Genomic DNA, 43,881 nt, shown 5'->3' with positions numbered 1-43,881 from the left:
AGTCTCTTGTGAGTTCTCATCTCGAACTGCTCACGGCTGTCCTTGTACTTGTGTACAGCTCTAAGGATAGTAACAACTTCCTTATCTGTAGGGAGCGGGATAGGTCCTGAAACTCTCGCACCGCTTCTCTTGGCTGCCTCAACGATCTTAGCTGCTGCAATATCAACAGTAGCGTGATCGTAGCCCTTGATCTTGAATCTGATCTTTTCATTGACTGCCATTATTTTCGCCTCCTTGAAAATGATTACGGGGACGCAGATTGGAATATCACACGTTTCCGTGTGTTTCATGCTTCATCTCATAAAAAAACTCGAAAAACCAAAGTTTTCCGAGCGGTCTTAACAAAATATGAGCACAAAAAGAGCATAATCCACGCATACGCAAGCTGCGTGAAGAATAACCACAAACTGTGTTCGATATCCCATTCGCCCGGTTTAAAATCGGACATACTCCGCGGAAATTACCTGCCATACCGACAGCAACCTTCCGTTTCAACGCATATCTTCTGCAGTCAGTACGCACACGGCGCACTCAACGTAATCAATTATAACACATATATAGGGATAAATCAACAATTTGCAGAAATTGCATTTGTAAATTTTTAATGAACGATAATTATTTTTTAACTATATATCCCGAGCTGCGGAAATGACACCGCCCGGGATATGCTTCTTTACACGATAAATGCCTGTTTACCGCACTTTTCAGCTTCCGAAAATGAATTTCAGAGCAGTTAGGACGGTATCGCCGACTTTCTTCGAGTTCACTATTTCGAGAGCCTTGTCGGGGCGGTCGGTGATGATATTGTCAACTCCGAGAGCCATCATTTTCTGCATCTCGCTCTGTCGGTCAACTGTCCATACGAAAATGCGCTTTCCGTGGTGATGTGCCGAGTTCACAACGCTCTGGTTGACAAAGAGGTAGTTCATACTAACCGCGTCGATGTACGGGAGCTGAGCGTATGAGGTAGCTGTTGCAAGGTTGGCTATGAAGGCAGTCTTTATCTTCGGATTGAGCTGCTTCACCTTTTTCAGTGCAGGGTACGAGAAGGACGTAACGTAGCAGGAATTGACGATGCCGTACTCCTCTATGAGCTCAACTGCCTTTTCGGCAGTCTTTTTCGGATCTCCCGACTTCTTTATCTCGATATTCAGCATTATATCCTTGCCTGTGAGCTCAAGGACCTCCGAGAACAGCGGTATCTCAACATCGTCGAACTCCCCGTCCTTGCTGAACCATGAGCCCGCGGACAGGGTTTTCAGCTGCTCATAGGTGTATCTCTCTACAAGTCCCTTGCCGTTTGTGGTACGGTCAAGCTTGTCGTCGTGTATCACCACGAGCTGACCGTCGGAGGTAAGCTGAAGATCAAGCTCGATATAGTCCGCGCCGCAGTCCATAGCTGCCTGAAAAGCAGGCATGGTATTCTCGGGAGCGACCTTTGAAAAGCCTCTGTGCGCCGTGACCTGAGTGCGGGTGATAATTCCTACGTTGAGGTCCACGTTTCCGCGGGTGAGGGCTTTCAGGTAGGATATATTCATCACCATGCTTGCAGCTGCAAGGCTTACGATTATAATGGCGCTCTTTTTTCTGCTGAACTTCTTGTAACCCTTGTTGGGCAGAACGATATCCTCGTCCTTTACGTCCTTCATGAACTTTTCCGTCAGCAGCCACATTATTGCAGGCGCCGAAAAGAATGCCGAAACTGCCGTAAACACGCTCCATGTATAGCGAAGTATCTTCAGAGCTGTACCGAAAGCAGCTCCCGGCTTTGAAAAGCCCTTGATGATGTATACGATGATAAAGCTGAGACCAAAGGTCAGCAAGCCTATGACAGCAACTATGCCGACGCTCCACAGCAGCGCGGAGATCACCATCTTTCGGCGCTGTCCGTGCATTTTCTCCCTGCTCTTCCTGATACACTCTCCGAAAGGCATACCCGTAAGTATGAGATAGTGTATACTGTAGCTCGCGCTTATGATAAGGATTATGAACAGCAGCTGCACGAGTACATAGCAGGCAACTGCCAGTCCGCCGTTGAGGGAGTTGAACAGCCTTCTCAGCACAGGCAGAAGCGGAGCCATGAACATACCCGAGGACAGCGAGAACTGTGCAAGCGGCATTATTGCCATGTACGCAAGAAAGGAGGTGACCCCTGTGCCTCTGAACGCCTTTGCGAACGCTTTCAGACCTGTCCTGAACATTCCGCCCGCATATATCCGCTGCTTCTTGTTATAGCACGAAAAGCAGGCTGCAAGAGCCGAAAGCTCCACAAAGGAGAAAAACGCATAGGCAAAAAGCATGATCGCTATAACTATCAGCGTTGACGGGTGCTTTATATATGTAAAAAGGTTCTCATCATTGAGATATGTAACTCCCGAAAGCTTCATCGTAAGCTTCAGCAGCAGCGCGAGCACAGGTGTTCCCACCGCAAGCAGGAGAAGCTTGAAGATAAGTTCAAATACAAGGAAGTGAGGAGCTGCTTTAAGAAAGACCCCTGCGGATCTGAGTATTCTTTTCATTTCTTTACTCCGAATCTATGGATTTACTTCAATTATACGCTCAAAACTGTCCGTTGTCAATATCACACCGCGCTGCTGTGAAATAAAAAAGAACTTCCATATCTCTATGGAAGTCCCTTTTCTATTTTTCAAACGGGTCATCATGATATCACTCAGCTGATAATGTCCGATTCACGCACCCAGCCCTTATCATACTGTGAATAGTACCATATTCCGTCATCTGTTGAAGCATAATATATAAAATATACTTTATCGCCGTAAGTACGTTTGCTTACAGAAGCAACTGCCTTAGAGCCTTTACACGGATACTCTCTGAATTTTGTCTTTGCCTTTACATCGGCTCTGAATTTTGTTGGTCCGTAATTGTATAAAATAAAGTAATCTTCTGCAGCCGAAGCTGTTACCGCTGCTTCCTTTGTCACATACTTTGCTGCCGAGGGGACAGTTACTGCTCCCATCATCATGAATGCTGCTGCCAAAGCTGAAATTCTTCTTTTAATGTTTGTCATAATCAATGCCTCCATAATTGTATTGTGTGGTTTAAAGTGTATTCCAAAGCCCGGCGCCTGAGCTTAACAGCCGATCAGTGTGATGTGTTTCTGTATCGGCCTTTCATAAGTAACAATCGAAGCACAAGCTCAAAGTGTTACATCTTTTTTCAGAAAAATCATAAAAAATTAACAGGCATAAAGCAGGAGTGCCTGTTTATACCTGTTTTAACGCAAAAGATCGTCAGCCAACTATTCCCGAGCGCTCTATGCCCTCTGTGAAATGCTTCTGTAGAAATACGTACATTATCAGTACGGGTGCTATGGAAAGCAGACAGCCCGCTTCCTTCCACACTATCTGGTCACGGGGGCTTATCTGTACCGTCGGGTCGTTGAAAAGGTTCATTTTCAGCTCGTTGTCGAGATTTGTCAGCATGAGGGCTATGGTCTTGGTGTCCGTGAAGAAGGTGCTGCTAACATAATAGTCGTTCCAGTACCATACCACCGAAAACAGGAACACTGTCAGCAGCGCCGCCGAAGCATTGGGCAGCATTACGCTCAGGAACGTCCTGAACGGTCCGCAGCCGTCGATATAAGCTGCGTCCTCAAGCTCACGGGGCATACCCCTGAAGAACTGTCGGAAAATATATATCATGAGTCCCGCGCGTATGCCGTTGGCGGTCAGGGCAGGAAGATACATTGTCAGCCTGCTGTCGATAAGGTTAAGTGAAAAGAGCCCCTTTATGCCGAAATACCTGAACTGTGTATACAGCGGCAGCGATATGACCTGCGGCGGGACAAGTATCATCATGATAACTATTCCGAAGAGCAGTCTGCTGCCCTTAAATCTGAACCTCGCAAAGCCGTAGCCAGTCAGCGCACATGAGAATACCTGCACCAGCGAGCAGCCTATATTCAGCAGCAGTGTGTTCCCGAGAGTTTTCCAGTAATCCATGGCGTCAATGGTCTCGGCTATCACCTTAAGGGTAAAGTGCCTCGGTATCCACATTACCGTGGGATCGCTCATATCCGCCCTGTCCCTGAAAGCGCAGCTTATCATATATATCAGCGGATACATTATGACAAATCCCAGCCCTATGAGTATTACTGCTCTGAAAAAGGGCCATACCTTATCGGCAAGCGCCTTTCGGCGCATATATCTCCTTTCACCGGCGGACGCGGAAGCTCTCCGCAGACGCCTTACTTCACGGCTGATCATGCTGCCTGTCTCGTCTGCCGCCTCAATTGCGGATACATTTGTTGCATCTGCCATTCACGCACCCCCTCAGTCGTTCTCATAGTATACAGCTTTGTTCATCAGAGCTGTTACTATGCCTATAGCGGCTATAACGACCGCAAAGTATATCCATGCCATTGCGGAAGCCTCTCCGAAATCAAACTGGCTCCTCATGACCGAGATGCGGTTCATCACGCTGTTCATCGGGTTCGTGAACGAATCTATGACAGTAAATATGAGATTTGCGAGTATGAACGGGCTCACATAGGGGAAGGTTATCTTCCAGAAGTACTCCCACGCGGTAGCTCCCTCAAGCTGTGCCGCTTCACGGGCAGAAGCAGGGATATTCTGCAAAGCCGCAAGGAAAAGTATTATCTGTATGCCCGAATTCCATACGATGCCGAAGATATTGTCCGCGACTGCCTTGATAAAGGTGCTCATGCTGTCGCTTATGCCGTATATGCCGAGAAACTGCATGAGCTCCCCCACAAGGTCGGCGGAGAACATGGTGGAGAACTGCTCCGCCCCCGAATTTCCCGTAGAGTCCATATCACCGCTGATTATCCTGAAAACAGGTCCCGTGGCGATTATGACGGGAAGAAAGAATATGGCACGGGCAAGCGTTCTTCCCCTGAACTTCTGATTGAGCACCACTGCGATAAACAGCGAAAATATCAGTATCAGCGGCGTTTTCCAGAGAGTTTCGAGGAGAACGTCCCCGAGATACTCGGTATAGTAGGGGTCTTCGCTCAGTACGCTGAAATAGTTCTTCACGCCTCTGAATTTAGTATTAAGAGCTCCGGGGTCTACCGAAACATCGCAGAAGGAGTACCACAGGGACTTGCCGAGGGGTATGAGAAAGAAAAGCACAGTTCCGACGAGCCAGAGCCCGATAAAACCATAGCCGTACACGGACTTTCTCCGCTGATAGGGCATGACGCGCCTTTTTTTACTGCTTTTTTCAGTTTTTGCGCTCATTTTTCCTCCCGCCTTTCCTATGATATCCCGCCAAGCGAGATGACGCCGCCGTCCCACCTGACCGTCATGTCTTCAAGGTCCGCAACGACCTTTGTTCCGTCCGAATAGACCGTAGTTATCGTATCTCCGTCTGCACGGTAATCAGTGATATAACAGTCGGAAACACTGCTCAGGAGCGGCTCCAGCAGAGCATGAGCCTCCGCCGCTTTCTCTGTATTGCCCTTGTAATTGGCGTAATACAGGAAGTCAAGCTCTGTGTCCTTGAGCTCGCCTGTCTCCTCGTATATCATATCAAAGCTGAGACAGCTTCCCGAAGCCGCCGCCATGAGCATAAGCCTTTCGGGGTCGGGACTGCCGTTGACCGCTTCCGATGAATAAGGGATGACTCCGTGCAAAACCATCTGATAAAAGGGTATATCCTCATCGAAAAGGTCAAATCTGCTCGAAGTCACGGGAACTCCCGTGATATGGCTGACATAGGGCAGCGCATAGGCGTTGGCATTGTCTGCAAGTATTCCGTCCTCAAGCTTTTCCGTGATAGCCTCATAGCTCTCCGTAAGGAGCTTTTCAGCTCCCGCCCTTGAAATTGGCTTTTTGCCGTAATCTCCGTAAAGCGAAGCCGTAAGGCTCGCCAGTGAGACTCCCCCGAGACCCGCTTCCGAATAGCTGTCCGCCATATCTCCGAACACTTCGCCGTAGCAGTCGGGAGAAAGCAGGGAAAGATTCTTTCTGAAGCCGTCGGGGACACCGTAAGCCCTGTCATAGCTGACTATCCTCGAATACGAGCCCGAAACTCTCACTGCTGTGTCCGAGAAGGAGTAGTAGCCGTTGCCCGAACGGAAATCCCTGTTGTCCGAAACAGGATACAGACTGTATCCGTACTCGTCTATAAGGTCGGTGAGACTGCGAAAGTCTCTTGTTCCGCCAAGCCTGCCCGAGGGCTTTGCGCCCTTGTCCACTTTATTCTTTATGCCGTCGTTTGTCCAGTTGGTGTAGGAGATGACCATATCGTCAACTCCCCTGTTTTTCAGGTCGGTTATCATATCCGCCGCCTGTCTGTAGCCGGTAACGGAAGTCCTGAACGAAAGAGGTATGCCGAGGACGGACTTTTTCTTCATAACGCCGCCGTAAAGATCAAGGTACATGGGAGCGCTGTCTGCGGTGCTCCTTACGGTCACGCCCTGCTCTTCAAGGAGGTACTGCCTGTACCTGTCGGCGATATCGCTGTAACCGACGCCCTTTTCGGCTATGGGGTAATAGAGCATTTCTATATCGTCAGATCTTATCTTTCCGCTCTCAAAGACCGTATACTTGTCACGGCTGTTGCCCGACATATAAAAGCTGTCCGTGCCCCGAAGTATGAACGTGAAATTGCATATGTTATACCTGCTTTTTGACTGCCCCGACACATTTGCGGTGATATAGGCGTTGGAGTCGCCCTTTGCCGCTACCGCAAGAAGAGCGTTGTCCTCCTTTACTATGCCGTATACGGGCAGGTATATCTGCTCCGTGACAGCTCCCCTGTTCTGCGGTACAGCCGTTACGTCGTTTCCGTAGACACGCTGCTGATAGAGGTCGGTCTGCATGGTGCGTCCGTTATTGAAGCGCACGAGAGCTCCGCAGCCGTCGGGTATGACGAAATAGCCCTCCTCATTGTCGGATGCCGCGCCGAAGCTGCCCAGCACTGTCATTTCCGTGGCTATATTTTCAGGCTTTGTCTCGGCTATCTCCGATACCTTTACGCTTGCCCTGAGATGATCGTCCTCTATGGTGTACTCCACGGGTACGGTAAAGCCTGCGTCCTTGTAGCCGTAAATTATGCGGATACCGTTTTCGATATCGCTGACGTTGTATACGCAGTCATCATCGCTGCCCGAGCGCAGTATATTGTTTCCGGAGCGGTTCATGGGTATGCCGTAGCGAAGCACATTTGACGAGCGCAGCTCGTCCGCAACAAGTCCCGTAGCAGTTTTGTCCTGTGAGGCTTCAAGAGGCGATGACCACCATATATAGCCGTTTTCCTTGTTCTCGATACCGAAAGAAGCGCTCCTGTCGTCAACTATCATGCGGAGCTTGTCGCTTTCCGCGCCATATCGGAAAGCTCCGAGGTAGTGACTGCCGTCAGCCGTCAGCCACGCAAAGCCGCCGTCTGCGGACCTGTATACCCTTTTCCCGTCCTCAGTACCGTCATAGGTATAGGTCTTGTCTGTGCCTTTCATATCGCTGCGGAGAAGCTCCAGCGTTTTCATGTCCGAGGACATAAAGGCATATCTGCTGTCAAGGGTAGAGACTATCTCCCTCAGCCTTATGACTTTGGAGGTATCCTCATCGGTCAGCACGAAAAATCTTCCCGCGTCGCTGACATAGAGCTTTCCCTCATCGCATTTGCTGCCGCTTTTGAAGGAAGCAGCCGCTTTTCCGCTTTTTATGTCAATGGCGACCAGCTCTCCGACCTTCTCCAGTATGTCTATCTTGTCGGCTATCTCCTGCTGCTCGGTATTATAGTCCTTTTTGCTCTTTGGCTTGCCGCCGACGGTATCCCAGAGCTCGTCGTCAAAGTCCTTGCTCTTGAAGTATATATCATAGCCGTCACTGCTGCCTATCTTTCTGAGGTATTTATCCGCATCTGCTGCCGAAAGCTCTGCCTTTTCCACTGCTTCCGAGCGCTTCGGCTTTTCCGCATCGCCGTTCCTGTCAGTATTCTCAGCCGACTCCGGCTGTGCGGGGCTCTCCTCGCTTTCCGCATAAGCGCTGCCCGAAACTGCCATTGAAGCCGCAATGAGCAGACAAAGCAGCGTTCTTCTTATCCTTTTTCCCATATCCTGCGCCTTTCAGACCCGCGCTCTGTAGGAGAGCTCGGTATAGATCGTGGATATGAATATGTATACCTGCTGTACGAGAGACATGAAAAGCACGAGCAGGAAAAGCATAATAAGCATTGCCGCTATTGTAAGCAGGACAGCGAATACGGTCTTTCTGAAGGTGTACTGATGCACCGACTTCACAGCCGAAAACAGCAGCACCACCGTCCAGCAGGTTCCGATGATCTCTATGATCTGCATGAATACCGATTCGTCCCGCACAAGTATGTGTGACAGCAGCACGTTTATGTAAAGCTGCGCCACATAGGGGATAAGGGCATAGGCACTGTATATGCAGATGTTCCTCAGCGTTCCCTCTCCGTCAAGAAGAGTGCACACCGCCCAGTTGCCTGCTGTCCATGCTCCGAAAAGCACGAAGCTGCGGACTATGTACGGTATTATATTGAACGTCTTATCATAGGAGATATAGAACTGAAAGCCGTAAAGACGTCCGTAGGCTATCTCGCCGAAAAAGAGAAGCAGAACGATGAGCATGGCTATTTTCAGCGAGCCCGACTTCTTCCAGCGCATATCCTCAAAGCCCTCAAAGGGGTGCGTCACCGCGTGTTTTACCCATTGACGCTGTGTAAGATCCATCATTTCCGCTCTGCCTCCTTTTCATTCGTATTTTTCGCAGTCCTGCGCTTTTTCCTGTATACTCCCAAAGCTGTGAGCGCTGCGATGCATAGCGCAGAAACAGCCGCTATGACAGTGAAATGTTCCTTAAGGAACTCCCTGCGCCTGCCCTCAAAGGCTTTGTTGTAGATATCCCCTGCGTCCGCAAGCTTTGCGTACTTCATAGCGCCCTTGTAATCGCCCTTTCTGAGCAGAGCCGAGGCTATTCCCACATAGGCTCTGCGGTAGTTGCCGTCCCTTGCGAGAACTTCCTGCCACGGTCCGAGGGCTTCCTCGTAATATCCGTCATTGTAGAGCGAAGCAGCCCTGTGGACAGCTTTTCCGAAGGAGGTCTCCCTGAATACGGTCACCGTATCCTTTGAGGAATCGAGGACGTATATCTTGTCGTCAAGGGACTCCACCGCCGCAGCCTGATCGAAACCGCCTGTCTGCTTTGCAACAGCTCCCGTTATGAAAAGCAGGCTGCATTCCTCGTCATACTGGAATACACGTCCCGTAGTGAGATCGAGACAGTTTATGCAGCCGTCAGCCGAAATATCTATATCCACAAGAGCCGTGGAATACGTCTTGTTCTGCGCGGCGTCGTAAACGGGCTTATAGTCGCCGAAATACAGTTCCCTGTCCGCGAATATGTTCTTTCCTGCCGCGTTGAGCTTCTTGACCGTATCCGTTGACTGAGTTGAGGAAGAGGTGCAGGTGAATATGAAATCCCCGTCGATATCAAAGCTTGTGATACCCGAGGGAACAGTCCTTGTCCTCCTTGCTTTCTTCTCGTCGGACATGAAAAGGCTCCTGAAATAGTTGCTTACCACCTTTGCGGTAGCTTCAACGCGGTTTGCGCCGTAAAAGCCCATGAACTCACCGTCGGGAGAGAACATGGCAGCTCCCGAAGTGATATTTCCGAGTACGGTATAGACATTCCCCGCCTTGTCCGCAACAACTCTCTGCGGCAGGAATGTACGCTTACTGTCGTACACCTCCGATTCGGGCTTCGTTATCTCTGTCTGCACATTTCCCGCCATATCCGTGACGAGTATGCGTGAATTTTCAGTATCGGCTATATACAGGCAGTCGTTTGCAGCGGAAACATATACTCCCGCAGGCTTGCTGAGCCTTGTTTCCGAACCGTCGGGCATGGTGAACCTGTCATAGACGCGCAGCACACTTTTCAGCTCGGAGTCGGCTGCGATTATCCTGTCGTTGCCCGTATCTGTAATGTACATTATGCCGTTATGGTCTATGAAAAGATCCGAGGGAGCGTCAAAAGCGCCTATCTCAAGGTCGTCGCCCGATACAGTCCTCTCGGCGGTATAGCCCGCCTGTGAGGGGATAGCCTCTCCCCAGCGGTCGTAGTTGTAGCTCTCCGAGGGAACTCCTGCCGCAGACGCTGATGATACACCCACAGAAGCAAGTGCAGCAAATGCCGACAATGCCGTTATACATCTTTTCAGTTCTGACTTCATTTGCTTCACTTCCTTTCACCGCCCGATATTCTGCTTTGCCGAATATCTGGGAAGTTGAGAATGGAGAGTTGAGAGTTAATGTGTTCGCTGCGCTCATATTATTTAAATAATTTCGCCGAAGGCGACACCACAACTGTCAACTCTCAACTCTAAACTCTAAACTATTAGTCAATAGATCATTCCCCGTTACGGGCGGATAATATCCGCCCCTACACTGATCACTCTTTTATTCCCGAATGTGCCATTGTCTCTATGACCTGCCTCTGCGCCAGCATGAATATGACTATAGGCGGTACGAGCATGAACACAGCTGCCGCCATTGCAACGCCTGCCCTTGCAAGTCCCGAGGTCGCAGCCTGTGATACTACCGTGGGCAGAGTCTTGTACTCCTCCCTGAATACCACAGAGCCTGCCTGTATGTTCCATGCTCCCTGAAATGCAAATATTATCAGGGTCATGAGTGCAGGCTTCTGATTGGGTATCACTATCTGCCAGCATATGCGGAAAAGTCCTGCGCCGTCCACCTTTGCGGCTTCTATAACGGAGTCGGGCACCTGACTTATGGACTGCCTCATGAGGAATATCCCCATAGGAGACGCCACCGCAGGAAAAATAAGCGCCATATAGGTGTCTATCATGTGCAGCTTCGCCATGACTATGTACTGCATGATGTATATTACGCTGCTCTGATACAGGAGCGAAATGACTATTACGCCGTTTATTAGTCTGCTTCCGGGGAATTTGCACTTTGCCAGCACAAACGCCGCCATTGACGAGAAAAAGCACTGCAGCAGCGTTACCGATACAGTTACGAATATACTGTTGAAAACGTACCGTGAGAACGGTACACGGTTCTGATGGAGCACTCTGAACATATCCCTGAAATTGTCCAGAGTAGGTCTTACTGCGTAAAGCTTCGGCGGGAACACGAAAAGCTCCTCAACGGGCTTTACCGACATGACTGCGGTAAGGTATATGGGCAGCACCATGAAAAGTCCCAGTAAGGCAAGAAGCATGAATATACCTATGCTCCCGCCGACTTTTCTGCCTGCCTGTCTGTTTGAAGCGCGGAGCTTCGCAACGTCTGTATTTGCCACAGCTTCGCCTCCTCAGTCCATATATTTGCCCAGTGCCTTGCTGATGAGCTTATTGCAGAGGAACATTGCAGCGAACAGTATCATGCATATTGCCGAAGCATAGCCCATTTCAAACCTCTGCCAGCCGTAGTCGAAGGCGTGGGTCATTATAGTATGCGCCTTGTAGTCCGTACTCGGGAAGCCCACAAGGTTCTGCGCTACAGTGCCTGCGGTAAACGAGCTTACTATCTGCATCACCGCCGCAAACATGAGCTGAGGTCCCATTGACGGGATAACGATGTAGATAAGCTCCTGCCAGCGTGTGCGGATACCCTCGATAGCTCCCGCCTCGTACATGGAGCGGTCGATATTCTGAAATCCCGCACGGAGCGCAAGGAAGCCGGCACCCAGCGATATCCACAGCTGTACTGCTATGGTAACGCCGAGGACGTACCTTCCGTCCGTGAGCCACTGCACGGGAGAGTTGATGATACCCATGTTAATGAGGAAAGAGTTCATGTAACCGTTCATGTCTCCGCTGAAAATGAGCTGCCATACGGTATATACGTTAGCCATTGACGGAGCGTAGAATATAAGGGTGAACAGCGTTTTCAGCTTCGGGTGCATCTCGTTTATCATCCATGCCAGCAAAAAGCACAGCACATAGCTCACTGGTCCTGTAAGCAGCGCAAATATAAGCGTCACCCTTATGGAGCGTATGAATATCTTGTCAGAAAGAAAAAGTGTGGTGAAGTTGGAAAGTCCCACAAACCTCGGCGGACGAACCATGTCAAAGTCCGTGAAGCCCATAGGCAGCGACATAAGCACGGGTACTGCCGTAAATACTATGAAGAATACCATGAACGGCGCTATCATGCCGTAACAGGCTTTATTGCGCTTTATATCGCGCCAGAGCATACCGCGCTTTTCTTTTTTTGTTCTTTTTCCGATGTTTTCTGCCGAAACTGCCACTTTCTCACTTCCTTTCCGATTTTTCGGAACGCCGAGGACGGCATTCCCTACAATTTCAGCGGGCGGATAATATCCGCCCCCACAGGCTCAATCCAAGCCGAGGTTTTTGCGTTTCCTCGTTATTTCGTCATTTATATCCCTGTTGTACCATATAAGCGTATCACGTGGATTCTTATGCTCGTTTATGGTCTCTCTGAATGCGTTCATTATATTCCTCGTCACCGCATATGAGGCGGGAGTTATCGGTATCTCCTCAAGCTCCGCCTGCTGTGCCCGAAGTCTCTCAAGCTCGTCATCAGACCATGACATACGCCCGAGGGCTTCCATATTTGCAGTGTCGAAACGTCCCATAGTTCCGAGAAGTCCCTCTATCTGCGAAGCGTACTGAACCTGTGTCTCCGTATCCGTGAACCACTTGATGAACTCCCACGCATTTTCCTTGTTTTTCACCTTGCTGAATATCACAGCTCCCGCACCGTTTGAATTTGCCGCATGAGATATCGTTCCGTCGGCTCTCTCCGTGCCGGGGACGGGACAGAAGTCCCACAAGCCCTTTATTTCGGGAGAAGCTGCCGTGAGCTGGTTGAAAAAGGTGTAATTTGCGATAACTATGGGATATTCGCCTGTCCTGAAACGGCTGAACGCATCATAGGTCTGCTCGAAGCAGTAGTCCGTGTAGAAATCCGTCCACTCCTCAAAGGACTGCACCGCCTCTATAGAGTCAAGCGCAGAGGCGGTAAGGTCGGCATTGTAGTAGTTCTGCCCTTTTTGCAGCAGGAGCATCGCAAATGTATGTCCCGTTTCCGTTGCGGGGGATATATTATTCGGCGGAAGGACAAGTCCCGCGGACATATAGTTCCTTTGCAGCGCAGGGAGCATATCCCTGAGCTCCGACCATGACTCGGGAGGCGAAAATATGCCGAGCTCCGTGAGTACGTCCGTGCGATAGAACATCATGGGAAAGGACTGGCTCACAGGCAGTCCGTAACAGCCGCCGTTGTAGGTGTACTGGGTCATGGCGTTCTTCTGAAACCGTCCCTTTACCTCTTCAAAGTCGTCAAACTGCGATATATCCACAAGCAGATCACGGGCGGCAAGGTTCACGGGGAACTCTCCCCCGAGGAAAAGCGCAACATCAGGGCCTTTGCCTGCAAGAGAAGCTTCCAGTACTCCTCCTGTGACAAGGTTCACGGAAACAGGTATTCCCGTTTCCTGCATGAAGCGGTTTTCCGTCATTTCCTTTACGACCTGTGCCTGATCCCGTCCGAGGGAGACCCATACCTCCATAGCTTCCTCGTTCTCAACGTCGGAAAGAGTGGTGTAGTCCTCGAAAAACGAGCCGATAAAGGCATCAAATCCGAATTTCAGTGACTTTCCCAGCTTTTCATCGCAGTCCGAGAACTCCCTGTCGGCAGATGCGAATTCGATATAGTCTATTTCAAGGGGCTGGTCGCGGTTGTCTCTCATCCATGCGGACAGTGATGTGATACTGTCCTTGATCTGGCTGAGATAGGACGGTATCCGCAGAGGCTTTGCCGTGCATTTGTCAAGTATGACCGCCATATTCTCAAGGGCAGCGGCTTCCGTGCCCTTACTGCCCGAGAGCTCCTCTATGCCGTTTTGTATATCTCTGAGCTCGGAGGATATGCTGCCGAACCTGTCAACAAGCTCGGGTATCTTCTCGTGTACGTAATAATCAGTGTATTTATCAGGTGAAGGGCCTGTTATCATCAGTACCTTTCGGTAGTAAGCGTTAAGCTCCTTTATCACGCCTTCAAGTCTGCGGAGATACTCACCGATATCTCCCGTAACGGCTTCAAGGGCTATAGTGTGGGGCATCCCGCCGCTTAGCCATACATATATATCCTCGCCGCCGCTTTTTGGCGTGACTACTGACCAGTCGGTATCATAGGCGAACTCAACGCGGTCAAGCTCCCTGCACGGAACCTTCCCGTCTATATATACGCGCCTGTTGGAGTCAAAGCCGCGTATCTGATCCTGACGTGCCTTTATTCCTATCTTATACCAGCCGCCCGAGCCGATAGTCTCCTCGGGTATCTCCCATGTCACCGTTTGCAGAGCCTTTTTCCAGCTTCCGCTGCCAATGGTGTTGTACACCATTTTCCGCGGATCGGCAGGGGAAGCAAGGTAGCTGCTGTTGTCATAGGTGGGGTAAAGAGTAGGGTCGGACTTGTACAGGGCGTTTTCTCCCTCTATCCTGAACAGCGCCGAGGGTGTTCCCTCAACTGTAACGGAAGTCTCCGCAGAAGCGGCATATTCGCTGTAGGCCGGCATCTCCTCGGGAGAAAACAGCTTTATACTGTCAATGGCGAGCTGTGCTCTCTCGGAGCTTATGCGGAGCTCATGCCTGCCCTTTTCAAGGCAAAAGAACAGCGGCTCGCTGAAAAGTCCGTCAGCATCACCGAATACCGAGCTTTTCCACATAGTTCGCTGCACCTGTGATGGGCGCACCTGATTTCCGCGTATATCAGTGTATATCTCATGCTCGTCCGTCCATACTCTTCCGAGAGTCATACGGGAAGCCGTATCATAGGGGAGCTTTCCGTCTATCTCCATTTTAAGCTCGATATCGGGGCTTCCCGACAGCATGGGGCAGTAATCCGCGGAGATGCAGTAGTTTCCCGTTTCGGGGACATCAAGCTCAAAAACCACGCTTCCGTCGGCACTGTTCCAGAGAATGACGTTATCACGCTGCTCACCGTCATCGGAGGTAAAGCTGCCCGTGGTAATATCTCCGCTCACTATCTCGGAAATGTCATCTTTATCAAGAATTATCTCGCTTTCAGGGCGTACTTCCCCCGAATACAGGTCGTAATACTCGCTGAAGGAGAGAAGTCCGCTGTCAAAAGGCTCTATACTGTAATAATCCGCAGCTGCCGAATTTTCGGCTCCTCGGACACATACGGGAGCCGCAGCCGCAAAAGCAAGCTGCAAAGCCGCTGCTGCCGCAGCTATCCTGCGTATCGGACCTTTCATGGTGCTTCATCTCCTTTCCGCTTATCACAGCCATTTTCCGCCGCCTGACAAATAAAAAAGCGCACGTCCCCTGCCTCGGGAATTATGTGCACAGACAGCTTGCAAAGCCGCGATCATCTATTAAAGTTAGTATATCAAATTTATTCCGTAATGTCAAGGAACTGCTGTGTCGGAAATATAAATAATATCTTTTACCTGTTTTGATTTAGCTTAATGATACGTTTTTATGATAAAGCTGTACAAAGCAGGCCTGTTCAAACTGTAAACTTCTCCAATTTTTTTCACCTGATTTTCACCTTTTCGGAAAAGTGTTTCCATAATATTAAAAAACTGTAAAATTTGGGTTCGTTTCTACGTTTTGTATTGACTTTTTGTACATTTTGTGGTATTATAATATCAGAAATACTAAGCGTTTAAATACAACTCCACAATTATTAAAGGAGAGATATCTTGGCAAATGTTTTAGAAGTAAAGGAGCTGTCAAAGCAGTACTCAAAGGTGCTTGCTGTGGACAAGATCTCCTTTGATATAGGCGAGGGAGAGATATTTGCTCTTATCGGTCCCAACGGCGCAGGCAAGACAACTACTATCCGTATGATATCCACCCTCCTGACACCGACATCGGGCGACGCCATAGTGGCAGGACACAGTATACTAAAGGCTCCCGAAAAAGTAAGGGAAGCGATCACCTACCTCCCCGATGAAGCAGGTGCATACAAACAGATGACAGGTATAAAATACCTGAGATTCATGGCAGGTCTGTTCACCACCGACATAGATAAGCTCAACGCCTATGTTGAACGCGCAAAGAATATATGTGGGCTCGGGGACAGGCTCAATGACAAGATCGGCTCATACAGCCGCGGCATGATACGCAAGCTGCTGCTTGCGAGAGCGGTAATGACTCAGCCGAAGCTCGCCATACTCGACGAGCCTACAAGCGGTCTCGACGTGCTCAACGCTATCGAGATACGCAAAATGATAAAAAAGCTTGCAGAGGAAGAGGGTATGTCCTTCCTTCTCTCATCACATAATATGCTCGAGATCGAGTTCGTTTCCGACCGTATCGGCATCATATCAAAGGGTCACCTTATGGTAAAGGGCAGGGCGGACGAGCTCAAACAGCGCTATGACGCGCCTAACCTCGAACAGGTATTTGAAAGGGTGGTGAACGAGAATGAAGTTCATTAACCTTCTCAAAAAGGAGCTCTCGGAACTCATAAACAAGCAGATGCTCATATCACTGGTTTTCATCCTCGCAATATTCCTTCTTATGGGAAATGTCATGAAGTCGGCTACGAATGAGATCGTTAGCGACGCGGCAAACCCGAAGATCAATATCTGTGATATGGACAATACCGACTTTACCAATGAGATGCTCAGCTACTTCAGGTCAAACGGCACCGAGATAAGCAGCATCACCGTCACCGGCGATGATTACGCGGAGGCTTTCAGAAAGCAGAAGGACATCAAAAGTTTCGTTATCATACCTCAGGGCTTCTCCGAGGCGGTGCTAAGCGGAAAAAAGCCCGAGATACTTTCCGTCGGCAAGCTCAGATCATTGTCGGCTTTCAGCAGCATGACAGGCGGCACTGACGGCACGGTATCACTGCTGAACGGCTATGTTTCGCTGAAGCTTGCGGAGCAGCAGGGTATTTCAAAGGAAGACCTCGGTACTATCGAAGCTCCGCTCACAGTAAAGGAGCATACGGTAGTCGCAGATAAGTCTGCGGAGGTTTCTCTTTCCTTCATATCGGGAAAGATGCTCATGCAGAATATGCTGCTCCCTATGGTAGTGCTGATACTCATAATGATGACTTCACAGTCACTGATAGCTTCGATATCAAACGAAAAGATAGACAAGACTCTCGAAACTCTGCTTTCGGCTCCTGTTTCAAGAGGCTCGGTCATAACGGCAAAAATGCTTGCGGCAGCGATCGCTGCTCTCCTCAATGCAGGAGTTATGATGATAGGATTTTCGTCCTACACAAAGGGCATGATGGGCTCTATGACCTCGGATATCACTTCCGCTCTGCCTGCGGATACCGTTGACAACGCCAAGGAGTCCGTATCCTCAATGCTTTCATCGGGCGACGCCATGAGACAGCTCGGGCTTACTCTCGGAGCAGCGGATTATCTGCTCATAGGAGTTCAGCTCTTCATTACAATAATGATATGCCTTGCCATATCAATCATCCTCGGCGCACTGGTAAACGATTCAAAATCGGCACAGACTATGTTGCTTCCCATAATGATGATGGTAATGATTCCATGGATAGTAACGCTCCTTGCCGATGTAAATTCTCTGCCGACAGCTGCAAAGCTGATAATATGGGCAATACCCTTCACCCACACATTCACAGCCATGCCAAACCTGATGTTCGGCAATTACGCTGAATTCTGGGGCGGTCTGATTTATCAGATAATATTCTTCGCAGTAGTGATGTTCTTCGCTCTGAAGCTCTTCAAATCAGACAAGATACTCACTATATCACTCAACCTCGGACAGAAGTCCAGGTTCAAAAAATCAAGAAAAACCAACGAGGATTGATCCTCTTCCCCTTTCCCCATGAAAAGGCGCAGCAGTTCCCTGCGGGAGCTGCTGCGCCTTTTTATATTCTTATTTTTTGAACGTATCAGTTGGTCATGAAGTCCCATATACCGTCGTAGCCTGCGCTTGTAAGCAGAACGTCCCATATAATATATCCGCCCACAAGTGCGAATATACTGAGGATAAGTCCCGCTATGGCAAAGCTCTTTCCGCTCTTGGTAACCATTCCGATGATACCGAATATGATGCCGTGAAAGGCAAACGGGACCGCTCCCACATAAATACAAATGCCGCCGAGCACCGCAAGTATCCCCATAACAAGAGAGGCTATGCCGAAGGCTGAACTCTTTTCCTTGGGCTGTAGGTTCCTCGGGTCAAACGGGGCGGGCACGGGAGGCGGATAAGCGCCGTACGGCTGATTGTAATACGGCTGCGGTCCATACTGCGGCGGCGGATAGCCTCCGTAAGGCTGACCGTACTGCGGAGGAGGACCGTATTGCTGAGGGTAGCCTCCCATTGGGGGCTGACCGTACTGAGGCGGAGCTCCCTGAGGCTGTGTATAATGCTGTGGAGCACCGTTTACAGACTGATTTTCCTGAGGCGTTCCGCCCGCCTGAGGATCTGTATTATCATAACCGCCGTAATCAACATTCTGATCTGTATTGTTATTATCCATAGCAGCCTCCTTGTGCCGAATTATTTTAATCATTATACCATACAGTCCCATAAATGTCAATGACACCCGTATAAAGTAAAAAGCTATGCATACGAATGCATAGCCTAAACAAATGAAATGAATAAATATAGAAGGGGAATTGGGGGATTACTTAATCCATTTATAATATACAATTCCAACCTTAAAATAGTCTTAAAGTAATCTTAAAATACAATTAATTTCTGTATAATTTTATTTATCTTAATTATTTAACCTTAATTGCAGTCTCAAGTGCAATCTCCATCATGCTCCTGAAAGTCGTCTGACGCTCCTCGGCTGTCGTGGATTCTCCCTTAAGGGGACAGTCCGATACCGTAAGTATGCAGAGGGCGTTCTTCCCTGCCCTTGCTGCATTCATATAAAGCGCTGCGGCTTCCATCTCTATTGCCAGCACTCCCATTTTCTGCCAGTCCGCAAGGCTGTTTGCGTCGTCGTAGAAGGTGTCGCTGGAAAGGATATTTCCCACATGGAAGCGGCTTCTCTGTTCCTCTGCGGACTTTACCGCAGCCGAGAGCAGCTTCCACGAAGCTGTGGGAGCGTAAGTACCGGGAAGTCTGTACTGTGAAGCATAAGCGGAATTAGTGCTCGCGCTCATTCCTATGACTACGTCGCGGAGCGATACATTGTCCGCAATGCTTCCTGCCGTGCCTACGCGGATTATGTTCTCAACATCATACTCGTTGAAAAGTTCCCATGAGTATATACCTATGGAAGGCATACCCATGCCGCTTCCCTGCACGGAAACGGGAACTCCCTTGTATGTGCCCGTAAATCCGAGCATACCTCTTACCTCGTTGTAGCACACGGGAGCTTCAAGATAATTCTCGGCGATAAATCTTGCTCTCAGCGGATCTCCCGGCATGAGAACTGTTTTGGCGATATCGCCTTTCTTTGCATTGTTGTGTGGTGTCGGCATATTTAGCCCTCCTTTTATTCAGTATACGAAGCTGCGGTTTCACAGCTCAATGGCTTGAATGAAATATCATGCTTTCTTAAGAAGCTTGTTCACCGTTACAATCAGCGCCTTGTAATTGAGAGCGACCACAACAGAAGCAAGTATCAGCGCCCATAAGGGGTAAAGCTTGACATCTGCTATCATCAGTCCGCCCATTGCAAGCAGAACTATCATGTTAAGAAGGTTCTTCACGCCGTCAAAGCGGAAGGGTACATAGTATCTTGCGTCGATTATACGCGCCCAGAAGCATATGAGATAGCTCAGGAGAGTTGCGACTACCGCTCCCTGTATGCCCCATACGGGTATGAGGAAGAAGTTCATGGGGATATTTACTCCGCAGGCAACAAGAGCCGTCCAGAAAGAATTCTGCGGCTGCTTGATAGCCGAATAGATGCTTCCGAGGAACTGGTCAAAGCACATGAATACTACCGCAACAACAAGTATAGGAGTGTAAATGTACACGTCCGAATACTGTACATACTTGTCCGCAGGCACAAGGAATGAGGTAACGGGCTTGATAATGACGAGAAGTCCTGCCGCCGCCACAAACATCATGGCTTCATATGCGGAATACACTTTTCCGTAGAACTTGTTCCTGTCCGCGGAATTGCTTTCGGTTATGGCAGACATACTCCACGCCTGAAAGAATATGGTCGAAACAATGGAGATAAGACTCGGTATCTTGTTGGCAAAGCTGTATACACTTACAGCCTCCTTGCCAAGCTCATGGTAGTCGCTGTGCATCTGCTTGATGAAAAGCTTGTCGGAAAGAGAGGTCACCGCCCACATTACTATGGTGGGGATAAGAGGCGCCGCAAATCTCATCATTTCCTTTGCGAGCGCCTTATTGAAGTACTCCGCGCCAATAAAAACCCTGAGCCTTGCCGCAATGAAAAGGAACACCACTGAGCAGCTGTCTGAGAGTATTACCGACAGCAGGAAGCCCTTTACGCCCATTCCGAGCCACAGTATGAACAGGATATTGAACAGGAAGAATGTAAGAGTGGCAAGTATGCCGTCCAGCGAGAAAAGCTTGACCATGTCCCTTGAACGGACAAAATTCTGACACAGCATTCGCAGCGACGACATGGTAACATAAAGTATGAACAGTATCCTGTAGCCCTTCAGGAAGTCGAAAACAGGAATATTGTGCAGGAAGGGCACTATCACCGCCATGAGTATCATTCCCGTCAGCGTTATCACGCCCGATGTTGTGAACACCTCATGCTTATCGTAGTCCTTGTCAAGTCCGAAACGGATAAGGTACTCCTGCAATGCGAATGTAAACACAGGCTGCATAAACAACAACATGGTCTCAAGGAGCTCCCTGTCGCCGTTGTTTACGGGGTCTATATAATGTGCATAAAGCCTTTGAAGAAGGATTATGAGTATTTTTGATCCGAATGCACCTATTGCGAATATGCCCGTATTAAAGACCAGTTTTTTATATTTATTCATTTTTCACACTCCGAATAATGGTAATACTTAATTATTATACCACAAAAAAACAGCTTTGTCACCTTTTTTTGCAAAAAAAGGCTCCCGCAATTGCAGGAGCTTTATTAAGATATCGGGGCAAGAACAGGGATAAAATTCCTTACTATAAAGTAAACGATGAATATTCCTATTACAGGTCCCCAGAAAAGCCATTTTCTCGGCAGGAGTTTTATATCCCTGCCGAAAAGAGCTCCGAGATTTTCAAAGTAAAGAAGTATCAGAAGCAGGCTCAAAAACGGCATAGTGGCATTATTCCTTATTGCGGTGAATATATGCCCGTGGAGCAGCGCCTCCACACTTCGCGTATTTCCGCAGCCCGAACACCAGTATCCTGTCAGCCTGTGAAATGAACATTCGGGGAAAAATCTTTTCAGGCCTATTATATAATTTCTGAGCAGCAATATGACCGCAGCAAGGACAGGTGCGCCTGCCGCAATAAAAATCCTCAGGCGCTTAGACATATCTTACCCTGATGAAAAGCACAGCCCGACTGAGCTGAACGCTGTTGTTTTCATACTTATTATCCATTATTTCAGTATCTCCCTAAAGGTATATTAATGTGGTTATTATAACATCTCTGACGTTTTTTGTCAATAGAAGCTGCTGACCAATAAAAAGCGCAAAGCAAAAGGGCACCGCCGCTTTTGCTTCGGCAGTGCCCTTTATTAAGGAGGTTGTAATTATTTTTCCAAACAGTTTTATCAGCTCTGCTCGCTGAGGATGAGCGAGATACGGCTCTGGAGGAGATTTGCTGCTTCCTCGGCAGTCTTTTCGCCCTTTATGTAAGCTGTGATCTCTTCCTCAACTATCGACTCGATATCGGGATCCAAAGCTCCAATTACCTTTGTTGTGTTTGTAATGTAATCGGAAAGGAAGTCGATCTGCTCCTGAGAAAGAGGATCTACCTTTATCTCATTTTCGCCCTTATCGTCATAGTATGTATAGTCATACTCCTGCTTCTTGCCGTTTTCGTCATAGTAGTAAGGCTTGCTCATGCACTTCTTGAGCTGTCTTTCAAAGTTCTTCTTTAAAGCAGACATACCGAAGCTGTTACGATAATAGCCTTCCTTTTCATCCTCGTCGGTCAGCTCCTTGAAGTTGCCCTTGATGAGCTCCCAGCAGAGATCCTTGTTTTCGGATGTTTCGAGAATTGAGAACGAAGAGCTGAGCGACATCATAGAGCCCTGTCCCTCATCGGAAGGATATCCCACAAATTTGATATCCTCGCCCTTGAGTTCGCCGTTGAGAGTTGTTACAAGCTCCTGCGGCTCGTATATGTAAAGTGAGGTGATAAGCACCTTGTCGTTCTTTAATGCCGTATTGCCGTAGTATTTATCCATTTCCTCATAGTATGCCTGAGCTTCGGGATCTTCATAGTTGTCAAACTCCTGACCGGGCTCGAAGCTGTCCATGAAACCGAGGAGTTTCTTGAACTCGGGATCGTCAAAGTGACATTCGCTCTTTTCAAAGTCTATAAGGCTGTAGAATGTGTATACAAGAAGCTCCATTACCGAATCTCTTGTATCCATTCCGTAAAGGTGCATATCCTTGTCGGGACGATTGTTGTATGCTTCGATGAGCTCGTCTGCGCTCCATCTGTCCTTGTCTAAATTCTTCTTCTTTGCGATGACGGTTTCAAGTGTGAATGAATCCGCAATTGAAAGGAGCTTGCCGTTTACTTCGCAGGCCTTGAGGATATTTGGCATGATGTCTTCCTTCTTGAGGTCGGAGTCCTTGTCGAGCAGCTCGTAGAGGTCAACGAATACACCCTTTCTGCCGAGGCTCTTTGTGAGGGCGTTATCGTTTCCGAATACCATATCGGGAGCATTGCCCGAGATGATGTCCTTCTTGAGCTCGCTTGCCGCGCCCTGTACATATGTCTCTTTTTCTTCATCATATCTGTCATACTGGCTGTAATCAACTATCTTGAAGCGCACACCGTCATGTGACTTGTTGAACTTTGATACCTGATCTCTTATCTGCCAGTCTCCGCTGAGAGATGCGATAGTGATGACCTTTGTATTTTCAAGCTCTGAAGCGTCACGCTGTGTGAGTCTGTAGAATGTGCTGCCTGAACTCTTTGAGCCAGAATAATCATAGTAGAGCACTACATAGTCGCCGTTATCCATAGTAATGAGCGATCTTACATATCCGTCGCCGAGGTCCGAATCGAGCCAGTTTACGATCTCGTCGCTGGAGCCGTCAGCCTTTATGCCGTAAAGTCCCTTTGAGCCTGACGAATAGAGCTTATAATCTCCGCTTCCCGCAAAGAAAGTGCCGTTGAAAGCCTCGTTTGAGTAATCGCCCTTAAGCTCTTCGCCTGTAGGCTTCAAGGTCTCGATATCCGTAAAAACGATCTTCATGCCGTTATCTGAAGCACCGCTTACAGCAAGAGTCTTTTCATCTATCTGTGTCATAGCGTAAACATAACTTAAGTCGGGCATATCCAGCTTTTCTTTGATATTTCCGTCTGCATCGAGGCTGAGGTATGTCTCGCCCATGCCTGTGTAAACAGAAATTATAGCCTTTCCGCCGCCGCAGGGGATGATATTTCCTACCTGTACCGTGCTGCCGTTCATCTTGCCGTAATAATCGTCGCTCTCCTCGGCGTATTCATCAAGTCCCGTGATCTCCTTTTCGAGCTTGACCTTTCCGTCGAGGTCAAGAACATAGAGCTTATTGCTGTACTTTGCTTTTTCCTCTATCTCCGCCTGATACTTTTCAAAGTCAAAGGTTTCGTAATCGAAATCGGGAGAATCGAAATCAGGTCTCTCTATGTCGGCGTAATCCGTGAATGCAGCCATTACATAGATATCTCCGTCGGAAGATACCGCAGAATTCATGCTTACATCGACATTATCGGCTGTTTCGCCCACATTGAACTCTATTTCCTCGATATTTGCGAAATCATTGTCAGCCTTGTATATTTTCTGCTCTTTATTTTCATAATCATATCCGAGCAGTAAGATCGTGTTCTCATCGACCCTGTACATGGAATCCACATATCCGATATCCGTGTCCATTTCCACTGCACGGTACGAGCCTGACATAAGCTGCTTTGCGTCGTTGGACTTTGTGGGATTCGACGCCTTCTTGCCGCTGCATGATACGGCAGAGCCTGTCACTAATGCAAGAGCCGATGCGATCGCAGCTGCTCTTTTAAAAACTGTCTTTTTCATAAATTACCTCTTTTTCTTTTTTATTATTAACTTTCTTTTGTTTGCTCACTTTCTTTTTCTGAGCTTTCTTCTCTGATATCTTCCGCCTTTTTGTTTTTTTCTCTCAGCTTTCTCATCTTTGACGAGAAGAACCTCTCTATGGCGTCCCTCAGAGCTTTTTTGTTTTGCCTGAACCATTTATATGCCAATGCAAGCATACATATAAAAGTTATGAGCGGTATTGCAAGGAGCAGCCTGCGTGCTCCGTAAATGAATGAAAGCCTGATCTCTGCCAGTCTTGAAGCATTCTCCCAGAACGGATATACTATATCATCATTTCTGATGATATAGCGGTCAAGCTTTTTCAGAGCCTTTGCCCTCTTTGAAGGTAGAAAGCGCTCCGAGTTGTTTACAATGCTGATACTTCCCTTATACATATCGGCTAATTGTCCTTTTACCGTATTATAAGCGAAATGCTCAACAGGTTCGGGAATAACGCATTCATAGCAGGTGACCTCGCTGAATTCGGGCTGCCTTGCTTCCGCGCCGTCCCATGTATCCGAAGAAACAGTGCCGAATATCGGCCCCGCAGCTTCATAGGAAATATAGGCTCTCGGTGTATCGTCCACGCTCTTTTTTTCGAGCTTGTCGGAGGGAGTATCTATAACTCCCGAAATATACAGCTCCGAGCCGTATATATATATCTTTTCTCCCGCAATATCCACAGAGCCGTACAAGCGCCATGCAAGCTCCTTGTCGATGACAGCCCCGTCCTTCAGCAAGTTGCCGTCGGAGAAGAACGAACCGTCAAGAAGGGTGAAGCCTCTGAACAGGAAGAAATCACCGCCGACAGCCGTGACCCTCGCTTCGCTCTGACCTTTTCTGTCGCCGTTTATCACGGCAGTTCCCGCTTCGGCGCTGTATGCGTGAAAGACCATTTCCTCGCCCTCTTCGGGTATGACCGAAACATTTTTCAGAGCGCTGTACACCTGATTTTTCACGCCCTCAGCGGAATTCCTGTCAAAGCCCGCGTCATCGCCGAAAAAGCAGCTTACCTGTCCGTAATCGTACTTGCTGCCCTTTTCAGTGCGTTCAGCGGTGAAGTTGTATTTCCGGGAGGCGGCTTCACTGCCGCCTGCTGCCGTAAGTATGACAGTTCCGATGATGGCTGCGGCGTTAAGAGCCGCAATTATCATCTGTCCGAATTTGTATCTGTTCCTCATAGGGTCAGCACCGCCTTATTTATCCTTCATGCGGACCTGATCCCCCGGTTCAACTAATTTGCTTGCAGCCGTTATAACGTAATCTCCTCTGTTGAGGCCGCCTGAAACTGCATAAGAGATCTCATCCTCAGCTTCCACGTTAACGCTGAGCTTTTCCGCATAGTAGCGGTTGCCGAGAGGGGTATTCTTTGAGCTGACAACAAGCACGTAAGGCTCGGACAAAGGACCGCAGAGTGCGCTTCTCGGGATTATAGCGTCGTATGTGCCGCTTCCGCAGGGTATCGAGAGCTCAAGTCTGTCTCCGGAATTTACTTCTCCCGTAACGGAGAATACAAGAGTCTTTTTTCTCGAACCCGATGTGCTGTTCTTTATTTCTTTGAGAACAGCGCTTACGTCGCCTCTGTAGTTGTTCGTTATCTCGGCCTCTGCGCCGACCTTTATCTTCTTTATTTTTTCGGCGTCGATATCCTCGAGCCTTATGGTGTAGCCCTCGTCGATGATATCTATTACAGCTGCGGGACTTCCCTCGGTGACCTTTTCATCGAGCTTTACGTTTACCGAGCTCACAACGCCGTCATATTTCGATTTTATCTCCGTGGACTCAGAGTCTGCCTTGAGCTTGTCATACTTTTCCTGAAGCTTGTCCAGTGCCTTTTTCTCTGCCTGAAGGTCGAGAGCCTCTGACTGCTCTGTTTTTGAGTTGGTTTTCTTTGTCTTGTCCAGGTCGATTATAGCCTCTTCGAGCTCGTTCTGCTTGGTCTTTACAGACTCAGCGAGGGACTCGTAGCTTTCTTCCTTTTCGCCGCTGTGTTCTGAGTTGTACTCCTCTATGGCAGCCTTGAGCTCATCTATCCTGCTGCTGGCTTCGCTCATTCTCGAAACGAGGCCGTCGCGGATAGTTTTCTTTGACTGCTCGTAGGCATCCTTTGCGGTATTTCTGTCTGCTTCCGCAGCGTCCGCATCTGCCTTTGCGCGTTCTGCACCCTCGCCGCTCTCGCCTGCTTTTTCATAAGCCTCGCGGGCTGCCGTATATTTTCCCTCGGCGTTGCTGTAGGCTGTATACAGCGAAGCAAGGTCGCCTATCAGCTCAATGCTTGCCTCGGAGTAATCGTCCGCATCTATGGCTCTTACTGCTTCAGAGATATTTGCGACCTCATTCTCAAGCTTTTTCTGCTCGGCGCTGTTGTTCTTGAATGCTTCCTTTGCAGCTGCCACATTGCCCTCGTTTGCCTTTGCGGCGTCTCTCTTTGAGATAAGGGTGTTAAGCTCGTCGCGGAGTATCCTTATCTTCTGATTGTCCTTTGTGTAATCCGCAGGCTCGACTTTAAGGAGATTTTTCTCGTAGGCCAGCTTTGCAGCCTCAAGGTTCTCCTCTGCTGTTTCGAGGGCTTCATTGCTGACAGTATTGACAGTGAAAAGAACGTCGCCCTTCTTTACCTCCTGTCCGGACTTGATCTTTACGGATTCGATAGTCCTGCCGCCGTCTATCATTACCTCATAGTTCTGATTGGACTCGACATAGCCCGTCTGCTTTATGCGCTCAACAAGCTTTCCCGAGCCTACCGACTCGGTAGTTATCTCGGCAAGGGACTTGTTCATTATCGTATTCGAGAAGAAAGTGAGCACGAGCATTATTGAAAGGAATATAATAATGAGTGTCTTTATCAGCTCTCTTCTCCTTGCGGGAGACATTTTTTCTTTTTCGTCTTTTTCCGCAAGTATATCCTTAACTTCTTTTGTTTCGTTCATATCTATGCTCCTTACGAAAGAATAGCTGTTGTTTATGTATATTTCTCTTTGTATCAGCCCTTGATGCCGCCCGAATAGGTTATTCCCTCTATGAGGTAATCCTCACCGTAAAGGAACATCAGCACCGTGGGTATCATATATACCGTTCCCACCGCGAAGGCAAGTCCTATATCTCCCGTATTTATCTCTGAGAGAAATACCGACAGCGGATGGAGCGCATTGTTTTTCATGAGCACTATAGGCTGTTCCACCATATTCCAGTAATCTATGAAAACAAGCATCGCTATTGATACTATAGCGCCCTTGCACAGGGGCATATATATCTTGGTCAGTATTTTAAGCTCGCTTGCTCCGTCGAGCTTTGCGGCTTCAACGTAGGATATCGGTATCCTTCGCATCACCTTTGTCAGCAGGAATATGCTGAACGGCGAGAATACGGCGGGAAGTATGATCGCCTTTCTCGTATCGAGCATATTCAGCTTGTCCGCAACAAGGAAATTAGGCACCAGCGTTACCTGATAGGGCATTATCATGAGTATGATATACGCAAAGAAGATGATGCTCTTGAATTTGCTCGGATATCTCGAAAAGCCGTATGAGGCAAGTATCGCCACGAGTATCTGGAACACTGTTATCGGAACTGTGAGTATCACGGAATTCCAGAACTTCATGAGATAATCCGAATTCTGTATCAGCACCGCCTTGTACTGGTCGAATGTGACCTTGTCGGGAATGAATTTCAGGTTGACATTTTCAGCGATGAACACCTTTTTCTTTTCGGTCATATTCGAGAACATGGCACCGTAATTGGCGGATATCTCACTGGACGTCATAAACGAATTGGCAATGGTGAGCACCGTCGGCATAAGGAACATCAGTGCCGCAAGCAGTATGAATACAAGCACGAAGCCGTTGAATATCCTCCGCCTGTTCCGCATACCGAATAAGCTTCTTCTCATCAGCTCTCCACATCCTTTCCGAAGATATTCTCCGCAATGAGGAGAGCCGCCATAATGACTATCATAAGAAGCGCAAGCAGCACAGCTGCCGCCGAAAGCTTCTGATAATCAAGGCTGTTGAAGGTGTTGTTCATGAAGTGCTGAAGCATATACAGCTTGTCCTGCGGATAATTTCCCGTCAGGAGATATACCTCGCGGAATATCTTGAAGGAGTTTATCATGGAAAGTATCAGCACGAAAAGTATGGTCGGCGAAAGATACCTCAGCTTTATATGTATGAACTTGTACCATGCTCCTGCGCCCTCAAGATCGGCGACCTCGATTATATCACGGGGTATGGCGCACAGCGCAGCCATGAAGAGTATCATGTTGTAGCCTAAGTTTTTCCACAGGAACATACATATTATAACTACCTGTCCGTAAGCCGACTTTATCCAGTCTATGGAATGTCCGCCGCAGGCCTCGATTATCTGGTTTACTGTTCCGTGGTTATGGAAGAGGACCTGCCATACAAGGACTACCGAAGCTGTAGGCACCATGAGCGGACTCAGGAAGAATGTCCTGAATATGCTCTTTCCGGGTATGTTCCTTTCAAGGAGCATCGCAAGTCCGAGAGAAAGTATCACCGCAAGGGGAACAGATACCAGCGAGAAAAACGCTGTATTCTTAGCTGCCTTGATAAACGCCGCATTGCTGAAAAGCTTTGTGTAGTTCTCAATTCCCACAAAGTCCTTCAGTACGGGGTTGTTTATTAAAGAATAGTATATCACAATGCAGAAGGGAACGAGAAAAAAGAGCATTACGCCCAGAAAGCTCGGAAGTACGCAGATATTGCTGAATATCCTTTCGCCCCTTCTTCCGCACTGATCCTTGGCTTTGTTTTTCATTTTGAACACAACCTCACAGATCATCTTTTGTTCTTATTTTTTATAATTGTTAACAGCCCACACTTATTAGTGTTTTTAAACAGCCAAAAAGACGCAGGCTCAGATATATTTTTTTATTTTAACATTACATTGCCTCGGCGCCGCTTTTGTGTGACGCCTTGTCAGCCGTGATTTTTCGGCTGTGAAGCACAGTGCAAAAAGCGTGACAATATTATAATACAATATTGACAAAGCATTGTCAATATTTCGGTTGCACTTTTAACTTGCTATCGGACAAATACTATGTCCGCGTTAGATAATCCCGCTTGTTATCAGCTTTTTTTGTTGCTTTTTCCCGTAAGCGATCTCCTGCTCCAACACTGTATTTACTATCATACAACATAAACATGACATTAACATGACTTTTAAATTACAATATTGTCACTTTCGGGCAAACGCATAAATTGGCTTTCATATTTATTAGACGATACATAACGCGATTTTGTGACATTTTTTTGAAAGGAATTTCGCCTTTCTTTTGTTAATCGGCATTTTGACTTTGCACAAGTATAACCGCCGCAAAATTTTAGTCAATGTGACTGTTTTTCGATTGTGCTATTGACTTTTCCCTCTTGTTATGATACAATATTTTCTGTTGAAACGCCATGCGGGTGTAGTTCAATGGTAGAATGTCAGCCTTCCAAGCTGAACACGTGGGTTCGATTCCCATCACCCGCTCCATTTGTTAGCAGCTTTAGCTGCTATATTTGTCTGTGCGCCTTTAACTCAGCTGGATAGAGTAACTGCCTTCTAAGCAGTAAGCCGCTGGTTCGAATCCAGCAAGGCGCGCCATTCCGAAACTCTCCGTTATATGACTCCATAGTAATGGAGAGCTTCGTTTTTATTTATATGGTGGGTGTAGCTTAGCTGGTTAAAGCGTCGGATTGTGGTCCCGAAGACCGTGGGTTCGAATCCCATCTCCCACCCTCAATGATATAACAACTACTCAGAGCGCAAGAAAGTGTTCTGAGTACTTGTTATATTCAATAATATTTCGCATAAATGCAACCTCAAAAGATATATAGTATATTGTCTTAGTGTGATGAGCACCGAAGCGTTTCAATATAGTCGTTTCCTTCTATACCTACTCCGCGACTTTACGGGTAATTATTTCGCCGTAACCGCTGATCTTGTTCCCACAGTAGTCACCAGTAATTATTTACATCTACTGTAGTCCGCGCTCGTACCTTTTCTTACGTTGACATCTCGTCAAGGCAAAGAATGTATTGACCGTGTGGCAGGTAGTCATGGCGCGATTAGTCCGTCATCTTCCAGTTAGACCAAGATTGCTCGGCTCAGTTGCATTTGCTTATTAAGTTTTCAAGTTTCTGTGAAGTGAAACTAATAAATAGCCTTACCATAAGGCAAAAAGACAAGCCTCCCAGACACCGCAACGTAACTGAAAGGCTTGACAAGTTCTATTATAAGTGCTATAATGTAATGTAATCATTACACCGCAACACGTAAATAGCATTCTCACTAAGTCATTCAGATGTTGAAGCCATCTGTTTGATTAAGAGGCGTAGTCAGTCGCCAAACTGTCTATGCCTTGTGGGGGTGCTTTTTATTAGCTAAATATATTATATCATTGTTTTATATATATGTCAACCCCCTTTTTAAAATATTTTTTACAGAGCAATTTTTGATTACAAATAGCAATAACCGCCTAATCATAGGCGGTTATTTTTATCGGTTTATTCGCTTATTACAGGGATTTCTACGACTTCAAATTCGTATCCTTCTTCTCTAAGTTGTGCTATCATACTATCAAACACTTCGTTGACTTCGGCATTTATAAGTTTACTTTCATATCGTCCATCGTCACGCTTTACTCTATAATCTGAACATTGATACCAATCCAGTAACTTGCCTTCCTTAAATTGTGGATTACATTCTATAATTCGAGTATGTTCCTCATCGTAAGGAACAAATCCAATAATTTGGCTTTCTGGAAGCTTATTATCTATATCGGGTGTACCGTATTGCCCTGTTTCCCATATCTCATGCTTGCTATTATTGCATTCAAAGTCTTTAAAAAATATAGTTTCATCTTTCGAGAGCAAGGCATATATTTTATCAGGTTTATTATACCATGTTGCATTAATTCGCTCTGTTAATGTATTAATTACTTCTTCTGAAAGTTGCTCTTTACGAATAAGCTGTGTTTTGGTTTCATTTAAATCAATTTCAAACGTCTTAGAATCGGATTTAATTTTTAATCTATCGTCCTTTAGAGCTTCATTGCATTTTTCTTTATCAACCGTAACTTCTGCGACGATTTTATTGCAATCGCCTGTTATAGTACATTTATAGTCAACTTTATCTTTAAGGACGTCATTTTCGTCTGTTATAGTAGTCATAAAGAAATACAGATTGTTGGGATAACAGTGTTCGTATGCGTCATCAATATGTATCTCACAGTTTTCAAAAACATCTACTTCAGTAAGCTCATCTGCAAGTGTTACTGCTTCCGTTGTAGTCTGAGGTTTGTCTTTACCTGAGATCTCAGCTGTGTGTGTTGAATTGTCTCCGCAGGAGCTCAGACTTAATACTGTTGCTAATGCAATTGTTGTAAATAATGCTTTTTTCATAATGTACCTCCTCATTTTTCTTTAGAATATCATATATTCTATTTAATGTCAATTGTCATACTGGAGAAAAGGAAATGCAATAAATCAGCTTTTTTGACACAGGAGTAAAATTGTGCTATTATAGCACAATTTATTCTTTGGTCAGATCTTCCTTTATCTCTCGCTTGTACTTATAATATGTATTTCGGCTTAAATTAGCCAGTTTGATACACTCTATATCATTCAGAGTACCGCCAAAGGTTTTACAATGCTTCCTGATCAATTCCTTTGCAGGAGCTTCTTTTTTTATATGCAGCTTGCTACCTTTTATGCAGCCGATTTGTTTGCCATTCAGCCGGGCTGTTTCGATACCTTCTTTGGTTCGCTGCCGTATATCCATTACCTCTTTTTCGGACTGCTCAAATGCAAGCTCTATTTGCTTTGCAGCGAGCAGCTTCAAGACCTTGTTTGTAGCTTCGATATAAACATCGGCTATATCGTTGCCTACAAGCTCTACACCGCCGCTCAGAGCTTGCTTGTAATTAATGGTATTGACATACGGCTCCCTGAGGAACACAAGCTCTATGCCCCTGTCAAGCAGCTCCATGTACTGCTCTATTCCCTCACTTGCATTACGGCTCATGCGCGATACACTATCAAATACGATAGTATCTCCCTTGCGAACCTTCTTTATCAGCTTCTGCCATTCCTGACGACTTAGAACTATACCCGTATAGATTTCCTTATAGATTTTGGCATTTGGAAAAGAAGAAAGGATATTCCTTTCTTGTCGCTCTATATTCTGTGTTGGCTTTGATATACGGCAATATCCGAATACCACATATATCATCTCCAATCGTATCAAATTTAACGAACGATATTTTTACTACTATATTATAACACCATTTTTCAGAAAAGTCAATATGCTTTTAATACAATCTCACAATACGTTAAAATTGGTACAGAAATTGTGCTATAATAGCACAAAAATCCCCCCATTGTGTATGGGGGGACTATGTGGTATAACCTTATGTTCCATTTATAATATTAAAGTATTCACTCAGTTTTGTTATTGGAGTTTTATTTGTACTGTTGTTAGCATATATGGCTAATACTATTGAAGCGTCAACAGCATTTACGAATCCATCTCCATTAGCGTCAAGGCGCATAATATCATCTTGCATAGAGCTTGGATTCTGCTTTAATCGTTCTATCTCGGCTGTAAGTTCCGCGTTTTTCTTTTCAAGTTCTGCAATATACTTTTCCTGTTCAGAAATCTGTGGAGTCGCTACAATATGACTTGAAAGAATGTCAGGTGAAACTGTTATATCATGTCCGAGAAGCCTAAATTTATATGTTTCTAATGGATCAACTTTCGGAGTGAAAGTAATACTTTTTTTCTGATTTACAGGCAATTGGGAGAGTGCACATTCAGTTGAATAAAAACCTATGAATGATTGATATTTTATCCCATTTTTACAACAATAATATTCTTTATAATATGAGTTATTAAAGAAGAATCCCCCCATAATTGTTGTCGAATATTCTTTAGGACAATAGCTTACATCTATAGGTTCCCAAAAAGAATAATCTGCTGAAAAGGGGGCTGTTGCATTTGATGAAACAGGAAAGCATTCTAATCCATTATCATCGTATAATATTTTATTTTTGAATGCAAATTCCTTTAAATCATTTCCTACTGGCGCTGAACAGCACAAAGTTATACGATGTTTAACAGTTGCAAAAGGGTGTTTCGTTCGAAGCAGCTGTCGCAGTTGCATTAGAATTTGATAAATCCCGAACTTGAACGACCACATTATAAGCTGCCTTATCGGCTATACGGAGAGAAAGGAATACACTATGAAGAAGCGTTTATTTGACAGTCTTATCAGAAAGCTCCAGAGCTTGCCGAAGTGTGACATTCCTTCCGCAGCTACTTTACAGGAGCTATCGCTACAAATGACCTTTGAGCAGATAAACATATACGCAAAGCTGCTTGTCGATAAAGGTGCAGCTGAATACTACTTTGGAAGAATAAGCCTGAGTAATGGCTTCCTGTTAACTTGAAAGGGGCGGTTATAATGAAATGGCATGATGAATGGAAAGGCACAACAGCCGAAATCAATGATATAATCGATTTTTACTTGAATGAAATCATGAACGACTATAACGTAGATCTTAAAACGGCTAAGAAATACCTGTGTGAAGCCGTTTCCCGAAATGTTATTGTTTCAAATGTCAAGGAGATGTGCAATTATCTTCAAAGTACATATTAATAACTTGACATTATCACAGTATTGAGATATAATAATGATATCTTCAAATAAGCACAGAAAGGGAAGAATTATGAGAATAATCAGCAATAATCTTAAAGAAATCAGGAAGGCAAAAAAACTCACACAAGGACAGCTCGCAGAAATTGTTGGCTGTTCTCAAGGAAGAATTGGTGACTACGAAAGCGGCAGATGTACCATAGAAAACATTACCCTTGGTGTTGCTTTAAAGCTTTCTAATGCCCTCGGTTGCTCTATTGAAGATTTATTTACCGCAGAAGAACATACATAAAAATAAGCCCTCTCCCAATGACAGGAGAGGGCATTTTGTGCTATAATAGCACATTTTATAGTTTGCGATTCTGCTCAACTAAAAATGCGTTATAATCATCACGTGCCTTGTTAATTTTAGGATAATCTTCAAGAGAAACATTTGCTTTGTTACAGAAAGCGATACCTTCACGGGTATCATTATAAAAATCAGAATTAATCCTTTTTACATCATCTTCATATATTTTCTTTACGATAAACTTGATTGAATTGGTGTTTTCAATAAGGTGAGGTATTCTTAAAATTTCCTTTTTAAAACCAGAAACATTTTTAGGGGCATTCTGAACACCATTGCATACTCTGATAATCATTCTTTGCGGAGAGATGGGATAATAATTAAAGAGTGTCATGTGGAATTTTGACGAAAGCTGCCCTTCAATCTGACAAAAATAATTTTCGTTGACAATAAAATCTTCCTTACCACGTCTCTCGATAACAACATAGTATGAATATAACAAGCCTATAGTATCTCTTTTGAGAAAAAGCTTCATAGGAGTGTCTATATTTGGATGATTTATAACATCTTTAATAGAACGACAATTAACAATATATCCAAGATTACGTTTCCAGAAATCGTTGAAATTCTGATCTTTCTGATAATTTGAATAAAACTCAGTAAATTCGTCAGTGACATCTTCACTGAATTCATTTTTTATTTTTCTTCCTCTATATTGCATAACTGCAAAGAATAACTGCAATTTTTCATACTCTTCGTCTGTAACAACTATCTCATAACCAGTGTGAAATTTACGTATTATTGATGATATCTCGCCTTCAAAGCGAGCAAGGTCTTTTTCAAGCTTCATAGGCTCACTTTCATTGTTTATATCATCACGATAGAAATTGCTTTCAACAAATATATCCTTAATGTCCTTAACAGACGTTATTCCTGACTCCTTATCGTAATAATTGAACTTTGTACCTTCAAAGCAGAACGGCTTTAAAAGGAAACGAGAAACATAATGGTGTCTTACAGGTTCATTCTTATTCATGGAAATCCCTCCCTATGGATAAGTATATCACAAGTAAAAGCCTTCTGCAAGTCCATTTTGAGTATAAAAAAGCTCCCCAAGAGATCTATCTCTCAGGGAGTTTTGTGCTATTATAGCGCTACACAAATAAAGGTCATAGCTATAATAGCTATGACCTTAGACCATATTGCATATACTTTTCTTCCAGCCGGTACAGCTCTGCATTATATCATGCATCTTGTCGGAAAAACAACGGCTCCCATTATGTGCTTCTTCCTTGCAGAGGGGTTCAGGCATACCCATGATAAGAAGAAATACTTTTTCAGATTATTATTGTTTGCTGTCATAAGTCAGCCTGTATACTATATAAAGCGCCAAACAAAAAACCGTTCCCACATCGTGAGAACGGTTATTTTTTACACTGTCGTAACGCAAGCTGAACCATACGCGTCTGCCAATTCCGCCATATCCGCATAATGCCTGATAAATTTTACACGGCTCAGACTAACCGGGCGGACTGAATAATCAGTAACTCCACAGTACCATAATATTTTATCACAAATAGGTGAGTTTGTCAAGCTTTTTTTGAAAAAAGTCTTGTATCTTTTATTTAAACAAAGTATCCCCACTCGTTAAGAAGTGGGGATACTTTGTTTTTCACATTATCAAGCATCAATATTATACCTATGTAATATGGAAGAATGGCAGAGAGAAGTGCTGATTGGTTATATTAGCTAATTATTAGATTCAGAGTAAAAAACACTGGCTTTTTTGCTAGAATTATGGTATAATGTAAAAGTATTTATTATACAGGTAGCGTGAACATAAACGATGTTCCTTTGCCCACTTCACTTTCTGCCCATATCTTACCGCCGTGGGACTCGATTATGAACTTGCATATATAAAGACCAAGTCCAGTGCCTGTTTCGGAGTGTTTACCCTTGTAGTATCGATCCCAGATATGAGGCATATCCTCTGCGGAGATACCGCTTCCTGTATCCTTTACGGTTACTTTTATGAAGTTTCCTTTCTCCTCTGCTTTGATAAGTATAGTACCGTTTTTGGTATGCTTTAAGGCATTGGAGACAAGATTTACGAAAACACGCTGTAATCTTGAACTGTCAGCATTTACTTTAGGCAATTCAAGAGGGATACGAATTGCGAGCCTGTTGTTGTTCTTATTGAGCACGGCAAAATAGGTCTCAACTGTCTCGCGCACAAGGCTGTCTATATCGCAGGGAGCAGGCTCAAGAACCATTCGTCCTTCCTCGATTCGGGTAGCGTCCAGTATCTGCGTTACCATAAGAGCCATACGGTTGGCTTCCGAGGAGATACGTTTCAGCTTTTCTTGTACGGCAGCCGTATCGCCGCCGTTTGCGAGCTCCATTTCCGCATTCTGAGCATATCCCGACATAGTCGCAAGAGGAGTTTTTAGCTCGTGGGAAGCGTCTGATAGGAAAGTGGTCTTCATCTCGTTTACCTTTACCAGCATATCATGCTCAGTAACGATAGGATCTGACAGTTTTTTTGAGAGAATGACCGAAATCACGATAAACAATATAAGCACTCCCGAAATAACCGCGACCATGATATATATTGACCTCTGGAAAAGATCATTCATTTCACCTAACAGAGAGTCAGTCTGCTCAGCTGCGATCTCATTGATAAGGTCTTTATAATGATTCTGGTTGAACAGAATTATACCGTAGCATATATCATCATATCCAACATTGTGATTTATCAGATGATCCCATGCGCAGATAAATCCCTGACCTTCCAGAGTATATATTCCTGTGCTTATTTCGGTATATTGTTCAATTTTTCTCTGAAGTGTATTTCCCATACCGTAAAAGGAAGGTTCTTTTGCATATTCTTTATCCATTGCTTCGACGGCTTGCTGGATCATACGGTCACACTCAGGCTCGGAAGGTATACTGTGAAATTCACCGTTAGAATAAGTAAAACCAATAACATCATTAAACTCATATGAAGTATCTATTTCAAAAAAATCAATCATATGCGTTTTAAGAACAAGCTCCTGATCTATATCAGGTATATCTTGCAAAGAGCCGAGTACTGTACATATGTTAGTTCCGAAGCTTTCGAGAGATGACTGCAAATTTCCAAGCGTGACCTGATAGAAGCCATGAGCGGTAGTATCAACGGTATTGCTTGCGATCTTGGACGTATGCGAAGTGACTATATTAGTCGAGCGTTTATATACGATATCAAAGACAGAAACAAATATTATCATTATAGTAATAAGGCATATCAGCAGAACACTAAGGAGCCGTCTTCGCAAAGCGCGGCTTTTGGAGATTTCCTTTTTCATTTTATCACTCCTTTATGGTGTTGAATACATTATACCATATTTTTTTCAATAAGTGAACAGAATTACGAAATTGTAATCACAGGGGGAAAACATTATGTCACACATATTATTAGTAGAAGACGATTCAGACATCATGCGTATCAACAGAACATTCCTTGAAAACGAAGGCTATACCGTACACTGTGCGGATTCGGTGCAGACCGCATCGTTTATGCTGGAGGAGTGCGTTCCCGACCTTGTGCTCCTTGACGTTATGCTGCCCGACGGCGACGGAATGGACTTCTGCAAGATATTGCGGCAGAAAACACAGGCTCCCGTGATATTCCTTACAGCCCGTGACGAGAACGACAGCGTTATTATGGGCTTCCGCAGCGGCGGCGACGACTATATAACAAAGCCATACGACCTGAACGTATTAAAGGCGCGTATAGAAGCACAGCTCCGCCGCAATGTAAAGCAGTCTCCTCAGCACCCGAAGATAGAGCTGCCCGAACTTACAGTTGATCTTTTTGCAGGAGCAGCCACACTTGATGGAAATGAATACTCATTGCCTCAGCGTGAACTTCAGATACTCTATATGCTCGCCTCGCAGATAGGCTCGCGTATAAGCTATCATGATATATACAAGACTATATACGGCTGCGACGTGGAGGATAGCAAAAATACTATAAGAGTCAATATTTCCCGTCTGAAAAAGCATTTGAATATGGATGATATGAGTACATATGAGATAGCTGCCACATCGGAGGGCGAGTACGTTCTCAGACGTGTCATATTCTAAAATTGTTTTCAGATTACAAATCTGTAATTTTGCAACATGGTCTCTGTTTGCAATGCTATAATGGCATTGTCGGCAGAGACCTTAATATTTTTGAAAAGGAGAATAATTATGAAAAAGACTTTTATTATCATTGCAATGGCAGGCATACTTACAGCAATAACAGGCTGCGGAAAAACAGACAGCGGTATAACCTCTGATAACAACAAAACTACAACAAAGGCTATAGTAACAACCACAGCAGTTACTACTGCTGAAAACACATCAACTACTTCTGCAAAAGTTGACAATAAAAAAACTGAAAGCAGCGATACCAGCACAACAGCTGTATCTGAAGAAAACACCGTAGCTTCATCTGTTACCAAGACCGATCATATGCAGATAGCAGGTGTATGGTATGAGGAAAACGTCCTCGATACCCGTGCGCTTACCATTGACGGTGACGGAACATACAGGCTCGCATATCGCGGCGGCTGAAGCGAATACGGCAATATCGAGATAGAGCGTCAGGTGCTCGGCGACGACGATGTCACAAATATCTGGTACTGCTTCTATAGAGCGGACGGTACTCTGTGGGAGAGCTTCCGTCTTACAGCCCGTGAAAATATGTCTCCTGCACTGGTTTCGGAATTTGACAGCAGCTCATCAGTATTCGGATTAGCCGACGGTGACGCAACAGGAGAGCCTGACGCTACCTTAGCAGCAGTCAAGAGATTCATGGGTAACTGGAGCTGCGGAAGATGCTATATCAGTATCAGCAACAATGGTGACGGGACATACAGAGCAGAAGTAAAGTGGAGCTCCAGTGCGGCAGAGGGCAGCATATGGACATACATCTGTACATACGACGCAGAGAATGACGCCCTTGTATGCAACGGTACGGGAGTAAACGTGCATTATTTATATACCGAGGAAGGTCAGAGCACAAATACGGAAATTTATAATAACGGCAGCGCCATGTTCTACACCGATAATGACGCAAATCTCCTGTGGCACGACTACTATGGAAATGTGGCTGACGGAATGTTATTCACAAGCTGCTGAAAAAGCGATTACAAATTTGTAATTCCGCACACAAGTCCGAAATAATGTGCTATTATATAATCACAGTAAAGGCACAACGCCGAAACAAAGATATTTTTAAGGAATGAGGTTATTATTATGAAAAAAATGATTTCTTGTCTGGCAATACTTACAATGTTAGCTTCTATGGTATCATGCGGAAGCACAGAAAACGGCGGAACTTCTGACAATACAGTTACCACAAAGGCAGCTGTGACAACAACTGCAGCAGAAACATCAAAAGATGAAAAGACAACAACAGCTGCAAAGGTGGCAGAAAAGTCAAAGGATACCACAAAAAACGATACATCTGCTAATGATGAAACAAACAGCACTCTCGTTCTGAAAGAGGAAGACCGATTATTCGGCGCATATGTTGATACTCAGGGGGACGTTCTCAACCTCAGAAACGAGCCTTTCCCCACAGCAGATATAATCGCTGCAATCCCCGACAAAACTCAGATAGATATTTACTCATGCGGAAAAGCCGGTTGGTACTGCACAAGCTATAACGGCAAATCGGGTTATGTAAGCGCAGACTATATCAAGGAGATACAAGATTATGAGCCGCAGGAAAATACACAGGAATTAATTACTGACATAAGCGAGCTTGTGGGACAGTGGAAGTATCAAATAGCTCCCGAAGGTAAGAATATTACAGCGGGAGCAACTGACAACGGCACTATCGATATAAAATCAGACGGCACATACATCTATACCGATCTTGACGGCAATACTCATTCAGGCACGGTAAAGGTGGATTATGATACATTAGGCGGAGATTACAGAGTTCCGTTCTTTGCGTTCTATGAGGGCGATCAGTTCTTTATCGGCTGCTATTGTCACGAAAGCCATTCCGATGTGTATATGACAGGCAACGGCGGTATGTCTCAGATAGTCAGAATAAAGTAAAAACAGCATTTCAGCTTATACTCCTTAAAAGGGACAGTCTGTGACCGTTCCTTTTTTGTATACGCGATTACAGTATTGTAATTAAATTACAGATTTGTAATTCTGCGCACATGACCGAAAAACTATGCTATTATATGATTACAGTAAAGGCAAAGCGCCGAAACAAAACAATTTTAAAAAGGAATGAGGTAGTTTTTATGAAAAAAATGATTTCTTGTCTCGCAGTTCTTGCAATGCTCGCAGCAGCACCCACAGCAGCAGTTTATGCAGCAGACACCGCAGCCGTATCAGTCGCAGCAGAGACTTCTTATGATGAAACAGACATCAGGAACATTGTTGGTCAGTGGAGGTATCAGCTTGCTGCTGAAAACAAAAACGTGGACGTCTGCGCAGTTGATAACGGTATTATAAAAGTAAATGAAGACGGCACATACACATATACAGACCTTGACGGCAATACTCATTCGGGTACTGTAAAGGTGGATTATGATACATTCGGGGGAGAGTACAGAGTTCCGTTCTTTGCATTCTATGAGGGGGATAAGTTCTTTATCGGCTGCTACTGTCAGCAGAACAACCCCAATGCATATCTCATCGGAAACGGCGGAATGGAGCAGCTCTTATCAGTAAACGTTGACTTTTCCGCAATAGCAGGCGAATGGGAAGAACTGAACGGAGACGGCAGAGTTTTTGATATCAGCGCAAACGGTACCTATACCGTGACATATCCCAATAACTCAACAGAGCAGGGCTTTATCAAGATCGGAAACGAGATGTTCAGCGAAAACAGCGACGGCAAATGGTACAATTTCTATAATGCAAGCGGAATGGCATGGATAGGCTTCCCAAAGACTGACGACGGAACAGTCAATGAATTGAAGGCAGGAGATTTCACTCTCAGACGCAGAAACACCGATACAAATGCTGATGCTCATCAGGAGCAGGCAGAAGGCGGAAAGACTGATAGCAAGAACGAGAGTGTATCATTTGATAAAGAGGATAAGACTAAGGGTGCTATAAGAGTTATGGAAAACTTCAATGTAATTATGGCATTAACCGGTGCAAGTCCTGCTTATACTACCGATGACGGAAAAGTAAATGGTTATGTAAAGGTAACTGACAGCCGTTTTAATTCTGTAGCTGATCTATATGCATTTACTGCAGATAATTTCACAGGTGAAGCAAAAGAAGTTTTTATCAGATACATTGATGGCTATTTCATTGAGAAGGACGGTTCACTCTATGTACAATTCATACCGCGTTCTTTCTATCAGTTCCATACAGAGAACGGTGTTACCATTACAGATCCTGCTATGGACTACTGCACAGCTACAGCCAATAAGGGCGATCAACTCTTCGGTGTTGGCAGAGCCAAACTCAGATGCGAAAGCGGCAAATGGCATATCGAAAGCTATGAATTCGGCGATTTCTATGAAACCGAAAGACATGATGTTTCAGAGATAGCAGGCACATGGGACGAAGTTGATACACTTTATCCAAGACAGCTTGTTATAAGAAACGACGGTTCATTTACTCTTGTTTTCGTTGACGGAAGAGTAATGTACGGTACTGTTAAAGTTGAAGATATCGGCTATCCTAATGGCAGCAGACAGACATGGTTCAATCTCTATGACGAAAATGATGCGTTCTATACAGGCTTTGAAGCAACTTCACAGACACCTCTCAATGACCTCTACACAGGTCAGGACGGTTCAGAACATTTTGTCCGCTATATAGAGCCCGAGCACAAATATTCAAAAGATGAGCTTCAGGAAATGGCAGCAAAGGATTATGAAGAAAAAACAGGCATCAAACCTGCCGATACCCATTCAATGACTAACGCAGGCGGTTCCGTAACTGTTGTATTCACAGATGAAAAAGGCGAAGATTTTGACGCATATACAGTTGATCCTGATACAGGCGTCGGTGAGAAATTCTCCGACGGCAGCGCAGTCAATCTCCCACAGACAGGCGTTAATTCACTTGCACTTGCAGGCACATTGGCTGGAGCTTCCGCTGTTACGCTTCTGGGTGTGGGAGCGGTTATCGCATCAGTAAAGCTCCGCAGGAAAGAAGAGGAATAATAATACAAGATATATATCGCAGTTTAGCTATTACAACATATATAAACAAAAACGGTCTCACTTAATCGTGAGACCGATATTTTTTACACTATCATAGCGCAAGCTGAACCATACGCATCTGCCAATTCCGCCATATCCGCATTGTCTTAATGTTATACCACAACTACAACGCATTGTCAAGCGTTTTTATAATATTTTTTGAAATCAAATACGTTGCGGATAATATAGAAGCCTTAACTAAGGCAATATCCAAAGCAGAGGTATCAAACAAGCTACCAAACGTACAAATAGTATATTTTGGAATTGAGTCAACAAAAAGTGTAATTAGTTTACAAAAAATTAATGCATTTGCGTTAAAAATGTGTTAAAATACTACATATAGATAGTTTATAAAGCAATATGGATTTTCTGCGACATTATATGGAAAAAGGGTTGACAATTATGCAATGGGCTGATAAACTAAGAACAGAACTTAACATAACAGCTAAGGCTAATTGCGTCCTTACGACTGAACAAAGCTATAAAGCGTACTCTATGGGATAATTCTGTCCTCGTGGAGGCGCTTTTTATTTTATCAAAAATAAGGAGGATATGACTTATGAAAAACTCATGGAAGAAAACAGCGGCATTCGTGCTTGCATTCACTCTTGTGGCGGCTCCGCTGACACAGACAGCAGGAAAAGGCGGACTTTTCGGCGGCTCGGCTATTACGGCGAAGGCGGCACCGCCCAACAATACTGATTCAGGCGCATTAATTGGCAATGTTACCGTTGGCAAAACCGAAACACTGCTGACTACCCTCACTTTCGGAGGTAGCTCTACCTACAGTGAAACTACCAGTGGAGTAGTTAGTGTTACAGCCACAAACGTTAGGGATTACGATTCTAAGTATGGATGGTTGTGGTTCGATGAACTGTCTGTTACAGCGAAAGAAGGATACACTATCACCAAATGCGTATTCATCCAAAATAGCAAAAATCCTATCACGGATACCGAGGCACCATTTGAGATACATTTTGATTCTGACATGTGGTATATCAAAGAAGATACAAGAGGGGATATGGATGGCGTAACATCAATTGAGGTGTATGGGTATGCCTCCAGTGCCGCCACTGCCGTCACAGGTGTAGAACTCAACAAGACCTCCACTGAACTTACAGTAGGCGGCAATGAGACACTCACCGCAACGGTTTCACCTGACGGTGCAACAGACAAGACCGTGAAGTGGAGCGTTGGCGGAACCGACGCGAGCGCGGTGAAGCTGTATACCGATGAGGCCTGCACCACCGAGGTCGGCGCGGATGCCACCGAAACCCTGACCGTTTACGCCAAGGGCATTTCGGCTGGCAGCGCAACCGTCACCGCCACAAGTAATGCGGACAGTGAGAAGAAGGCAAGCTGTGATGTTACGGTGAACGCGGCACAGACACAGACTGAAGAACTTCTGACCACAATAACGGCAACTGGTAAAGAACAAGCCAGCTTCAGCAAAGAAAACGTTGCAAATGTTTCATTCAGTTATTCAGCAGGAGGCAGCTCAGCATACTTAGCCAACTGGGGCTGGTGGGGATACGGCTGGACAGCAACTGTTACCCCTTCCGAGGGATAC

Annotated in this window: 37 protein-coding genes and 3 tRNA genes; 15 read left to right on the top strand and 25 right to left on the bottom strand. The window is 45.6% G+C overall.

Features of this window, described 5'->3' with window-relative positions; translation table 11 throughout:
- The 11 genes from rpsJ to Q0R37_RS05385 all read right to left on the bottom strand — a co-directional run.
- Window positions 1-221 (bottom strand): 30S ribosomal protein S10 (gene rpsJ, locus Q0R37_RS05435; RefSeq protein ID WP_294752260.1); only part of this gene is annotated, 221 nt, incomplete at its 3' end.
- Between the two features lie 483 nt (window positions 222-704).
- Window positions 705-2,519 carry a glycerophosphodiester phosphodiesterase family protein gene (locus tag Q0R37_RS05430; protein WP_294752258.1) on the bottom strand — a complete coding sequence of 605 codons (1,815 nt, stop codon included), beginning with the start codon at window positions 2,517-2,519 and terminating at the stop codon, window positions 705-707.
- Window positions 2,520-2,671: 152 nt separating this feature from the next.
- Window positions 2,672-3,028, bottom strand: a complete 357-nt coding sequence (locus Q0R37_RS05425) for a hypothetical protein (protein WP_294752256.1) — start codon at window positions 3,026-3,028, stop codon at window positions 2,672-2,674.
- Window positions 3,029-3,251: 223 nt separating this feature from the next.
- Complete coding sequence (locus Q0R37_RS05420; protein ID WP_294752255.1) at window positions 3,252-4,280, bottom strand: carbohydrate ABC transporter permease; 1,029 nt, start codon at window positions 4,278-4,280, stop codon at window positions 3,252-3,254.
- A gap of 12 nt (window positions 4,281-4,292) precedes the next feature.
- Window positions 4,293-5,222, bottom strand: a complete 930-nt coding sequence (locus Q0R37_RS05415) for a sugar ABC transporter permease (RefSeq protein ID WP_294752253.1) — start codon at window positions 5,220-5,222, stop codon at window positions 4,293-4,295.
- Window positions 5,223-5,239: 17 nt separating this feature from the next.
- Complete coding sequence (locus tag Q0R37_RS05410) at window positions 5,240-8,041, bottom strand: DUF5696 domain-containing protein (RefSeq protein WP_294752252.1); 2,802 nt, start codon at window positions 8,039-8,041, stop codon at window positions 5,240-5,242.
- 12 nt (window positions 8,042-8,053) lie between these two features.
- Entirely contained in the window at window positions 8,054-8,683 is a 630-nt protein-coding gene (locus tag Q0R37_RS05405; protein ID WP_294752251.1) for a Yip1 family protein, read from the bottom strand.
- Window positions 8,680-10,182: a hypothetical protein gene (locus Q0R37_RS05400; RefSeq protein ID WP_294752250.1), complete on the bottom strand. Its 1,503-nt coding sequence runs from the start codon at window positions 10,180-10,182 to the stop codon at window positions 8,680-8,682. Before Q0R37_RS05400 ends, Q0R37_RS05405 begins: the two co-directional genes overlap by 4 nt.
- 218 nt (window positions 10,183-10,400) lie before the next feature.
- Window positions 10,401-11,279, bottom strand: a complete 879-nt coding sequence (locus Q0R37_RS05395; protein ID WP_294752249.1) for a carbohydrate ABC transporter permease — start codon at window positions 11,277-11,279, stop codon at window positions 10,401-10,403.
- A gap of 12 nt (window positions 11,280-11,291) precedes the next feature.
- Complete coding sequence (locus Q0R37_RS05390; RefSeq protein WP_294752247.1) at window positions 11,292-12,230, bottom strand: sugar ABC transporter permease; 939 nt, start codon at window positions 12,228-12,230, stop codon at window positions 11,292-11,294.
- An 87-nt stretch (window positions 12,231-12,317) separates the two neighbouring features.
- A complete protein-coding gene (locus tag Q0R37_RS05385; protein WP_294752245.1) occupies window positions 12,318-15,227 on the bottom strand; it encodes an extracellular solute-binding protein in 2,910 nt (969 codons plus the stop codon).
- A 450-nt stretch (window positions 15,228-15,677) separates the two neighbouring features.
- Here Q0R37_RS05385 and Q0R37_RS05380 point away from each other — a divergent pair, with 450 nt between their 5' ends.
- Both Q0R37_RS05380 and Q0R37_RS05375 read left to right on the top strand, forming a co-directional pair.
- Window positions 15,678-16,418 carry an ABC transporter ATP-binding protein gene (locus Q0R37_RS05380; RefSeq protein ID WP_294752243.1) on the top strand — a complete coding sequence of 247 codons (741 nt, stop codon included), beginning with the start codon at window positions 15,678-15,680 and terminating at the stop codon, window positions 16,416-16,418.
- Window positions 16,405-17,778, top strand: a complete 1,374-nt coding sequence (locus tag Q0R37_RS05375; RefSeq protein WP_294752241.1) for an ABC transporter permease — start codon at window positions 16,405-16,407, stop codon at window positions 17,776-17,778. The genes Q0R37_RS05380 and Q0R37_RS05375 overlap by 14 nt, the downstream gene beginning before the upstream one ends.
- A gap of 85 nt (window positions 17,779-17,863) precedes the next feature.
- Here Q0R37_RS05375 and Q0R37_RS05370 read toward each other — a convergent pair whose 3' ends face one another.
- The 9 genes from Q0R37_RS05370 to Q0R37_RS05330 all read right to left on the bottom strand — a co-directional run bounded on the left by Q0R37_RS05370 (window position 17,864) and on the right by Q0R37_RS05330 (window position 28,921).
- Entirely contained in the window at window positions 17,864-18,454 is a 591-nt protein-coding gene (locus tag Q0R37_RS05370) for a DUF4190 domain-containing protein (protein ID WP_294752240.1), read from the bottom strand.
- 244 nt (window positions 18,455-18,698) lie between these two features.
- The gene (gene deoD / locus Q0R37_RS05365; protein WP_294752238.1) at window positions 18,699-19,409 is read right to left on the bottom strand and encodes a purine-nucleoside phosphorylase; all 711 of its coding nucleotides are present in this window, start codon (window positions 19,407-19,409) and stop codon (window positions 18,699-18,701) included.
- 66 nt (window positions 19,410-19,475) lie between these two features.
- Complete coding sequence (locus Q0R37_RS05360) at window positions 19,476-20,906, bottom strand: polysaccharide biosynthesis C-terminal domain-containing protein (RefSeq protein ID WP_294752236.1); 1,431 nt, start codon at window positions 20,904-20,906, stop codon at window positions 19,476-19,478.
- Window positions 20,907-21,010: 104 nt separating this feature from the next.
- On the bottom strand, window positions 21,011-21,406 hold the full coding sequence (locus Q0R37_RS05355; protein WP_294752234.1) for a DUF2752 domain-containing protein: 396 nt from the start codon (window positions 21,404-21,406) through the stop codon (window positions 21,011-21,013).
- Between the two features lie 240 nt (window positions 21,407-21,646).
- Window positions 21,647-24,124, bottom strand: a complete 2,478-nt coding sequence (locus Q0R37_RS05350; protein WP_294752232.1) for an extracellular solute-binding protein — start codon at window positions 24,122-24,124, stop codon at window positions 21,647-21,649.
- Between the two features lie 26 nt (window positions 24,125-24,150).
- Window positions 24,151-25,326, bottom strand: coding sequence for an ABC transporter permease (locus Q0R37_RS05345; protein ID WP_294752230.1), 1,176 nt, complete (start codon window positions 25,324-25,326; stop codon window positions 24,151-24,153).
- Between the two features lie 15 nt (window positions 25,327-25,341).
- Entirely contained in the window at window positions 25,342-27,075 is a 1,734-nt protein-coding gene (locus Q0R37_RS05340) for a biotin/lipoyl-binding protein (RefSeq protein WP_294752227.1), read from the bottom strand.
- Window positions 27,076-27,128: 53 nt separating this feature from the next.
- Window positions 27,129-28,034, bottom strand: coding sequence for a carbohydrate ABC transporter permease (locus Q0R37_RS05335; RefSeq protein WP_294752225.1), 906 nt, complete (start codon window positions 28,032-28,034; stop codon window positions 27,129-27,131).
- Window positions 28,034-28,921 (bottom strand): sugar ABC transporter permease, encoded by an 888-nt coding sequence (locus Q0R37_RS05330; protein WP_294752223.1) that lies wholly within the window; start codon window positions 28,919-28,921, stop codon window positions 28,034-28,036. Before Q0R37_RS05330 ends, Q0R37_RS05335 begins: the two co-directional genes overlap by 1 nt.
- Window positions 28,922-29,567: 646 nt before the next feature.
- On the opposite strand from Q0R37_RS05330, the gene Q0R37_RS05325 reads away from it, so the two are divergent.
- From Q0R37_RS05325 to Q0R37_RS05315, 3 genes are all read left to right on the top strand, one after another.
- Window positions 29,568-29,641, top strand: a tRNA-Gly gene (locus tag Q0R37_RS05325).
- A 34-nt stretch (window positions 29,642-29,675) separates the two neighbouring features.
- Window positions 29,676-29,752 (top strand) — tRNA-Arg (locus Q0R37_RS05320).
- Window positions 29,753-29,811: 59 nt separating this feature from the next.
- Window positions 29,812-29,887: transfer RNA gene (locus Q0R37_RS05315), tRNA-His, on the top strand.
- Window positions 29,888-30,654: 767 nt separating this feature from the next.
- On the opposite strand, the gene Q0R37_RS05310 is transcribed toward Q0R37_RS05315, so the two are convergent.
- The 3 genes from Q0R37_RS05310 to Q0R37_RS05300 all read right to left on the bottom strand — a co-directional run bounded on the left by Q0R37_RS05310 (window position 30,655) and on the right by Q0R37_RS05300 (window position 33,248).
- Window positions 30,655-31,551 carry a hypothetical protein gene (locus tag Q0R37_RS05310; protein ID WP_294752221.1) on the bottom strand — a complete coding sequence of 299 codons (897 nt, stop codon included), beginning with the start codon at window positions 31,549-31,551 and terminating at the stop codon, window positions 30,655-30,657.
- Between the two features lie 130 nt (window positions 31,552-31,681).
- Complete coding sequence (locus Q0R37_RS05305) at window positions 31,682-32,380, bottom strand: recombinase family protein (RefSeq protein ID WP_366517398.1); 699 nt, start codon at window positions 32,378-32,380, stop codon at window positions 31,682-31,684.
- 178 nt (window positions 32,381-32,558) lie between these two features.
- A complete protein-coding gene (locus Q0R37_RS05300; protein WP_294752217.1) occupies window positions 32,559-33,248 on the bottom strand; it encodes a hypothetical protein in 690 nt (229 codons plus the stop codon).
- A 142-nt stretch (window positions 33,249-33,390) separates the two neighbouring features.
- Between Q0R37_RS05300 and Q0R37_RS05295 the strand changes: the two genes are divergently transcribed.
- From Q0R37_RS05295 to Q0R37_RS05285, 3 genes are read left to right on the top strand one after another with little or no spacing between them, the layout of a single operon-like run.
- Complete coding sequence (locus Q0R37_RS05295) at window positions 33,391-33,597, top strand: hypothetical protein (RefSeq protein ID WP_294752215.1); 207 nt, start codon at window positions 33,391-33,393, stop codon at window positions 33,595-33,597.
- Between the two features lie 14 nt (window positions 33,598-33,611).
- Window positions 33,612-33,806: a hypothetical protein gene (locus Q0R37_RS05290; protein ID WP_294752213.1), complete on the top strand. Its 195-nt coding sequence runs from the start codon at window positions 33,612-33,614 to the stop codon at window positions 33,804-33,806.
- 34 nt (window positions 33,807-33,840) lie between these two features.
- Complete coding sequence (locus Q0R37_RS05285; RefSeq protein ID WP_294752211.1) at window positions 33,841-34,095, top strand: helix-turn-helix transcriptional regulator; 255 nt, start codon at window positions 33,841-33,843, stop codon at window positions 34,093-34,095.
- A 55-nt stretch (window positions 34,096-34,150) separates the two neighbouring features.
- Here Q0R37_RS05285 and Q0R37_RS05280 read toward each other — a convergent pair whose 3' ends face one another.
- Window positions 34,151-35,125, bottom strand: a complete 975-nt coding sequence (locus Q0R37_RS05280; RefSeq protein WP_294752209.1) for a DUF4238 domain-containing protein — start codon at window positions 35,123-35,125, stop codon at window positions 34,151-34,153.
- Between Q0R37_RS05280 and Q0R37_RS15625 the strand changes: the two genes are divergently transcribed.
- Window positions 35,096-35,581 (top strand): TraX family protein, encoded by a 486-nt coding sequence (locus tag Q0R37_RS15625; protein WP_366517397.1) that lies wholly within the window; start codon window positions 35,096-35,098, stop codon window positions 35,579-35,581. The two genes, Q0R37_RS05280 and Q0R37_RS15625, sit on opposite strands and share 30 nt — an antisense overlap.
- Before the next feature lie 328 nt (window positions 35,582-35,909).
- Here the strand turns inward: Q0R37_RS15625 and Q0R37_RS05275 are convergent, their stop codons facing one another.
- Complete coding sequence (locus tag Q0R37_RS05275; RefSeq protein WP_294752207.1) at window positions 35,910-37,436, bottom strand: ATP-binding protein; 1,527 nt, start codon at window positions 37,434-37,436, stop codon at window positions 35,910-35,912.
- Between the two features lie 94 nt (window positions 37,437-37,530).
- On the opposite strand from Q0R37_RS05275, the gene Q0R37_RS05270 reads away from it, so the two are divergent.
- From Q0R37_RS05270 to Q0R37_RS05245, 6 genes are all read left to right on the top strand, one after another.
- A complete protein-coding gene (locus Q0R37_RS05270) occupies window positions 37,531-38,217 on the top strand; it encodes a response regulator transcription factor (protein WP_294752205.1) in 687 nt (228 codons plus the stop codon).
- A 108-nt stretch (window positions 38,218-38,325) separates the two neighbouring features.
- Window positions 38,326-38,691, top strand: coding sequence for a hypothetical protein (locus Q0R37_RS05265; protein WP_294752204.1), 366 nt, complete (start codon window positions 38,326-38,328; stop codon window positions 38,689-38,691).
- A 33-nt stretch (window positions 38,692-38,724) separates the two neighbouring features.
- Window positions 38,725-39,258, top strand: coding sequence for a hypothetical protein (locus Q0R37_RS05260; protein WP_294752202.1), 534 nt, complete (start codon window positions 38,725-38,727; stop codon window positions 39,256-39,258).
- A gap of 117 nt (window positions 39,259-39,375) precedes the next feature.
- Window positions 39,376-40,188, top strand: a complete 813-nt coding sequence (locus Q0R37_RS05255) for an SH3 domain-containing protein (protein ID WP_294752199.1) — start codon at window positions 39,376-39,378, stop codon at window positions 40,186-40,188.
- A 197-nt stretch (window positions 40,189-40,385) separates the two neighbouring features.
- Entirely contained in the window at window positions 40,386-42,272 is a 1,887-nt protein-coding gene (locus tag Q0R37_RS05250; RefSeq protein ID WP_294752197.1) for a hypothetical protein, read from the top strand.
- A 598-nt stretch (window positions 42,273-42,870) separates the two neighbouring features.
- Window positions 42,871-43,881: Ig-like domain-containing protein (locus Q0R37_RS05245; protein WP_294752196.1), on the top strand; the 1,011-nt coding region annotated here is incomplete at its 3' end.

Source organism: uncultured Ruminococcus sp., assembly GCF_946415235.1.
Classification (GTDB): Bacteria; Bacillota; Clostridia; order Oscillospirales; family Ruminococcaceae; genus Ruminococcus.
The sequence above is the reverse complement of the archived record's forward strand: the minus strand, read 5'-3'. Positions and strand labels throughout refer to the sequence as shown.

Excerpts from the sequence above, each read along its gene's own strand:
- Q0R37_RS05345 (WP_294752230.1), bottom strand. The coding sequence starts at position 25,326 with ATGAGGAACAGATACAAATTCGGACAGATGATAATTGCGGCTCTTAAC.
- Q0R37_RS05410 (WP_294752252.1), bottom strand. The coding sequence starts at position 8,041 with ATGGGAAAAAGGATAAGAAGAACGCTGCTTTGTCTGCTCATTGCGGCT.
- Q0R37_RS15625 (WP_366517397.1), top strand. The coding sequence starts at position 35,096 with ATGGTGTCTTACAGGTTCATTCTTATTCATGGAAATCCCTCCCTATGG.
- Q0R37_RS05290 (WP_294752213.1), top strand. The coding sequence starts at position 33,612 with ATGAAATGGCATGATGAATGGAAAGGCACAACAGCCGAAATCAATGAT.
- Q0R37_RS05310 (WP_294752221.1), bottom strand. The coding sequence starts at position 31,551 with ATGAAAAAAGCATTATTTACAACAATTGCATTAGCAACAGTATTAAGT.
- Q0R37_RS05400 (WP_294752250.1), bottom strand. The coding sequence starts at position 10,182 with ATGAAGTCAGAACTGAAAAGATGTATAACGGCATTGTCGGCATTTGCT.
- Q0R37_RS05405 (WP_294752251.1), bottom strand. The coding sequence starts at position 8,683 with ATGATGGATCTTACACAGCGTCAATGGGTAAAACACGCGGTGACGCAC.
- Q0R37_RS05275 (WP_294752207.1), bottom strand. The coding sequence starts at position 37,436 with ATGAAAAAGGAAATCTCCAAAAGCCGCGCTTTGCGAAGACGGCTCCTT.
- Q0R37_RS05375 (WP_294752241.1), top strand. The coding sequence starts at position 16,405 with ATGAAGTTCATTAACCTTCTCAAAAAGGAGCTCTCGGAACTCATAAAC.
- Q0R37_RS05285 (WP_294752211.1), top strand. The coding sequence starts at position 33,841 with ATGATATCTTCAAATAAGCACAGAAAGGGAAGAATTATGAGAATAATC.
- Q0R37_RS05270 (WP_294752205.1), top strand. The coding sequence starts at position 37,531 with ATGTCACACATATTATTAGTAGAAGACGATTCAGACATCATGCGTATC.
- Q0R37_RS05360 (WP_294752236.1), bottom strand. The coding sequence starts at position 20,906 with ATGAATAAATATAAAAAACTGGTCTTTAATACGGGCATATTCGCAATA.
- Q0R37_RS05255 (WP_294752199.1), top strand. The coding sequence starts at position 39,376 with ATGAAAAAAATGATTTCTTGTCTGGCAATACTTACAATGTTAGCTTCT.
- Q0R37_RS05425 (WP_294752256.1), bottom strand. The coding sequence starts at position 3,028 with ATGACAAACATTAAAAGAAGAATTTCAGCTTTGGCAGCAGCATTCATG.
- Q0R37_RS05305 (WP_366517398.1), bottom strand. The coding sequence starts at position 32,380 with ATGATATATGTGGTATTCGGATATTGCCGTATATCAAAGCCAACACAG.
- deoD (WP_294752238.1), bottom strand. The coding sequence starts at position 19,409 with ATGCCGACACCACACAACAATGCAAAGAAAGGCGATATCGCCAAAACA.
- Q0R37_RS05370 (WP_294752240.1), bottom strand. The coding sequence starts at position 18,454 with ATGGATAATAACAATACAGATCAGAATGTTGATTACGGCGGTTATGAT.
- Q0R37_RS05430 (WP_294752258.1), bottom strand. The coding sequence starts at position 2,519 with ATGAAAAGAATACTCAGATCCGCAGGGGTCTTTCTTAAAGCAGCTCCT.
- Q0R37_RS05265 (WP_294752204.1), top strand. The coding sequence starts at position 38,326 with ATGAAAAAGACTTTTATTATCATTGCAATGGCAGGCATACTTACAGCA.
- Q0R37_RS05330 (WP_294752223.1), bottom strand. The coding sequence starts at position 28,921 with ATGAAAAACAAAGCCAAGGATCAGTGCGGAAGAAGGGGCGAAAGGATA.
- Q0R37_RS05415 (WP_294752253.1), bottom strand. The coding sequence starts at position 5,222 with ATGAGCGCAAAAACTGAAAAAAGCAGTAAAAAAAGGCGCGTCATGCCC.
- Q0R37_RS05295 (WP_294752215.1), top strand. The coding sequence starts at position 33,391 with ATGAAGAAGCGTTTATTTGACAGTCTTATCAGAAAGCTCCAGAGCTTG.
- Q0R37_RS05350 (WP_294752232.1), bottom strand. The coding sequence starts at position 24,124 with ATGAAAAAGACAGTTTTTAAAAGAGCAGCTGCGATCGCATCGGCTCTT.
- Q0R37_RS05335 (WP_294752225.1), bottom strand. The coding sequence starts at position 28,034 with ATGAGAAGAAGCTTATTCGGTATGCGGAACAGGCGGAGGATATTCAAC.
- Q0R37_RS05280 (WP_294752209.1), bottom strand. The coding sequence starts at position 35,125 with ATGAATAAGAATGAACCTGTAAGACACCATTATGTTTCTCGTTTCCTT.
- Q0R37_RS05385 (WP_294752245.1), bottom strand. The coding sequence starts at position 15,227 with ATGAAAGGTCCGATACGCAGGATAGCTGCGGCAGCAGCGGCTTTGCAG.
- Q0R37_RS05340 (WP_294752227.1), bottom strand. The coding sequence starts at position 27,075 with ATGAACGAAACAAAAGAAGTTAAGGATATACTTGCGGAAAAAGACGAA.
- Q0R37_RS05250 (WP_294752197.1), top strand. The coding sequence starts at position 40,386 with ATGAAAAAAATGATTTCTTGTCTCGCAGTTCTTGCAATGCTCGCAGCA.
- Q0R37_RS05420 (WP_294752255.1), bottom strand. The coding sequence starts at position 4,280 with ATGGCAGATGCAACAAATGTATCCGCAATTGAGGCGGCAGACGAGACA.
- Q0R37_RS05355 (WP_294752234.1), bottom strand. The coding sequence starts at position 21,406 with ATGTCTAAGCGCCTGAGGATTTTTATTGCGGCAGGCGCACCTGTCCTT.